This is a genomic window from Achromobacter sp. DH1f (assembly GCF_000633435.1).
Taxonomy (GTDB): Bacteria; Pseudomonadota; Gammaproteobacteria; order Burkholderiales; family Burkholderiaceae_B; genus Achromobacter; species Achromobacter deleyi.
Map to the genome: position 1 here is coordinate 1 of NZ_AYMF01000007.1, position 56,292 is coordinate 56,292.

At 67.3% G+C, this 56,292-nt stretch carries 52 protein-coding genes and 1 riboswitch (1 of these 53 only partly in view); of the genes, 26 read left to right on the plus strand and 26 right to left on the minus strand.

Going from position 1 to position 56,292, the window contains the following annotated elements:
- Both U858_RS0105585 and U858_RS0105590 read right to left on the minus strand, forming a co-directional pair.
- Window positions 1-1,633 (minus strand): filamentous hemagglutinin N-terminal domain-containing protein (locus U858_RS0105585; protein ID WP_042884501.1); only part of this gene is annotated, 1,633 nt, incomplete at its 3' end.
- Window positions 1,634-1,767: 134 nt separating this feature from the next.
- Window positions 1,768-3,438, minus strand: coding sequence for a ShlB/FhaC/HecB family hemolysin secretion/activation protein (locus U858_RS0105590; RefSeq protein ID WP_369797643.1), 1,671 nt, complete (start codon window positions 3,436-3,438; stop codon window positions 1,768-1,770).
- 346 nt (window positions 3,439-3,784) lie between these two features.
- Here U858_RS0105590 and U858_RS0105595 point away from each other — a divergent pair, with 346 nt between their 5' ends.
- The 3 genes from U858_RS0105595 to U858_RS0105605 all read left to right on the plus strand — a co-directional run bounded on the left by U858_RS0105595 (window position 3,785) and on the right by U858_RS0105605 (window position 7,894).
- Complete coding sequence (locus tag U858_RS0105595; RefSeq protein ID WP_025136201.1) at window positions 3,785-4,546, plus strand: uracil-DNA glycosylase; 762 nt, start codon at window positions 3,785-3,787, stop codon at window positions 4,544-4,546.
- A gap of 278 nt (window positions 4,547-4,824) precedes the next feature.
- Window positions 4,825-6,582: a DEAD/DEAH box helicase gene (locus tag U858_RS0105600; protein ID WP_025136202.1), complete on the plus strand. Its 1,758-nt coding sequence runs from the start codon at window positions 4,825-4,827 to the stop codon at window positions 6,580-6,582.
- A 124-nt stretch (window positions 6,583-6,706) separates the two neighbouring features.
- Complete coding sequence (locus tag U858_RS0105605; protein ID WP_025136203.1) at window positions 6,707-7,894, plus strand: class I SAM-dependent methyltransferase; 1,188 nt, start codon at window positions 6,707-6,709, stop codon at window positions 7,892-7,894.
- 82 nt (window positions 7,895-7,976) lie between these two features.
- Here U858_RS0105605 and U858_RS0105610 read toward each other — a convergent pair whose 3' ends face one another.
- Together U858_RS0105610 and U858_RS0105615 are read right to left on the minus strand one after the other, a co-directional pair.
- Entirely contained in the window at window positions 7,977-9,080 is a 1,104-nt protein-coding gene (locus U858_RS0105610) for a tRNA CCA-pyrophosphorylase (protein ID WP_025136204.1), read from the minus strand.
- Entirely contained in the window at window positions 9,077-11,224 is a 2,148-nt protein-coding gene (locus tag U858_RS0105615; protein WP_369797637.1) for a transglycosylase SLT domain-containing protein, read from the minus strand. Before U858_RS0105615 ends, U858_RS0105610 begins: the two co-directional genes overlap by 4 nt.
- A 111-nt stretch (window positions 11,225-11,335) precedes the next feature.
- On the opposite strand from U858_RS0105615, the gene U858_RS0105620 reads away from it, so the two are divergent.
- From U858_RS0105620 to U858_RS0105645, 6 genes are all read left to right on the plus strand, one after another.
- Window positions 11,336-12,010: a 5-formyltetrahydrofolate cyclo-ligase gene (locus U858_RS0105620; RefSeq protein WP_025136206.1), complete on the plus strand. Its 675-nt coding sequence runs from the start codon at window positions 11,336-11,338 to the stop codon at window positions 12,008-12,010.
- Between the two features lie 409 nt (window positions 12,011-12,419).
- Entirely contained in the window at window positions 12,420-13,850 is a 1,431-nt protein-coding gene (locus U858_RS0105625; protein WP_025136207.1) for a circularly permuted type 2 ATP-grasp protein, read from the plus strand.
- A 2-nt stretch (window positions 13,851-13,852) separates the two neighbouring features.
- Window positions 13,853-14,869 carry an alpha-E domain-containing protein gene (locus U858_RS0105630; protein ID WP_025136208.1) on the plus strand — a complete coding sequence of 339 codons (1,017 nt, stop codon included), beginning with the start codon at window positions 13,853-13,855 and terminating at the stop codon, window positions 14,867-14,869.
- Between the two features lie 13 nt (window positions 14,870-14,882).
- A complete protein-coding gene (locus U858_RS0105635; RefSeq protein ID WP_025136209.1) occupies window positions 14,883-15,686 on the plus strand; it encodes a transglutaminase family protein in 804 nt (267 codons plus the stop codon).
- A gap of 55 nt (window positions 15,687-15,741) precedes the next feature.
- A complete protein-coding gene (locus U858_RS0105640) occupies window positions 15,742-16,605 on the plus strand; it encodes a proteasome-type protease (RefSeq protein WP_025136210.1) in 864 nt (287 codons plus the stop codon).
- A 374-nt stretch (window positions 16,606-16,979) separates the two neighbouring features.
- A complete protein-coding gene (locus tag U858_RS0105645) occupies window positions 16,980-17,978 on the plus strand; it encodes a tripartite tricarboxylate transporter substrate-binding protein (protein WP_025136211.1) in 999 nt (332 codons plus the stop codon).
- A 108-nt stretch (window positions 17,979-18,086) separates the two neighbouring features.
- Here U858_RS0105645 and metF read toward each other — a convergent pair whose 3' ends face one another.
- From metF to U858_RS0105690, 9 genes are all read right to left on the minus strand, one after another.
- Window positions 18,087-18,929 carry a methylenetetrahydrofolate reductase [NAD(P)H] gene (gene metF / locus U858_RS0105650; RefSeq protein WP_025136212.1) on the minus strand — a complete coding sequence of 281 codons (843 nt, stop codon included), beginning with the start codon at window positions 18,927-18,929 and terminating at the stop codon, window positions 18,087-18,089.
- Complete coding sequence (locus U858_RS0105655; RefSeq protein WP_025136213.1) at window positions 18,929-19,264, minus strand: phage holin family protein; 336 nt, start codon at window positions 19,262-19,264, stop codon at window positions 18,929-18,931. Before U858_RS0105655 ends, metF begins: the two co-directional genes overlap by 1 nt.
- Window positions 19,265-19,384: 120 nt before the next feature.
- Window positions 19,385-20,803 carry an adenosylhomocysteinase gene (gene ahcY / locus U858_RS0105660; RefSeq protein ID WP_025136214.1) on the minus strand — a complete coding sequence of 473 codons (1,419 nt, stop codon included), beginning with the start codon at window positions 20,801-20,803 and terminating at the stop codon, window positions 19,385-19,387.
- Between the two features lie 100 nt (window positions 20,804-20,903).
- A riboswitch (S-adenosyl-L-homocysteine riboswitch) is annotated at window positions 20,904-21,014 on the minus strand.
- Between the two features lie 88 nt (window positions 21,015-21,102).
- Window positions 21,103-22,143, minus strand: coding sequence for a glycosyltransferase family 1 protein (locus U858_RS0105665; protein WP_025136215.1), 1,041 nt, complete (start codon window positions 22,141-22,143; stop codon window positions 21,103-21,105).
- 116 nt (window positions 22,144-22,259) lie between these two features.
- Window positions 22,260-22,496 carry a DUF1289 domain-containing protein gene (locus U858_RS0105670; protein WP_025136216.1) on the minus strand — a complete coding sequence of 79 codons (237 nt, stop codon included), beginning with the start codon at window positions 22,494-22,496 and terminating at the stop codon, window positions 22,260-22,262.
- A 71-nt stretch (window positions 22,497-22,567) separates the two neighbouring features.
- Window positions 22,568-23,455, minus strand: coding sequence for an alpha/beta fold hydrolase (locus tag U858_RS0105675; protein ID WP_025136217.1), 888 nt, complete (start codon window positions 23,453-23,455; stop codon window positions 22,568-22,570).
- Between the two features lie 12 nt (window positions 23,456-23,467).
- Window positions 23,468-24,121 carry a 3-isopropylmalate dehydratase small subunit gene (gene leuD / locus U858_RS0105680; RefSeq protein ID WP_025136218.1) on the minus strand — a complete coding sequence of 218 codons (654 nt, stop codon included), beginning with the start codon at window positions 24,119-24,121 and terminating at the stop codon, window positions 23,468-23,470.
- Window positions 24,118-25,539 (minus strand): 3-isopropylmalate dehydratase large subunit, encoded by a 1,422-nt coding sequence (gene leuC / locus U858_RS0105685; RefSeq protein WP_025136219.1) that lies wholly within the window; start codon window positions 25,537-25,539, stop codon window positions 24,118-24,120. The genes leuD and leuC overlap by 4 nt, the downstream gene beginning before the upstream one ends.
- Window positions 25,540-25,600: 61 nt before the next feature.
- Entirely contained in the window at window positions 25,601-26,599 is a 999-nt protein-coding gene (locus tag U858_RS0105690) for a tripartite tricarboxylate transporter substrate binding protein (protein WP_025136220.1), read from the minus strand.
- A gap of 132 nt (window positions 26,600-26,731) precedes the next feature.
- Between U858_RS0105690 and U858_RS0105695 the strand changes: the two genes are divergently transcribed.
- The gene (locus U858_RS0105695; RefSeq protein ID WP_025136221.1) at window positions 26,732-27,655 is read left to right on the plus strand and encodes a LysR family transcriptional regulator; all 924 of its coding nucleotides are present in this window, start codon (window positions 26,732-26,734) and stop codon (window positions 27,653-27,655) included.
- A gap of 27 nt (window positions 27,656-27,682) precedes the next feature.
- On the opposite strand, the gene U858_RS0105700 is transcribed toward U858_RS0105695, so the two are convergent.
- The 3 genes from U858_RS0105700 to U858_RS0105710 are packed head-to-tail and all read right to left on the minus strand — an operon-like array spanning window position 27,683 to window position 30,080.
- Window positions 27,683-28,312, minus strand: coding sequence for a flavin reductase family protein (locus U858_RS0105700; RefSeq protein ID WP_025136222.1), 630 nt, complete (start codon window positions 28,310-28,312; stop codon window positions 27,683-27,685).
- A gap of 1 nt (window position 28,313) precedes the next feature.
- The gene (locus U858_RS0105705) at window positions 28,314-29,075 is read right to left on the minus strand and encodes a GntR family transcriptional regulator (RefSeq protein ID WP_025136223.1); all 762 of its coding nucleotides are present in this window, start codon (window positions 29,073-29,075) and stop codon (window positions 28,314-28,316) included.
- Window positions 29,076-29,129: 54 nt separating this feature from the next.
- Complete coding sequence (locus tag U858_RS0105710; protein WP_025136224.1) at window positions 29,130-30,080, minus strand: polysaccharide deacetylase family protein; 951 nt, start codon at window positions 30,078-30,080, stop codon at window positions 29,130-29,132.
- Between the two features lie 230 nt (window positions 30,081-30,310).
- On the opposite strand from U858_RS0105710, the gene U858_RS0105715 reads away from it, so the two are divergent.
- From U858_RS0105715 to U858_RS0105725, 3 genes are read left to right on the plus strand one after another with little or no spacing between them, the layout of a single operon-like run.
- A complete protein-coding gene (locus U858_RS0105715) occupies window positions 30,311-31,501 on the plus strand; it encodes an ABC transporter substrate-binding protein (RefSeq protein ID WP_025136225.1) in 1,191 nt (396 codons plus the stop codon).
- A 35-nt stretch (window positions 31,502-31,536) separates the two neighbouring features.
- Window positions 31,537-32,415: a branched-chain amino acid ABC transporter permease gene (locus tag U858_RS0105720; RefSeq protein ID WP_025136226.1), complete on the plus strand. Its 879-nt coding sequence runs from the start codon at window positions 31,537-31,539 to the stop codon at window positions 32,413-32,415.
- A complete protein-coding gene (locus U858_RS0105725; protein ID WP_025136227.1) occupies window positions 32,415-34,904 on the plus strand; it encodes a branched-chain amino acid ABC transporter ATP-binding protein/permease in 2,490 nt (829 codons plus the stop codon). Before U858_RS0105720 ends, U858_RS0105725 begins: the two co-directional genes overlap by 1 nt.
- A gap of 120 nt (window positions 34,905-35,024) precedes the next feature.
- Here the strand turns inward: U858_RS0105725 and U858_RS0105730 are convergent, their stop codons facing one another.
- Window positions 35,025-36,035, minus strand: a complete 1,011-nt coding sequence (locus U858_RS0105730; RefSeq protein WP_025136228.1) for an Lrp/AsnC family transcriptional regulator — start codon at window positions 36,033-36,035, stop codon at window positions 35,025-35,027.
- Window positions 36,036-36,112: 77 nt separating this feature from the next.
- Between U858_RS0105730 and U858_RS0105735 the strand changes: the two genes are divergently transcribed.
- Together U858_RS0105735 and U858_RS0105740 are read left to right on the plus strand one after the other, a co-directional pair.
- Window positions 36,113-37,417, plus strand: coding sequence for an MFS transporter (locus tag U858_RS0105735; protein WP_025136229.1), 1,305 nt, complete (start codon window positions 36,113-36,115; stop codon window positions 37,415-37,417).
- 76 nt (window positions 37,418-37,493) lie between these two features.
- Complete coding sequence (locus tag U858_RS0105740) at window positions 37,494-38,921, plus strand: amidase (RefSeq protein ID WP_025136230.1); 1,428 nt, start codon at window positions 37,494-37,496, stop codon at window positions 38,919-38,921.
- A gap of 76 nt (window positions 38,922-38,997) precedes the next feature.
- On the opposite strand, the gene metK is transcribed toward U858_RS0105740, so the two are convergent.
- A complete protein-coding gene (metK, locus tag U858_RS0105745; RefSeq protein WP_025136231.1) occupies window positions 38,998-40,161 on the minus strand; it encodes a methionine adenosyltransferase in 1,164 nt (387 codons plus the stop codon).
- A 205-nt stretch (window positions 40,162-40,366) separates the two neighbouring features.
- Between metK and U858_RS0105750 the strand changes: the two genes are divergently transcribed.
- From U858_RS0105750 to xerC, 5 genes are all read left to right on the plus strand, one after another.
- Complete coding sequence (locus U858_RS0105750) at window positions 40,367-41,305, plus strand: lysophospholipid acyltransferase family protein (protein ID WP_369797638.1); 939 nt, start codon at window positions 40,367-40,369, stop codon at window positions 41,303-41,305.
- Window positions 41,306-41,356: 51 nt separating this feature from the next.
- Window positions 41,357-42,247 (plus strand): lysophospholipid acyltransferase family protein, encoded by an 891-nt coding sequence (locus U858_RS0105755; protein ID WP_025136233.1) that lies wholly within the window; start codon window positions 41,357-41,359, stop codon window positions 42,245-42,247.
- A gap of 61 nt (window positions 42,248-42,308) precedes the next feature.
- A complete protein-coding gene (gene dapF, locus U858_RS0105760) occupies window positions 42,309-43,220 on the plus strand; it encodes a diaminopimelate epimerase (protein WP_025136234.1) in 912 nt (303 codons plus the stop codon).
- Between the two features lie 3 nt (window positions 43,221-43,223).
- Window positions 43,224-43,901 (plus strand): DUF484 family protein, encoded by a 678-nt coding sequence (locus tag U858_RS0105765; RefSeq protein WP_025136235.1) that lies wholly within the window; start codon window positions 43,224-43,226, stop codon window positions 43,899-43,901.
- Window positions 43,902-43,923: 22 nt separating this feature from the next.
- Window positions 43,924-44,901, plus strand: a complete 978-nt coding sequence (gene xerC / locus U858_RS0105770; RefSeq protein ID WP_029953566.1) for a tyrosine recombinase XerC — start codon at window positions 43,924-43,926, stop codon at window positions 44,899-44,901.
- 10 nt (window positions 44,902-44,911) lie between these two features.
- Here xerC and U858_RS0105775 read toward each other — a convergent pair whose 3' ends face one another.
- Genes U858_RS0105775 through U858_RS35880 form a run of 6 tightly spaced genes read right to left on the minus strand, consistent with a single transcriptional unit; the run spans window position 44,912 to window position 49,456 of the window.
- A complete protein-coding gene (locus U858_RS0105775) occupies window positions 44,912-46,057 on the minus strand; it encodes a nickel/cobalt transporter (RefSeq protein WP_051593530.1) in 1,146 nt (381 codons plus the stop codon).
- Window positions 46,048-46,731 carry a DUF1007 family protein gene (locus tag U858_RS0105780; RefSeq protein ID WP_025136238.1) on the minus strand — a complete coding sequence of 228 codons (684 nt, stop codon included), beginning with the start codon at window positions 46,729-46,731 and terminating at the stop codon, window positions 46,048-46,050. Before U858_RS0105780 ends, U858_RS0105775 begins: the two co-directional genes overlap by 10 nt.
- Window positions 46,692-47,684 (minus strand): metal ABC transporter substrate-binding protein, encoded by a 993-nt coding sequence (locus U858_RS0105785; RefSeq protein WP_025136239.1) that lies wholly within the window; start codon window positions 47,682-47,684, stop codon window positions 46,692-46,694. Before U858_RS0105785 ends, U858_RS0105780 begins: the two co-directional genes overlap by 40 nt.
- A gap of 19 nt (window positions 47,685-47,703) precedes the next feature.
- On the minus strand, window positions 47,704-48,570 hold the full coding sequence (locus U858_RS0105790; protein ID WP_025136240.1) for a metal ABC transporter permease: 867 nt from the start codon (window positions 48,568-48,570) through the stop codon (window positions 47,704-47,706).
- The gene (locus U858_RS0105795) at window positions 48,567-49,289 is read right to left on the minus strand and encodes a metal ABC transporter ATP-binding protein (RefSeq protein ID WP_029953567.1); all 723 of its coding nucleotides are present in this window, start codon (window positions 49,287-49,289) and stop codon (window positions 48,567-48,569) included. Before U858_RS0105795 ends, U858_RS0105790 begins: the two co-directional genes overlap by 4 nt.
- Window positions 49,286-49,456, minus strand: coding sequence for a hypothetical protein (locus tag U858_RS35880; RefSeq protein ID WP_175216991.1), 171 nt, complete (start codon window positions 49,454-49,456; stop codon window positions 49,286-49,288). Before U858_RS35880 ends, U858_RS0105795 begins: the two co-directional genes overlap by 4 nt.
- 151 nt (window positions 49,457-49,607) lie before the next feature.
- On the opposite strand from U858_RS35880, the gene U858_RS0105805 reads away from it, so the two are divergent.
- From U858_RS0105805 to hslU, 5 genes are all read left to right on the plus strand, one after another.
- Window positions 49,608-50,111, plus strand: a complete 504-nt coding sequence (locus U858_RS0105805; RefSeq protein WP_006224833.1) for a Fur family transcriptional regulator — start codon at window positions 49,608-49,610, stop codon at window positions 50,109-50,111.
- A gap of 281 nt (window positions 50,112-50,392) precedes the next feature.
- The gene (locus tag U858_RS0105810; RefSeq protein ID WP_025136242.1) at window positions 50,393-51,517 is read left to right on the plus strand and encodes a GTP-binding protein; all 1,125 of its coding nucleotides are present in this window, start codon (window positions 50,393-50,395) and stop codon (window positions 51,515-51,517) included.
- 127 nt (window positions 51,518-51,644) lie between these two features.
- Window positions 51,645-52,109, plus strand: coding sequence for an RNA polymerase-binding protein DksA (dksA, locus tag U858_RS0105815; protein WP_006216410.1), 465 nt, complete (start codon window positions 51,645-51,647; stop codon window positions 52,107-52,109).
- A gap of 129 nt (window positions 52,110-52,238) precedes the next feature.
- Window positions 52,239-52,778, plus strand: coding sequence for an ATP-dependent protease subunit HslV (gene hslV / locus U858_RS0105820; RefSeq protein WP_025136243.1), 540 nt, complete (start codon window positions 52,239-52,241; stop codon window positions 52,776-52,778).
- A 78-nt stretch (window positions 52,779-52,856) separates the two neighbouring features.
- Complete coding sequence (gene hslU / locus U858_RS0105825; RefSeq protein WP_025136244.1) at window positions 52,857-54,191, plus strand: ATP-dependent protease ATPase subunit HslU; 1,335 nt, start codon at window positions 52,857-52,859, stop codon at window positions 54,189-54,191.
- A gap of 117 nt (window positions 54,192-54,308) precedes the next feature.
- On the opposite strand, the gene U858_RS0105830 is transcribed toward hslU, so the two are convergent.
- Entirely contained in the window at window positions 54,309-54,614 is a 306-nt protein-coding gene (locus U858_RS0105830) for a copper-binding protein (protein ID WP_025136245.1), read from the minus strand.
- A gap of 142 nt (window positions 54,615-54,756) precedes the next feature.
- On the opposite strand from U858_RS0105830, the gene U858_RS0105835 reads away from it, so the two are divergent.
- Window positions 54,757-55,320 carry a cob(I)yrinic acid a,c-diamide adenosyltransferase gene (locus U858_RS0105835; protein ID WP_025136246.1) on the plus strand — a complete coding sequence of 188 codons (564 nt, stop codon included), beginning with the start codon at window positions 54,757-54,759 and terminating at the stop codon, window positions 55,318-55,320.
- A 55-nt stretch (window positions 55,321-55,375) separates the two neighbouring features.
- On the opposite strand, the gene lipA is transcribed toward U858_RS0105835, so the two are convergent.
- A protein-coding gene (gene lipA, locus U858_RS0105840) for a lipoyl synthase (protein ID WP_025136247.1) crosses the window boundary here: on the minus strand, window positions 55,376-56,292 show its 3' portion. 91 nt of this gene lie beyond the right edge of the window; only the last 917 of its 1,008 coding nucleotides appear in the window; the start codon falls outside the window, past its right edge — the gene reads right to left on this strand; the stop codon is at window positions 55,376-55,378.

Sequence of the window (56,292 nt, forward strand, 5' to 3'; positions counted from 1 at the left end):
CCGCCTGCGCAACGCCGTTGCGGTTGTCCAGGCTGGCCGCCTGGATATCGGCCGTGCCGCCCAGAAGCTTGCCGCCCTGGTTGTTCAAGGCGCCGGCCGTTTCCACACGTAGCGCGCCGTTGGCTTGGACGGAACCGCCTTGGTTGTTGATGCCGGCCGTTCCCCGCAGCGCGACGCTGTCGCCCGAGACGACGCCGCCTGCCGCGTTGGCGATGGATTGGCCGGTGATGGCCACCGCGCCGGTGCCCGCCAGGGTGCCGGCCGTATTTTCAATTGCGCCAGCGACGTTGGCGGTCAGCCCTGCCCCGCTGGTGAGCTTGCCACCCGTGTTGTCCAGGCTGGACGCGCGCAGCAACACCGAACCGCCGTACACGGAACCGGCGCGATTGGTGATTGCGCCATTGGCATCCAACGTCAGTGCACCGCCCGCGACGAATTTTCCGCCCGACAGACCCAGCGCATCGGCCGTGACCGTAGCATTGCCGCCGGCCATCAGCGTGCCGGTATTCTGCAGGCCGCTGACCTGCACGCTCAGCGCACCCAAAGGACTGATCGAACCATCGGCCTGCAAGCCAGCAGTGAAGGCGCCGCGATTGTCCAGTTGCCGTGCCATGACACTGGCATTGCCCGCCGAGGAAACGGCGCCGGTGTTGGTGACCGAGCCGGGCGCGTTGAGCGCCAACGCGCCGCCCGCCGTGACCGTACCGTCGTTGACGATATCGCGTCCGCTTTGCACCGACAGGTCAGTGGCAGCCTGCATGCGGCCAGACGGCAGAATCTTGACGTCGCCGTTGGCGCTGACGGTCAGCGTGCCGGTCAGCGCAGTCAGGTTGCCACCGATGTTTACGCCCACACCGGCCTCGGTGCCGATCAGCCGGATGCTGTTGGCGTACATGCCGCCCAGGGCCGCGACGTCGATGGATACACCAGTCGTAGCGCCAGCGCCGGACAGGGCCGAGACGTCGATACCGTCATACCCGACGCGGGCCGACCCGGCCACCACGTTCAAGCGATCCGCCCACACCTGGGCGTTCAGTTCCAGCGTGCGGGCCAGCAGGTCCAGTTGGCTGAGATTGGCGCCGTATAAGCCCGCGCCTTCGATGGCCAAGCGCCCGCTGGCGATATCAAAGCCCAGCGCACCGTCCGGCCCAATGACCGGCTTGCCGGTAGTCAGCGTGGCGCGATTGGCATTCAAGAACCCGCAGCCATTGCAGGTGATGCCAGCCGGGTTGGCAACGATGACGTTCGCCCGGTTGCCCGCCACTTCCAGCATGCCCCGCAGTTGCGACGGATTGGGCGCCGTGACCTGGTTCAGGATGGTGGTGGCACGCTGATTACCCAGCATCGGGTTACCCGCCACCTGCCCCGCCACTTGCGTCTGGCTGGCCGCGCCGCTGTTGTTGAGCACCACGCCGGACGGGCCGACGTTGAACTGCGTGTAGCGGTTGTTGGACACCCCACCGGCCGAAGGCGGTGCAATGTTCACCACCGGCACGCCATTGGCCACGCCCACCACGGGCTTCTGCCCGGCCACGTTCTGGTCTACCGAAATCGGCAAGGTCTGCGCCAGCACGGGCGTCCAGATCTGCGTGTAGAGGACCAACCAGAGCACTGCGGAGCGAAGCTTGGACATAGCGTGGCGAATCTCGGTAGAGGTGGGTCGACCCATGGCGAGGCAACCCGCAAAGCAATGTGTGAAGCGACTTGTGGCGCAACTTGGGTCGCGGCACGTCATGCGGCAGGCGGCGCGCCAGGCGCCGCCCGGGCTTAGAACTCGAACATCAGCGTGGCGGCGAAGACCGTGCTTTGCGTCTTCAGGTTGTCGGGCTTTTTCAGGGGCCACCCGGCCGACAGGTCGTAGCTGGCGCTGACATAGGGCATGGCGATGCGCCCGCGCAGGCCAGCGACGGCGCCGACCAGGGTGCGGCCCGTCAGGTACTGGGCAGACGGGCCGCCAACGCGACCGGCGTCCAGGCCGGTGTAGAGCTGCTGGCCCAGATTGCCCAGGTTCAGCGACAGGTCGTTGCGCAGCGTCCAGCCGTCTTCCGAAGCCAGGGTCATCTGGCCGTCGAAGCCGCGCACCGCATAGCGGTTGCCGATGGTGAAGTAGTCGGCGGGTACGACCGGCGTCTTGGCGTGCTGGATCTGCCAGTTGGCCTGGTAGGCCATCTGCTGGCCCGCCACCTTGAACGGCAGGTACAGGCCGGCGTTGGCCGACAGCAGCGTGCTGCGCCCGTTCCAGTCGGGATCGCCGTAGACGTAGCCGGACTGGTTGGAAAATTGCGGCAGCGTGCCGCGCACGCCTCCGCCGATATCCAGCACCAGCTGGTCGATGTACTGCCGGTGGCCATAGCTGAATTCATAGCCAACCACGTCGCGTCGCTGCACTTCGATGTCGACGTCGTTGAGGGTGCTGTTGGCGCGCTTGCGCAGGAACTTCAGCACGGCGGTGCCCTTGTAGCTGGCGCCGCGATACGGCACCACCGACACGCCGGCCTCGATCTGCTTGCTGGTGCCGCCGTAGACGATGGGTTCGTCAAAGCCGGCGACCGTCTGGCGATAGCGCGATTTGCTGGCGCCGGCGAACAGGGTCCAGTAGCCGAATGGAATGCTGTAGTTGATGGACGCGGCGCGCGAACCGGCGTCGCTGTTGCGCAGGTCGGCGTTGCTGTTCCAGGACACGGACAGTTGGTCGTACAGGAACAACGGCGAATCCAGCGTCAGGCCGGCGTTGACCTGGTTCTTGCCGGTGGATTCCAGGCCGGCGTTGTCACCGCCCAGGTAGGCATGCCAGCGCTTGCCGGTGCCGGGCTTGATGATGATGTCGGATTCGCCCAGCTCGGGGCCAGGGGCTACGTCGATGGTGGCGTCGGCCTGGCCGGCCAGGCGGCGGATGTTCTCCAGGGCCTGGTCCAGGTCGCGCTGGTTGACGTCGCCGCCTGGCCAGGTCGGCAAGGCGGTGCGCCACCAGCCGGGCGCGCCGTCGCTTTTGACGCCGGAAATGCGGCCGGGCACGTAGCGCAGGGTCAGCGTGCCGCTGGCCAGCGATTGTTCGGGCACCAGCACGCGCGCGGTGATCCATCCGCGATCGATCAGCCCCGCCATCAAGTGTTCCTGCAGCAGGCGCAGGCCCTGACCGCCCACGCAGGGGCCCAGGGCGGCTTCGCTTTCGCGGCGCAGCCAGCCGGGGGGCTCGGGGCCATCCCAGATGACCTGGCCCAGCGTGAAGCACGGTGATTCGGCCGGAAAAGCCAGGGGCCCTTCGCCGGCAACAGGGGCAGCCGGCGCAGACAACACGTCAGGCCGCTCGGCGGCGCGGGCGCGCTGGGCGTCCAGTTCCTGTTCCTGGCGTCGCTGGATCTCGCTGGCGCGCGAGGCGGCGTCGGCGGGCAGGGTCTGCGCCGCAACCGGGGAAAAACCGATGAAATGGGCCGCCATGGCAACAGGCAACAGCAACCCGGGAAGGCGCCTCTGCCGGAGGCGGCTTCGCAGTATGGACTTGTGCACTTGTTTCTTATTGAAATGACTAGTTTCTACCAATAACGGTATGAACTTGGACTAATTAAGCGCACATCTCAATTTATGCCGTTTGTTGACGAATAATCCGGCATACATAGCGACGGGACGCGCGTATGGAGATACATGTTTCGTAACAGCTGACTGCCCCGCTAACTTATCTCGGTGAGCGGATGCGTTGCTATAGGAAGAATCTGAAATCGGGTGAGGAAAATTCCGCGGGGCGACGTGAACGCCGCCCCCGGCCGGCTATGCCAAAATCGCGCCCATGCCGACCGATAACCGCCTCCTTCCCGCCGCCCTCGCCGCCCAGACGGCACAACTACCCGCCGCCTGGCAGGCCGCGCTGCACGCCCCGCGCGTGGCCGACGCCCTGCAAGCCGTGACCGCCCATGTCGAAAAGCGGTTGGCCGAGGGTGCCGTGGTGTACCCGGCCACGCCGTTTCGGGCGCTGCACGGCCTGGCGCCGTCGGACGTGCGGGTGGTGATCCTGGGGCAAGACCCCTATCACGGCCCGGGCCAGGCCCAGGGGCTGGCGTTTTCGGTGCCGGACGACTGCAAGCGCCCGCCCAGCCTGCGCAACATCTTCAATGAGATCGCCCAGGAATACCCCGGCACGGCGCTGCCCGCCGGCAACGACCTGAGCCCCTGGGCCGACCAGGGCGTGCTGCTGCTCAATACTGCATTGACGGTGGAAGACGGCCAGCCGGCATCCCACGCCAAGCGCGGCTGGGAAACGGTGACCGACGCGTTGATTGCGCTGGTGGCCCAAGACCCGTCGCCCAAGGCATTTTTGCTGTGGGGCGCCCATGCCCAGGCCAAGCAGGCGTTGCTTCCCAGCAACAGCGGCCACCTGGTGCTGATGTCCAATCACCCGTCGCCGCTGTCCGCCCGGCGCCCCCCGGTGCCGTTCCTGGGCTGCGGGCACTTCCTGGCGACCAATCGCTGGCTGGCCGACCAAGGGAAAAACCCTATTGATTGGGCGCTGGACAAAAAAATAATTCCCATGCAGGGCGAATTCGGGTTATGATCGCCGCACTGCACAAAACGAGTTCGGCATTTACCGCCTTGATTTAGCGGAAGTTTTAGCAGTCTGCCGGGCAACCAAGCCCGAGCCCCATGCCGAACATCATCGATTCCTGACCTCCTTTCCTTTCGCCCTGCGTTCCAAGCAGTATCAAGAGAACGCGCCACGCGCACGGTTGATTCGGTCGGCACGATGCTCCATCAACCGTCGCCTGGATCCGGCCGCCTAATCCCCTGGCCCGACCAAGCACTGCGTCGCATTTTTCGCGGCAAGGGAAAGTAATGTCTTTCGAAACCCTGGGTCTCGCACCCGCCCTGTTGTCGGCCGTTCAAGAAGCTGGCTTCAGCACCCCCACCCCCGTTCAAGCGTCGGCCATTCCGCAAGCGCTGGCCGGCCACGACCTGATGGTGTCCTCGCAGACGGGCAGCGGCAAGACCGCCGCCTTCATGCTGCCGGCCCTGCACCGCATTGCCCAGATGCCCGCCAACAAGGGCGTCGGCGTGCAAGTGCTGGTCCTGACCCCGACCCGCGAACTGGCCCTGCAAGTTACCGAAGCCACCTCCACCTACGGCCGCAAGCTGGCCGACCTGCGCACCGCCACTGTCGTCGGCGGCATGCCCTACGGCGCCCAACTGAAGGCGCTGTCGCGCCGCGTTGACGTGCTGGTCGCCACCCCCGGCCGCCTGATCGACCACCTGCAGTCGGGCCGCGTCAAGCTCAACACCGTGCACACGCTGGTGCTGGACGAAGCCGACCGCATGCTGGACATGGGCTTCATTGAAGATATCGAGACCATCGTCAGCCGCCTGCCCGCAGAACGCCAGACGCTGCTGTTCTCGGCCACCCTGGACGGCACCATCGCCAAGCTGGCGGCGCGCATGATGCGCGACCCGCAGCGTATCGAGATGGCCGGCTCCAAGGAAAAGCACACCAACATCACGCAAAGCCTGCTGTACGCGGACGACGCCAGCCACAAGATGCAGCTGCTCGACCACGTGCTGCGCGACGCCTCGCTGGACCAGGCTATTGTCTTCACGTCGACCAAGCGCGGCGCTGACGACCTGGCGGACCGCCTGGCCGACCAAGGCTTTGCCGCCGCTGCCCTGCACGGCGACATGAACCAGCGCCAACGCACCCGTACGCTGTCGCAACTGCAACGCGGCCAGCTGCGCATTCTGGTTGCCACCGACGTGGCCGCACGCGGCATCGACGTGCAAGGCATCAGCCACGCCGTCAACTTCGACCTGCCGATGCAAGCCGAAGACTACGTGCACCGTATCGGCCGTACCGGCCGCGCCGGCCGCAACGGCCTGGCGTTCACGCTGGCCACGCACTCCGAGCGCCACAAGGTTCGCCGCATCGAGCACTACATCGGCCAATCGATCACCCCTGAAGTGATCGCCGGTCTGGAACCCAAGCGCACCCCGCGTCCGTCGACCGGCGCTGCGCCGCGCGGCGGCAAGCCTTTCGGCAAGCGCCCCGGCGGTTTCGGCGGCGGTTACCAAGGCAACCGTGACGGCGGCTCGCGTGAAGGCCGTTCGTTCGGTGGCCCGCGTGGCGAGTTCAAGCCGCGTGAAGGCGGTTACCAAGGCGCCCGCGACGGCGCCCCGCGCGAAGGCGGTTACCAAGGCAATCGCCCCTTCGGCGACCGCCCTGCCCGCTCGTTCAGCGATCGCCCCAGCTTCGGCGACCGTCCCCAACGCGAAGGCGGCTACCAGGGCAATCGTCCCTTCGGTGATCGCCCCCAGCGTGAAGGCGGCTTCCGTGGCGCCGACCGTGATTCGCGCCCCAGCTTCGGCGACCGTCCCAGCTTTGGCGACCGCCCCCAGCGCGATGCGCGCCCGTTCAACGAACGCGCTCCTCGTGAAGGCGGTTTCCGCGGCGCCGACCGTGACGCCCGTCCCAGCTTCAGCGATCGCCCCAGCTTTGGCGACCGTCCGCAGCGCGAAGGCGGCTTCCGCGGCAAGCCCACGTTCGACAAGCGCCCCGGCGGCCCCGCCAAGCGCTTCGCCAAGCCGGCCGGCGACCGCCGCGGCTAAGCCCTGATCGGCACATCGACCAGCCGCCTGGCGGCCTGTCGATTTCCCCCAGCAAACCCCGCGCCTGTCGCGGGGTTTGTTTTTTGGGAAAATGCGTGATTGCCCCGACGTCCTGATTCCTGCCATGCAACGCCCCGCCCCTGCCAACCTGCCCCCCCTTTCCCCCGCCGCCCAGGCGCACAGCGATGCCGCCAGTGCGCACCTGCGCGCCGCGATCGCCGCCGCCTCGGGCTGGCTGCCGTTTGACCACTGGATGGCGGAAGCGCTTTACGCCCCCGGGCTGGGCTATTACGCCGCAGGCAACGTGAAGCTGGCCGAACCCGAGACCGATGGCCGCGCGCCTGCCGGCGACTTCGTCACCGCGCCGCAGCTGACGCCCTTGTTCGCGCGCACCTTGGCGCGCCAGGTGGCGCAGATACTGCGCCAGACCGACACGCACCACGTGCTGGAATTCGGCGCCGGCACCGGCGCGCTGGCCGAAGGCGTGCTGCGCGAACTGGACGCGCTGGGGCTGACGGACACGCAGTACCTGATCCTGGAAGTGTCGGCCGACCTGCGCGCACGCCAGGCCGAAAGGCTGGCGCCGTTCGGCGCGCGGGTGCAATGGCTGGATGCGCTGCCGCAGCGTTTCCGGGGCTGCGTGCTGGCCAATGAAGTGCTGGACGCGATGCCGGTATCGCTCTTCACCTGGGGCGCCGATGGCACCGTGCTCGAACGCGGCGTGGCCGTGGACGCGGCGCAGGGCTTCGTGTGGGAAGACCGTCCGGCCTCGCCGCGCCTGGCCGCTGCGGTGCAGGCGCGCATGCCGGCGCTGCCCGGCTACGTGTCCGAAATCAATCTGCAGGGCGAAGCCTGGATCGACGCGATGGGTGGCTGGCTGGAACAGGGCGCGGCGCTGCTGGTGGACTACGGTTTTCCGCGCAGCGAGTACTACCACCCGCAACGCGCGGGCGGCACGCTGATGTGCCACCTGCGCCACCATGCGCACGGCGATCCCTTCACCGCGCCCGGGCTGCAGGACATCACCGCGCACGTGGATTTCACCGCCATGGCAGACGCCGCGATGGCGGCCGGGCTGCAGGTGCTGGGCTATACCTCGCAGGCGCGCTTCCTGATGAACGCGGGCCTGATGGAACTGCTGGCGCAGCTGGACCCATCGGATGCGCAAGCCTACGCGCAGGCGGTGGCGCCGGTGCAGAAGCTGCTGTCGGAGGCCGAGATGGGCGAGCTGTTCAAGGTACTGGCGGTGGGTCGAGGCATGACGGAACCGCTGATCGGATTTGCCCGCGGCGACCGCCTGGGCAAGCTGTAAGGCGCCGGACCGGCGACCAGATGCTTGCAGGGCAAGCGCCGCCTAGCCCGCATGCGCGCCCGCCGGCGTCACGCCCCCGCCATCAACCCGCGCGTAACCGCTGCAAGCGTGCATCGCGCACGCTTTGTTTGATGCGCGCCGGGTCGCCCGCGCAGCCCCGGGCGATAGCGCCCGCATCCACGCCGCGCACGGCATCCACGCGGGCACGCCAGGCATCACGGTCCACCGGCTGCAACACCGCCACGGTATCCAGCAGATCGAAAAAGCGTTCGGGCTTGCGCAGCGCGTCGGCGCGTTCCATCAGCGCCAGTTGTGCATCGGCGGCGTCCGCGCCGGCCGCCTGGGCGGCATCCAGCCCCGCCAGCATCTGGGGCAGCAAACGCGCGTAGTCGTTGCATTCGGCCGGCACGCGCAGGCGCCGGCCCAGCGCTTCGCGCTCGGACGACAGCCGGCACAGCAGCGCATAGCGGCCCGGCAGCGCCAGGCCTGACGAAGCGGCGCGGTCGATGTCGGCACCGGTGATTTCCGAGTCTTGCAATTCAGGCATGACGCGCGCCAACGCGCCGGATTGGCGCAGGATGTCGAGCATGCGCGACGGCGCGGCGGCCATCAGGCCACGCGACAGTTCTTTCCAGACGCGCTCGGCCACCAGGGCGTCGGCCTCGCCGGCCTCGACCATGCGGCGGCACAGTTCCAGGGTTTCGGGCGCCACACTGAAATCGGCAAAGCGCGCGGTGAAGCGGGCCAGGCGCAGGATGCGCACCGGGTCTTCCTCGAACGCCTCGCCCACGTGACGGAACACGCGCGCCTGCACGTCGGCCGCGCCACCCAGGGGGTCGACCAGCGTGCCATCCGGACGCTGTGCGATGGCATTGACGGTCAGGTCGCGGCGGCGCAGGTCTTCTTCGAGCGTGACGTCGGCGCCGGTATAGAAGGTAAAGCCCTTGTAGCCGCGCCCCGATTTGCGTTCGGTGCGCGCCAGCGCGTATTCCTCTTTGGTGACCGGGTGCAGGAACACCGGAAAGTCGCCGCCCACCGGAATGAAACCGCGCCGCGCCATGTCTTCGGGCGTGGCGCCGACCACCACCCAGTCGTGATCGCCAGGCGTCAGGCCGAGCAGCGCATCACGCACTGCGCCCCCCACGATGAACACCTGCAAGCCCTGCGTTGCCACGTCTTGCGTCATGGCAGGTTGGTGGTTTCAGCGCCCAGCGGCACGATGTTGCCCAGGCGCTCTTTCAGGGACTGCGGCTGGCCGCTGAACATGGCGGCGTAATAGACCGCGTTGGACATCACGTTCTTGACGTAGGTGCGCGTTTCGTTGAACGGGATGGTCTCGGCAAAGATCGCGCCTTCGACGGGGTGCGTGAAGGTCGAACGCCAGTTGTGCGGCCGACGCGGCCCCGCGTTGTAGCCGGCGCTGGCCAGCATCTGCGAGCCGTTCAGGTCGCGCAGCACCATGTTCAGGTAGTTGGTGCCCAGTTCGGTGTTGGTGTCGAAATCGTTGACGCTGTCGGGCGTGAAGTTGCTCATGCCGATCTTGCCGGCAACCCACTTGGCCGTGGCCGGCATCAGCTGCATCAGGCCCGAGGCGCCCACGTGCGAGCGTGCGTCCATGATGAAGCGCGATTCCTGGCGGATCAGGCCGTAGACCCAGGCCGGGTCCAGCGCAATGGCGTTGGCCTTGGCGGTGACGCGGCCTTCGAAGGGCGCGATGAAGCGCTGGCTGAAGTCGAATTCCTTTTCGGTGCGGTCGGACGTGTTGACCACGCGGTCGTAGATGTTTTCGGCGCGGGCCAGCTCAGCCGCGGCGATCAGTTGGCGGTCGGTCATGCCACGCAGCGCGAAGTTCCATTCGGGCACGGCTTCCTGGCGCCAGCCCAGGCGGAACAGCTGCACGGCGCGGCGCAGGCCCGGGTTGGCCCGGGCTTCGGCGATTTCGCGGTCGCTGACGGGCGTGGCGCGCGGGGGCACGGTGATGCGCCGGCCCAGTTCTTCGGCCGACAGCTGGCCATAGAAATCGAATCGATCGGCGATGCTGGCGTAGGCCGCGTTGGCCTGGTCGCGGCGGCCGGTGGCGGCCATGCCGCGCGCCTTCCAGTAGACCCACGACGGGTCCGCTTGCTGCGCGGCCGGCATCTGGTCGATGGACTCGATGACCCACTTCCAGTCGATCTTGGGCTGGCGCAGCGCGGCGCGTACCTTCCAGCCGGCGTTGTAGTCGGTCATGCGGATATGGCCGGCTTCGTGGTACCAGTCGTCGGCGCGGCTATCCAGGTTCAGCGCGGCCACCAGCGCGTACTGGCCGCGAATCCAGGCCAGGTTCGACTTGGCCATGGACTTGGCCCATTCGCGCCGCAGGTACGAATCGGCCACGTTGATGTCCGAACGCGCCAGGCGCGCCAGGGCAATGGTGACCAGCTCTTTTTCGTTGCGGCCCACGGGCAGGCGGTCTTGCCGCGTCAGCCAGCGCATCGGGTCCTTGATGAGGACGTCGTAGGTTTTCTGGTCGCGCGGCTCGAACATGTACTGCACGAACTTGCGGGCGTCGGTGGTCTTGTTGGCCTCGATGGCATCGCGCAGCTGGGGTTCGAGTTCGTCCCAGCCCAGGATGCGATCGGCGACCAACTGGTCGTACAGCGCCCAGCAGGAGCCGCCCGGCGCGAAGGCAGCGATGGCCTGGGCGGCCGTGGCGCGCTGGCCGGTCATGTGCTTGGCGTCCAGGATGGCGCATTCGACCTGGGCGTTGGTGTTCTTGACGGGCGCGAGCTTGCGCACGGTGTCGAAGTCGCCGCTGCGCGCGGCGGCCAGCAGCCAGTCGGCGCGCAGGCGGTCGGCCAGGTAGGCATCGGGATTGCCGTTGATGAATTTCTGCAGGTCGGCGGTGGGCCGGCCCCCCGTGGGTGGGCTCCAGAGCTGGTAGCGCAGCAGCCAGTATTCGGGGTACATGCCCAGCGGATCGGACTTGGCTTGCGGCACCAGCGCGCCCAGCACCGACCATTGCTTGCGGTTCATGGCTTCACGCGCCGCCACCACGGCAGCCAGCGCGGGGGTGTCGCTGGTGGGCGGCAGGCCGGCCAGCACGGCCGGCGGCACGGCGATGGCCGGCTGCGGGGTCTGCACGGCAGGCTGGGGCTGCGGATTGACCGCAGCGCTGCGTTGCTGGGCGTCGACCGGTGCACAGGCCGCGGTGAACAAGGCCAGCAGCGGCAGCCAGCGGCGCAGGCCGGCGCGCGCGTCGCCGGGCTGCGGGGATTTCCCGGCGGATTTCTGATACCGTCCGAATTGCGAGGCCGGGGCCATGGTCAGGTCGTTGGGCGTGTGCTTCATGCGCCGGCCTTGCCAGCGGCTTGCGGGTCCGCGCAATGGTGCGCGCGGTTGTTGGTGTTATCGCTGATCCGCATTGTCGCCTTCATTTTTCACCCCTGTTACAGCTACCGCATGACTACGCAAAATACTCCAGAGGATACCGCAGTCCAGCTACGCACGCGATTGCGGAAATTGCGTGCCGAACTGCCCGAAGATCAACGCAGCCGCGGCGGTTTGCTGATGCGCGCGCGCCTGTTCACCTGGCTCAACGTGGCGCGCGACGAAGCCGTGCGCGCCGGCCGCCCGGCGCCGGCCACGGTGGCGGCCTTCTGGCCCATGGAAGACGAGCCCGACCTGCGCCCCTTGCTGGAACAATGGACCGATAACGGGGTGACGGTGGCGCTGCCGGTGGTGCGCGAACGCAACGCCCCCCTGGTGTTCCTGCCCTGGACGCCGGACGCCGAGCTGCGCGCCGGCCCCTATGGCATCCAGGAACCCGTGCGCGGCGCCGAGGTGCTGCCCGACGTGCTGCTGGTGCCCACGCTGGGCTATACCGAATCCGGCGACCGCCTGGGCTATGGCGGCGGCTATTACGACCGGACCCTGGCCGCGCTGCGCGACCGCGGCCACGCCTTCACCACCATCGGCGTGGCCTGGAGCTGCGGCGAACTGGACCCCGGCTACCTGCCGGCCGCCCATGATTTCCGCCTGGACGCGGTGATCACCCCGGACGGCTGGGTGCCGCATGCCCCGCAGCAGGAACCCGGCCAGGGCGGCACCCTTCTGCACAGCTACACGCTGCGCTGACGCACCAGAGTTGCCCCGGGGCTTGCACCAACCTGGTGCAAGCCCTATCATCTGACCCTGATATTCCGGGCTACCGCCTCGCCGAGGCCCAGCCCGCGCCCCACAGCACGGCACGCCCGTCGCTCATCCCCCGCCCGCGGTTTTCCCCCATGGCGGTGTCACGAACCCACCACGCCCCCGCGCCGGGACCTTGCCGGCCACCTCGACCGCCCTGTGCCACGCCATGGGCGCCTGTCGTTTCCCCGGGGGCTGGCCACACAAGACCCAGGGAAGGATATGCTTGCCCAAGGGCGGCCACGTTTGTCCGCGCAAAGCTGGCATGCGGGTTGCTTATTCATTCAGACCGGTCTGCACGGACCGGATAACGGCCGCGCCCAAGCCGGCCGTCAGCATCTGCAACGGAGGAGCCATGAAGGACAGACCATCCCGTCCAGCCGCCTATGACGAGATGCGCGACAGCGCAGGCGGCATACGCTCCCATTACCAGGCCTTCGAGCGCTGGCACGACGAGCAATCCGCGGAAGCCATGGCGGCACGCCGCCTGGAAGCCGACCTGAGCTTTCGCCGGGTAGGCATCACCTTTTCGGTGGCCGGCGACGCGGCCGGCACCGAACGCCTGATTCCCTTCGACATGATCCCGCGGATCATTCCCGCCGACGAATGGCGCCGCCTGGAAGCCGGCCTGAAGCAGCGCGTGCGCGCGCTGAACATGTTCATCCACGACATCTATCACGGCCACGACATCGTGCGCGCCGGCATCGTGCCGGCCGAACAGGTGTTCCTGAATGCCCAGTACCGCCCCGAAATGCAGGACGTGGACGTGGCCGAGGACATCTACTGCCACATCGCGGGCGTGGATATCGTGCGCGCCGGCGCCGGCGAATTCTATGTGCTGGAAGACAACCTGCGGGTGCCGTCCGGCGTGTCGTACATGCTGGAAAACCGCAAAATGTCGATGCGTCTGATGCCCGACGCCTTCAGCCGCATCAAGGTCGAACCCGTCGCGCATTACCCCGACCTGTTGCTGGACAACCTGCGCGAAGTGGCGCCGCATGGCGGCGACGACCCGACCGTGGTGGTGCTGACGCCGGGCATGTACAACTCGGCCTATTTCGAGCACGCCTTCCTGGCGCAGCAGATGGGCGTGGAACTGGTCGAAGGCCAGGACCTATTCGTGGAACAGAACACGGTGTACATGCGCACCACGCAAGGGCCGCGCAAGGTCGACGTGATCTACCGCCGGCTGGACGACGACTTCCTGGACCCGCTGTCGTTCCGGGCCGATTCGGCGCTAGGCGTGCCCGGCCTGCTGTCGGTGTACCGCGCCGGCCGCGTGACGCTGGCCAACGCCATCGGCACGGGTATTGCCGACGACAAGTCCACCTACCTGTATGTGCCGGACATGATCCGCTTCTACCTGAGCGAAGAGCCGATCCTGTCGAACGTGCCGACCTGGCGCTGCGGCCGTCCCGAAGAGCTGTCCCACGTGATGGCCAACATGCACGAACTGGTGGTCAAGGAAGTCCACGGCGCCGGCGGCTACGGCATGCTGGTGGGGCCGTCGGCCTCGCGCGCCGAGGTCGAAGCCTTCAAGGACCGCGTGCGCGCCAACCCGGCCAACTACATCGCGCAGCCCACGCTGGCGCTGTCCACCGTGCCCACCTATGTCGAGTCGGGCGTGGCGCCGCGCCACGTCGACCTGCGGCCGTACGTGCTGTGCGGCAAGGACATCCGCACCGTGCCCGGCGGCCTGTGCCGCGTGGCGCTGACCGAAGGCTCGCTGGTGGTCAACAGCAGCCAGGGCGGCGGCACCAAGGACACCTGGGTTCTGGAGGAATAACGATGCTGAGCCGAACCGCCGACAACCTGTTCTGGATGTGCCGCTACATCGAGCGCGCCGAGAACACCGCCCGCATGCTGGACGTGAACCTGCAGATGTCGCTGCTGCCGCAAGACGCGCAGACCCGCGAGGGCTCGTGGAACGCCGTGCTGCGCATCTCGGAACTGCAAGGCCTGTACCGCGCCAAGCACGACGTCATTTCGCCACACGACGTGCTGCAATACATGGTGCGCGACCCCGAGAACCCGTCGTCCATCTACACCTGCATGCGCGCCGCCCGCGAGAATGCGCGCGCCGTGCGCGGCAGCCTGACCACCGAAGTCTGGGAGACCTACAACACCACCTGGCTGGAACTGCTCAAGCACCTGCACACCGGCCTGCTGGAACGCAACCCGGGTGAATTCTTCGAGTGGGTGAAGTTCCGTTCGCACCTGGCCCGCGGCGTCACCATCGGCACCATGCTCGAAGACGAGGCGCTGTACTTCCTGCGCATCGGCATGCACCTGGAACGCGCCGACAACACCGCACGCATGCTGGACGTGAAGTTCCACGAACGCGACGGCAATGGCGCTGCACCGCCCAATGGCTCGCAGCAGCAGCAACAGCAGCAGGACGGCCGCGTCGACGGCAATGGCAGCGCCACAACCGGCCTGCAAAGCGAGTTCTACCGCTGGTCGGCGCTGCTCAGTTCTGTGTCGGGGCTGGAGATCTATCGCAAGGTATATCGCGACGTCATCACGCCGGACCGCGTGGCCGAACTCTTGATCCTGCACCCCGACATGCCGCGTTCGCTGCTGGCGTCGATGCGGGCGGTGTCCGAGGACCTGGCGCGCGTGTCGAACCAACGCTCGACCGAAACGCAGCGCCGCGCCGGCATGCTGTGCGCCGAACTGCAGTTCGGCCGCGTCGAAGACATTCTGCAGAGCGGCCTGCACCAGTACCTGGAGCACTTCCTGGACCGTATCAACGATCTGGGCAACCGCATCAGCCAGGACTTCCTGGTGCCGCTGTCGGCATGACAAGGAGACAGGCATGAAACAGATCATCACGCACGTCACGCATTACCGCTATACCGCGCCCGTCACCTACAGCATCCAGACCCTGCGGCTGACGCCGCGCGACGACGAGCACCAGCGCGTGCTGCGCTGGCACATCGAAGCGCCCGGCGCGCTGGAACAGCAGGTGGATGCCTACGGCAACATCACCCATACGCTGACGCTGAACCGCCCGCACACCGAAATCGAGCTGCGCGTGGTGGGCCAGGTGCAGGTGGGCGCCCTGACGCTGGGCGCGCTGGGCGGCGAAGACAGCCGCCTGCCGGTGCACGCGTATTGCGTGCAGACGCCGCTGACGCAGGCCGACGACACCATCCACGCCTTCACCCGCGATGTGCTGCCCGGCGGCCTGAATGCGCCGGCCGACGTGCTGGCGCTGGCCAGCGCCATCTGCGACCGTGTGGCCTACGAACCGGGCACCACCGACGTCACCACCGCGGCCAGCCAGGTGCTGGCCATGGGCCACGGCGTCTGCCAGGACCACGCCCACCTGTTCCTGGCCTGCGTGCGCGGCCTGGGCGTTCCCGCCCGCTACGTCAGCGGCTACCTGTACACCACCACCCAGCACGCGGCCAGCCACGCCTGGGCAGACGTCTGGCTGCCCGACACCGGCTGGACCAGCGTAGACATCACCAACCGCCAGTTCGCGTCAGATTGCCACTGCCGGCTGGCGGTGGGACGTGACTATGACTCGGCTTCGCCGGTGCGCGGCGTGCGCAGCGGCGGCGGCGAGGAATCCATGGAGGTCCACGTGGAAGTGCAGACGACTTTGCAGCAATAACCCCTGCCGGCCGCGCCGCAATACAATGCGGCGTGGCTTTTCTTTTTTTCCCATCATGACTTACTGCGTCGCAGCCCGCCTCGATTCCGGCCTGGTCTTCCTGTCCGACTCCCGCACCAATGCCGGTGTCGACCAGATCAGCGTGTTCCGCAAGATGACCGTCTTCGAGCGCCCGGGCGACCGCGTGATGGTCCTGATGACGTCCGGCAACCTGGCCGTCAGCCAGGCGGTGCTGAACGCGCTGGGACGCCAGCACGACGAAGGCGGCGAAACCGTCTGGAACGCGCCCGACATGTTCGAGGCCACCCGCCGGGTCGGCGCCGCCGTGCGCGACGTCTATCACCGCGAGGCCGCGGCCCTGCACGAGCAGGGCGTGGAATTCAACGTCAGCCTGATCTTCGGCGGCCAGATCGGCACCGAACGCTGCCGGCTGTTCCAGCTGTATTCGGCCGGCAATTTCATCGAAGCCGGCTCGGAATGCCCCTATTTCCAGATCGGCGAAGCCAAGTACGGCAAACCCATCCTGGACCGCGTGCTGCGCCCCGAGACCACGCTGGACGAGGCCGCCAAGTGCGCCTTGATCTCGATGGATTCGACGCTGCGCTCGAACATCTCGGTGGGCCTGCCGCTGGACCTGCTGGTGTATGACACCCACGCGCTGCGCGTCACGCATTTCGCCAGCATCGACGAGCACAACGAATACTTCCGCATGATCCGCGGCACCTGGGGCGAACGCCTGCGCCAGGTCTTCGCCGAAATCCCCGACCCACTCTGGGCCAACCCCGAAGACCCCACCTCGCTGGTGCCCACCAGCCGCATCCACCAGCCGCTGCGCGCCGAACCGGTAGACGTGCCCCTGGCCGTCTACGCCGCCCCGCAGGTGCTGGCGGAAGATCCTGGCAAGGATCAGGCTAATTAGGGACAAAATGAACCCCCAGCAAACCCGCTAGGTCTTTAGCAGGTTTCGTCCTACTTATTGCGCCATGGAGGCCGCTGGCCGCTAATTGACGCCATGATGCTTGCGGGCGATCCGGGGCCGACATACACTGATTTCAACGCATATGAGATTTCATGTGCCCACCTTCCGAAGCCCGCATGCAAGCAATTGCTGCGGGCTTTCGTGTTTTCGGCTCGCGACCAGCAACAGTGTCTGACCGTATAAACCCTCCTTTCCGCTTCCCTAAGCCCGGCTTGTAAAACCGCAAATTCTCATCTTCCGGCTGGCGCGCCACACTGGTGCCAGCCCGTCATGCTTCGCCTTGCGGGTCACGATAAAACCACAAGGAACGAGACATGACCCCTATTTCCTCGCGCGCACTCTCGCGCTTGGCCGGGCCGTTGGTGGCCCTGGCCTGCCTGGCTGGCGGCCCCGCCGCGGCCCAGAGCAACTATCCCAACCATGCCATTTCGCTGGTGGTGCCGTTTTCGGCCGGCGGCCCCACCGATGTCGTGGCGCGCAGCCTGGGCGCCGCGATGTCCAAGACGTTGGGCCAGAGCATCATCATCGAGAACCGCACCGGTGCCGGCGGCACGTTGGCGGCCATGCACGTGGCGCGCGCCGCGCCCGACGGCTATACCTTCCTGATCCACCACAACGGCATGGCCACCGCGCCCGCGCTGTACCGCAAGCCGCCGTTCAATCCGCTGACCGACTTTTCCTATGTCGGCCAGGTGGCCGACGTGCCGATGACGCTGCTGGGCCGCAAGGATCTGCCGCCCGGCAACATGGCCGAATTCATCCAGTACGCACACGCCAACGGCAACAAGATTAACCTGGCCAATGCGGGCCTGGGCGCGGTGTCGCAGCTGTGCGGCATGTTGTTGCAGGAATCGCTGGGCGTGCAGTTCACGACCGTGCCCTATGCCGGCACGGCGCCCGCGCTGACGGCACTGCTGGGCGGCCAGGTGGACGTGCTGTGCGACCAGACCACGCAGACCATCCCGCATATCAAGAGCCAGCGCGTGAAGCTGTACGGCGTCACCACCCTGGACCGCATCAAGGCGCTGCCCGATGCGCCCACCTTGCAGGAAGGCGGTGTGAAGGGCTTCGAGGTCAAGGTGTGGCACGGCGTCTACGCGCCCAAGGGCACGCCGCCCGAGGTCATCGCCAAGTTCAACGAAGCCCTGCGCGCCGCGCTGAAAGACCCGGCCTTCACGCAGAAGATGGCCGAATTGGGCGCCGAGATCGTGCCCGAAGCCAAGCAGACGCCAGAAGGCCTGCAACGCTGGCTGCAATCCGAAGTGGACAAGTGGGGACCCATCATCCGCAAGGCGGGCGTCTATGCGGACTGATGACCGTGCGCGCGGGGACGTGACCCCGCCCTCGCAAGCGCGCGCATGAAAAAAGGCCGGCGTATGCCGGCCTTGCCTTGCCTGGGCGGGTCGCCCTTGCAATCTGGCTTACACCGCCAGTTCCTTCCACACGGCCAACGGCGCGTCCGCGTGGTTCAGGGTGTAGAAGTGCAAGCCCGGCGCCCCGTTGTCCAGCAGGTTCTGGCACAGCTCGGTGACCACGTCCACGCCAAAAGCGCGAATGGAAGCCTTGTCGTCGCCGAATTCGGCCAGACGCAGGCGAATCCAGCGCGGCACTTCGGCGCCGCACATTTCCGAGAAGCGCAAGAGCTGGGTGTGGTTCGTGATGGGCATGATGCCCGGCACGATCGGCACCCGCACGCCCTTGGCCTGGGCCCGGTCGACGAAGTCGAAATAGGCGTCGGCGTTGAAGAAGTACTGGGTGATGGCGGCATTGGCGCCGGCATTCACCTTGGCCACGAAATGATCCAGGTCGGCCGACGGACTGGACGCCTGCGGATGCATTTCGGGATAGGCCGCGACTTCGATGTGGAACCAGTCGCCGGTTTCCTCGCGGATGAACGACACCAGTTCGTTGGCATAGCGCAGTTCGCCCGCGTCGCCGCCCATGCCCGAAGGCAGGTCGCCGCGCAAGGCGACCACGCGCCGCACGCCTTCATTCTTGTACGTCTGGAGGATGTCCCGCAGGTCCTGGCGTGACGCGCCGACGCACGACAAGTGCGGCGCCGCGTCGCAGCCCAGGTTGCGCAGCGTGCGCACGGCGTCTGCCGTGCCGGCGCGGGTGGAACCGCCCGCGCCGAAGGTCACGCTGACGTACTTGGGCTGGATCGCCAGCATCTGCTTGGCCGCGCGGACCAGCCGTTCCTGGCCGGCCAGATCGCGCGGGGGAAAGAATTCCAGACTGAAAGCGGGGGTAGTCGAGTCAGACATTAGGGAATCAGTTTGGTGAGCAGGCCAGAAATGAGGCTGTACAGAATCGCACCGCCCACGGCCCACCAGAACCCGTTGACCTGGAAGCCCTTGAGCACGGAGCCGACGAACCAGAACAACAAGGCGTTGATGACGATGAGAAAGAGACCGAGCGTGACGATCGTGATGGGCAGCGTCAGCAATACCAGGACCGGCTTGACCAGCATGTTGACCAGGCCCAGCACCAGGGCGGCGATGAGCGCCGATCCGAAGCTGGCCACGGTGATGCCGGGCAGCAGGTAGGCAACGGCCAGCAGGGCCACCGCGTTCAGGATCCAGACGAGTATCAATGCCATGTTCGACCTCCTGTATTGACGCTCCGCGGCCCCGTCATCGCCAGGCGACACGGGGGAACCCCGCGGACCGGAAAGCCCGCGCCGACATGGCGCGGATACTTCCCTATTTTGCTACAAGCATCAGTAGCGGTAGTGATTCGGCTTGTAAGGACCTTCAACCGGCACGCTGATGTAGTCGGCCTGGTCCTTGCGCAGCGTGGTCAGCTTCACACCCAGCTTGGCCAGGTGCAGGCGTGCGACCTTTTCATCCAGGTGCTTGGGCAGCACGTAGACTTCGCCCGACTTGTAGGCTTCGTTGCGCGTGAACAGCTCGATCTGGGCGATGGTCTGGTTGGCGAACGACGACGACATCACGAACGACGGGTGGCCGGTGGCGCAACCCAGGTTCACCAGGCGGCCCTGAGCCAGCAGGATGATGCGCTTGCCGTCCGGGAAAATGACGTGGTCGACTTGCGGCTTGATCTCTTCCCACTTGCAGTCGGCCAGGCCGGCGACGTCGATTTCGTTGTCGAAGTGGCCGATGTTGCACACGATCGCCTGGTCTTTCATGGCGTTCATGTGGTCGCGGGTGATGACGTGGTAGTTGCCGGTGGCGGTGACGAAGATGTCGCCGTGGGCGGCAGCTTCTTCCATGGTCACGACCTTGAAGCCTTCCATGGCGGCCTGCAGGGCGCAGATCGGATCGATTTCCGTGACCCAGACCTGGGCGCGCAGGGCGACCAGCGCCTGGGCGCAACCCTTGCCCACGTCGCCATAACCGGCGACCACGGCGATCTTGCCAGCGACCATGACGTCAGTGGCGCGCTTGATGCCGTCGACCAGCGATTCACGGCAGCCGTACAGGTTGTCGAACTTGGACTTGGTGACCGAGTCGTTGACGTTGATGGCGGCGAAGGCCAGCTCGCCCTTCTGCGACATCTGGTACAGGCGATGCACGCCGGTGGTGGTTTCTTCGGTCACGCCTTTGATGAGCGCCAGGCGGGTCGAGTACCACTTCGGGTCACGCTCGAGCGTGGCCTTGATGGCGGCGTACAGCACGCGCTCTTCGTCGCTGCCCGGGTTGGCCAGCACCGAGATGTCTTTCTCGGCCTTGGTGCCCAGGTGCAGCATCAACGTGGCGTCGCCGCCATCGTCGAGGATCATGTTGGCGTTCTGGCCGTTGGGCCATTCGAAGATCTTGTGGGTGTACTGCCAGTATTCTTCCAGCGTTTCGCCCTTGACGGCGAAGACCGGCGTGCCCGACGCGGCGATGGCGGCGGCGGCGTGGTCTTGCGTGGAGAAGATGTTGCACGAGGCCCAGCGCACTTCGGCGCCCAGGGCCACCAGCGTTTCGATCAGCACGCCGGTCTGGATGGTCATGTGCAGGCTGCCGGCGATGCGGGCGCCCTTGAGCGGCTGCTTGGCGGCGAACTCTTCGCGGATGGCCATCAGGCCGGGCATTTCGGTTTCGGCGATGGCCAGCTCGCGACGGCCCCAGCCTGCCAGCGACAGGTCGGCGACGAGGTAGTCGGAGAAGGATTTATCGGTTACAGCGTTCATGGTGTGTAGGCTCCACGTGAAAAACGAACGGCGCACGATACGGCCGGACAACGCGAAACCACCACGACAATCGAGTGCTCGCCTTTTCCGCCATACGCGACAAAGGTGAGCGCCGTTGCTGTAGCGCCGCGCGATGCGCAGCGCTTGAACAGGAATTCCTGAGCCTGGCGACCAGATGTTGAAAATGGTCGTCGCAACGCTCCTCAGGATTGGCAAGCATTGTACCGGTTTGCCCAGCGGGGGGAAACGCCCGGCGCGCCAAATTCCTCAGACGCCGGGGACCCGCCTGCGGCAACCGATCAGCCCGCTTGGGCCAGGCGCCGGTCGATCTCGGCGCCGGGGGTCAGCGGCACCAGCGAGGCCAGGAGGTCCGAGGCGACCGAATCCCAGCTGCGCGTCAGGGCATGTTCGCGCACCGCGTGGCGGTCCAGCGGCAACGCGGCGCGGCAGGCGTGGGCCAGATCGTCGTCCAGGATGCCGGTGACGCCCTGCGCCACCACCGCCAGCGGCGCTTCGCTGCGAAAGGCCGCCACCGGCGTGCCGCAGGCCATGGCTTCCAGCATCACCAGGCCAAAGGTGTCGGTCAAGCTGGGAAACACGAACACGTCGGCCGCGCCGTAGAACGCCGGCAGGGCGTCGTCTTTCTGCATGCCCAGGAACACAGCCTGCGGAAAGCGCTTCTTCAGGCGCGCCTCGTCCGGTCCGGCCCCGACCACGACCTTGCTGCCTGGCAGGTCCAGCGACAGGAAGGCGTCCAGGTTCTTTTCCCGCGCCACCCGGCCGACCGATAGAAAAACGGGACGGGGCAGGTCCTGGAACGCCTGACCGGCGGTGGGCTGGAATTTGCGCGGGTCTACCCCGCGCGACCAGACCCGCAGGTTGGCCAGCCCGCGCCGCACCAGGATGTCGCGCACGGTGGGGGTGGGTACCAGCACGCACTGCGAGGGCCGGTGGAACCAGCGCAGATAACGCCACGGCAACGCGGCGGGTATACCCATGCGCGCCTGCAGGTAGTCCGGAAACATGGTGTGGAACGAGGTGGTGAAGCGCCAGCCGCGCGACAGCGCCATGCGCCGCGCCGCCAGGCCCAGCGGGCCTTCGGTGGCGATGTGCAGAGCGTCGGGGATGGTGTCGCCCAGAATGCGGCGCAGTTGCCGGCCGGGCTGCAGGCACAGCCGCAGGTCGGGCTCGGACGGAGCCGGAATGGTCCGGCTGCCCTGCGGGTTCACCACGATCAGTTCGTGGCCCCATTCACTCAGGATCTGCTGCATGGTCGTCCAGGTGCGGACGACGCCATTGACTTGCGGATGCCAGGCATCCGTGACCAGGACGATGCGCATGATGGGGCCGGAAGTGGGCAATACCGCGATTTAGCCCGCGGCATGTGACACGCCCAAGACGGCCGCGGCCGGCTGCCCGTTGCCGGCCATCCGTTTGCCGGATGGCCGCCCCTGCCCTAGTTGTTGCGGCGGGGGTAGCCCTGGGCCTTGATGCGGATCCAGACCTCGCGCTTTTCCTCGTCCGTCATGAAGACCCAATTGGCCACTTCCATGGCCGTGCGCCCGCAGCCCCGGCAGATGTCGTCGAACAGCGTGGAACATACGGCGACGCAGGGGGAATCGGTGGCCCGGAAAGCGCGCTGGGCGTCTTCGGGGTCGGGCAATTGGGTCAGATCGGCAAAGGAACGATTCATGGGCCGAAGGTTAACACCAGGGTTGTGTCCCTTTTTTTATAGCCCTATTGTCTGGCGTGGCTTGGTTGACATCACCGCCAGCCGAAGAAATCGGCCACTTCGCGCAGCAGCGCGTCGGGGGTTTCCTCGGCCAGGTAGTGCGCGCCGGGCAAGGCGCTGCCCGAGACCTCGTCGGCCACCGCGCGCCACAGGCCCAGCACGTCGAAATTGCGGCCCACCGCGCCACGCTCGCCCCACAGCACCCGCAGCGGCAGGCGCAGGCGTTCCCCGGCCGCGCGCCCCTGCCGGTCATGGTCGAGATCCAGCGTGGCGGACGCCCGGTAGTCTTCGCAGATGCCGGTAGCCCAGCCCGGCAGCCTGGCCGTGCGTTCATATTCGGCCATGGCTTCGGCCGAAAAATGCGCCAGGCCGCCAGGCCGTCCGCCCATGACCGAACGCAGGTAGAAGACCGGATCGCGCTCGATCATGGTCTCGGGCATGGGCGCGGGCTGGATCAGCCAGAACCAGTGGTAGTAGGCCTGGGCGAACGCGCGGGTGGTGTTTTCGTACATATCGAGCGTGGGCGCGATATCCAGCAGCATCATGCGCCCCACGGCCGCCGCGTGGTCCAGCGCCAGGCGGTGGGCAACGCGCGCGCCGCGGTCGTGCGCCAGCACGTCGAAATGCGTGTGGCCCAGGGCGCGCATCAACGCCACCATGTCGGTGGCCATCTCGCGCTTGGAATGCGCGGCATGGTCGGGCGAAGCCGCGGGTTTGTCGCTGTCGCCGTAGCCGCGCAGGTCGGCCGCCACGCAGGTGTGATGGCGGGTCAGCTCGGGCCAGACCCGGTGCCAGATGGCGTGGGTCTGCGGATGGCCGTGAAGCAGCAGCAGGGGCGGACCCGCGCCGTCCACCCGGGCGGCGATGTGGATGCCGTTGACCTCGTGTCGTTGCACGGGAAGATCGAAGAATGCGGTCATTGCGGTTTGCGCCTATTCGTTGTCCAGCCGGTCGCGCACACGGCGCGCCACGTCTTTCATCCACGGATGCCGGGCCCAGTGGCCGGCCTCGAACTGTTCCACGTCCGGCAACTGCTGCAGCGATGCGCCGACCATGTCCTGCCCTTGCGAGAACATGCGGCGATGCCGCGTCGGCAGGTCGAACGTGGCCGTCCAGCCGTCGGCGGCGCGCACGGTGCCTGCCAGCGCGTCGATCTCGACGCGGTTGCCTGCCGTATTGGACACCGGGTCGGACACGCGCGCCAGCAGCGCGTCGACCTGGGCCGGCGGCAGGCTGACCAGCAGCAGGCCGTTGTTGAGCGCATTGAAGTAGAAGATCTCGCCGAAGCTGGCGGCAATCACGGCGCGGATGCCGAACTGCATCAGGCCCCAGACCGCGTGTTCGCGGCTGGAGCCACAGCCGAAGTTGGGCCCGGCCACCAGGATCGATGCGCCCGCGTAGGCGGGCTGGTTCAGCACGAAGTCCGGGCGCGGTGCGCCGTCGGCATCGAAGCGCAGGTCGTACAAGAGGCCTTGATCCAGCCCCGCCTTGTCGATGATGCGCAGGAACTGCTTGGGCATGATCTGGTCGGTGTCCAGATTGGAATACGGCAAGGGCGCGGCAACGCCCTGGATGGTCTGGTTCATCGTGTTTGCTCCAGGTCACGCACGTCGACGATGCGGCCGGCCAGCGCGGCGGCGGCGGCCATGGCCGGGCTCATCAGGTGGGTGCGGCCCGCCCTGCCCTGGCGGCCTTCGAAATTGCGGTTGGTGGTGGATGCGCAGCGCTCGCCGGGCCGCAGCACATCGTCGTTCATGGCCAGGCACATCGAACAGCCCGGCTGGCGCCATTCGAAGCCGGCCGCGATCAGCGCGGCGGCCACGCCTTCGGCCTCGGCCTGGGCGCGCACCGCGCCCGACCCCGGCACCACCATGGCCCGCACGCCGGCCGCCACGTGGCGGCCGCGCACCACGTCAGCCACCACGCGCAGATCTTCGATGCGACCATTGGTGCACGAGCCGATGAACACGCGGTCGATCGGCACGCCGGCAATGGGCGCGCCCGGCTGCAGGCCGATGTAATCCACGGCCTTTTCCAGGGCCAGGCGCGCCAGTGCGTCGGGTTCAGCCTGCGGATCGGGCACGGTGCCGGTGACCGGCATGGCCTGGTCGGGGCTGGTGCCCCAGGTGACGAACGGCGCGATCGACGCGGCATCGAACACGTGTTCGACGTCGAAGATGGCGTCGGCATCGCTATGCAGGGTGGCCCAATAGGCCCGCGCCTGCGCCAGTTCGGTGCCATGCAGTTGCGGCGCGTGTGCGGTCACGTAGGCATCGGTGGTGGCGTCCGGTGCGATCAGCGCGGCACGTGCGCCGGCTTCGACCGTCATGTTGCACAGGGTCATGCGGGCCTCGGCCGACAGGGCGTCGATGGCGCTGCCGCAGAATTCCACGGCATGGCCGCGCGCGCCCTGGGCGCCGATGCGGTGCACGACGTAGATCACCAGGTCCTTGGCGGATACGCCTGCGGGCAGGCGGCCATCGACACGGATGCGCAGGTTGCGCGCCACGCGATACACCAGCGTCTGCGTCGCCAGGATGTGCTCGACTTCCGACGTGCCGATGCCAAAGCCCAGTGCGCCCAGCGCGCCGTAGGTGGTGGTGTGGCTGTCGCCGCACAGCACCACCATGCCGGGCAGGATCATGCCGTGCTCAGGCGCGATCACGTGCTCGATGCCTTGCAGCGGGTCGGTGGTGTCGAACAGGGCAATGCCCTGCTCGTCGCAATTGCGCTTCAGGTTGCGGGCCTGGCGCGACGACGCTTCATCGGGAATCACACGCAGCGCGGCAGGCACCGGATGGGTGGGGATGATGTGATCCACCACCGCCATCTGCTGCCCGGGCCGCAGTACCTGGCGGCCGCGCGCGGCCAGGCCGCTGAAGGCTTGCGGGCTGGTGTATTCGTTCATGATGTGCAGATCCACGTACAGCAGGATGTGCTCGTCGTCGATGCGGGCCACTTCGTGGCTGGCCACCAGTTTGTCGTATAGCGTCATGCCGGGCATGTCGGGGCTTCCTTGCAGAAAAACGCGCCCGCGCGGGGCGCGATGAAACGAATGCGGAACGTCAGTTGTTGGCCTCGATGCCGGCGTCCTTGACGATGCCGGCCCAGCGCGTCATTTCGGTGGCGACCATGGCGTCGGTCTGGGCCGGGGTGGAGATCAGCGGGTCGAAGCCCTCGCGGCCCATGCGTTCGGCCAGCGCGGGCGATTGCAGCGCCTGGGCCAGTTTGGCGTTGAGCGTATCCACGGCAGCCTGCGGCGTACCCGCGGGCGCGCTGATCACGAACCAGGTGTTGAAGGCATAGCCGGGCAGGCCCGACTCGGCGATGGTGGGCACGTCGGGCAACAGCGGCGAACGCGTCGTGCCGGTCACGCCCAGCGCCTTGAGCTTCTTGCCATCGACCTGCGGCTTGGCCGCCGACAGCACCGGAAAGCTCATCTGCACCTGGCCGCTGATGGTGTCCACCATGGCCGGACCGCCGCCCTTGTAGGGCACGTGCAGGATCTGCGTGCCCGAGACCGACTTGAACAGTTCCGCGGCCATGTGGAAGGTGCTGCCGGTACCGGCCGAGCCAAAGCTCAGCTCATTGGCGGGGCGCGCGCGGATGTAGTCCAGCAGCGCCTGCACGTTGTCCACCGGCAGCGACGGCGACACGGTCAGCACGTGCTGCGAGGTGCCCACGGTGCCCACCGAACGCAGGTCGCGTGCGGTGTCGAAGGGCATGGTCTTGAACAGCGCCGGGTTGATCGCCAGCGACATGGTGTTGATGGCCAGCGTATAGCCGTTGGGCTCGGCGCGCGCCACGGCCGCCATGCCGATATTGCCGGACGCGCCGGCACGGTTCTCGACGATGACGCTCTGGCCCAGGGCCTTGCCCCAGGCGTCGGAGATCAGGCGCGCAGCAATGTCGACGCTGCCGCCCGGGGCGAACGGCACGACCAGCGTGATGGGCCGCTGCGGGAAGGCGTCGGCTGCCATGGCCGGCGCGATCCAACAGGACGCGGCAATCGTGGCCGCGGCAGCAAGGGACAGGGCGCGCAAGGCGGTGGGGGGGTTCTTCATGGATCGGGTCTCCTCTTGGTTGGCCGCGTCGGGCGGCTCTGCGTATCGGTGAACTCAGTGTATAAGCCGGTTCCATTCTTATAATTAATGACTAAACTAAATCTTTATTAAATTAGATTTATAAATAAGCCCATGGACGCGCTCTCGGATCTGGCGTTTTTCTCGCTGCTGGTCAGGCACGGCAACCTGTCGGCCGCCGCGCGCGAACTGGGCCTGACGCCGCCCGCCGTCAGTACGCGCCTGGCCAAGCTGGAACAGCGGCTGGGCGTGCGCCTGCTCAATCGCAGCACGCGGCGCGTCAGCGTCACCCAGGAAGGCGAGCTGTACCTGGCCGAAGGCGGCCGCATCCTGGCCGACCTGCAAGCGCTGGAACGATCGGTTTCCAGCAGCCGCGCGCAGCCTCAGGGCCTGTTGCGGCTGAACGCCACGTTCGGCTTCGGCCGCGCCCACGTCGCGCCGGCCGTGTCCGACTTTGCGCGGCAGTACCCCGACGTCGAGGTGCAGCTACGCCTGACCGACCGGCCCTTGAACCTGATCGAAGAAGGTTTTGACGTGGCCGTGCGCTTCGGCGACCTGCCCGACGCCCGGCTGACCGCGCGCAAGATCGCGTCGAACCGGCGCCTGCTGTGCGCCTCGCCCCATTACCTGGACACGTATGGCGAACCCCGCGCGCCGGGCGAGCTGCAACGCCACCGCTGCATCGTGGTGCGCGAGAACGACGTGGCCTATGGCACCTGGCGGCTGGAAGCCGGCCAGCGCGCGGAAACCGTGAAGGTGCGCGGGCCGGTCAGTTCCAACGACGGCCAGAGCGCGCTGGAATGGGCGCTGGACGGCCACGGCATCGTGATGCGGTCGGAATGGGAAACGGCGGCCTACCTGCGCGCCGGCCGACTGCGGCAGGTGCTGCCCGAATGGTCCACGCCGCCGGCCGATATCCACGTGCTGTACCCGGAACGCCTGAACCTGCCGGCCAAGACGCTGGCGTTCGTGGACTTCCTGGCGCAGCGCTTTGCCCGGCACCTGCGCGCGCCCGGATCGCAAGCCGCGGTCTGGTGACGCCGCTGGCGGCGCCGGGAAAAATCACTAGATCTCGTCGATGGCCGTGCTGGCCGGCGCGTCGCCGCTGCCGATGGCGTAGCGGTCGCGCGTGGTGACGTAGAAGCTGGCGCCAAAGCGGCCCACCGGAAAATAGTCTTGCAGGCGCACGCGCCAGGTGTCGGTGTCGATCAGGCCGTCGCGTGCGTGCAGCCAGCGCACCTGGCCGATGAAGATCTGGCGGCTGGCGGTTTCCAGGGTTTCGAACAAGGTGCATTCGAACGCCACGGGCGCTTGCACGATGCGCGGCGGCGCGACCTTCCGGCTGGGCGCGGCATCCAGGCCGGCGTGGGCCAGCTCGCTGACGTCGGCCGGCAGGCGGTCGCCGCAGCGGTGCATTTTCTCGGCCATGGCTTCGTCGGTCAGGTGCACCACGAATTCGCCGGTGCGTGCGATGTTGCGCGCCGTGTCCTTCAGGTTGCCGTCTTCCAGGCGGTTGATGCTGACCATGACGATGGGCGGGTCCTCGCCCAGCATATTGAACATGCTGAAGGGCGCGGCGTTGACCACGCCGGTTTCCGACAAGGTCGTGATCAGCGCGATGGGCCGCGGCACGATCAGGCTCGCCATGAGCTTGTAGCGCTGGTATTCGGTGATTGAATCGAAGTCGATGTCCATGTCAGGCCAGTCCCAGCATCTGGGCAAGGGTTTGAGCGGGTTGCGGACGTTCCAGGCTGATGCGCCGTTCCAGGTCCGCCAGGTGGTTGTCGTTGATCTTCACGGCCTCGGCCACCTGCCCGCGTTCGAGCAGGTCGACGATCAGCACGTGCTCGCCGTGTTCGCAGGCGGCGTTGCCCGGCGGTTCGTACAGCGCCACGATGAGCGAGCAACGCGACACCAGTTCGGCCAGGTAACCGTGCAGGATGGCGTTGCCCGACAGCTCGCCCAGCCGCACGTGAAAGGCGCTGGCCTGTCGCGCCCAGGCCGGCTGGCCGGCGCGATGCAGCAGCGCATGCTCGTCGCGCAGCTGCTTGCGCAGCGAGGCGTAGTCGGCCTTGGTGGCGCGGGCGGCGGCCAGCGGCAGCAACGCGGCCTCAAGCGCGCGCCGCGCCTGGAAGATCTGGCGGGTGTCTTCGGGCGTGGGCTCGGCCACCACGGCGCCGCGGTTGTGGTGCAGGTCGACCACGTGTTCGTGCGCCAGGCGCTGCAAGGCCTTGCGCGCCACCGAGCGCGACACGCCGAAGATCTCGCACAGCGCGGCTTCTGGCAGCTTGGTGCCGGGCGTCAGGCGCTGGCTCATCACGCTTTCGTAGACGGCCTCGCAGATGCGGCGTTCCTGGTCGGCGTCAGGCGCAGCATCGTCGAGGGCGGGTGCGACGACAGCGGCGCGGCGCTTGGCGGCCGGCGTGGAACGGGGTTTGGCGGGGCTGCGGGTAGGCATGGCGGAGCTCGGTATTGGCAAGAAGGTCGCAGGGAAAAAGATCAGCGGGTGGGGTCAGGCCGTGGGCGTCAAGCTATCCATATGGCGGCAGATATCGCCAGGCGTAGCGAACCAGATTTCGCCCCGGTCGCGCGCGGCAGCCAGCGGCGCCAGCGCCCGGCGCAGGTGCCGCAGCCGATAGGGCTGGCCCACGATATACGGATGCAGCGCAATGCCCATGACCAGCGGCTGGCGCTGCGCCTGCATCCGCATTTCCTCGAACTGGTCAAGAATCATATCGGCAAAGTCGCGGGCGTCCATCTTGCGGCCCATGATCATGGGGATGTCGTTCAGCTCCTGCGGATATGGAATCGCCCACAGGTCGCCCGCGCGGGTGCGCATGCGCACCGGCTGGTCGTCATGGCACCAGTTCAAGGTGTAGCGGTAGCCCGTTTCAGCCAACAGGTCGGGCGTGGCGTGGCTTTCGGAAATCCAGGGCGACAGCCAGCCGGTGGGCGCACGGCCAGCGTGCTGGCCAATGCGGTCGCGGCAGTGTTCGAGCAACGCGCGTTCGTCGGGTTCGGACAGGCCGCCCTGGCGGTGGGCGTTGCTGTAGCCGTGTCCGATCAGTTCATCACCCCGCGCCAGGCAGGCGTCGACGAGTTCGGGGCAGTGTTCATACAGCGCCGTGTTGATCAGCACGCCGGCGGGCAATGCCAATTCGTCGAACAGTTCCAGGCAGCGCCACGCCCCCACCCGATTGCCGTACTCGCGCCAGGCGAAATTGAGCACGTCGGGATGCGGCGAGGCCGGCCCCAGCTCGGCCCCCAGGCCCTCGCCGAAGGCGAAGTGCTCGATATTGAAGCCCAGGTACACCGCCAGGCGCGCGCCGTTGGGCCAGGCGTAGTCCGCCCGGCCGGTAATGGCCTGGTACGGGAAGCGGCCATGGCTGGCGAGCGGCGCAGGGGCCCAGGGCGCGGGCGCGTCGCGCCCCGGATTGGTGCTTGAGAGCGGGGATGGATTCATTTTGGTGCAAATCCTGATGCGTGATTGTGAACAAAAATCCTGATGTTTTGGGAACAAAATTTTGGTTAAGGCGCGACAAACGGTCTGACAAACCGTCCACATCCCCCAGGAACCAAGCCTTGCGCGACAGCTGCGGCGCAGGGCCGGCCAGGTGGCATGGATCTTGCATAGGGAACCGGAGCAGCACTTGAACCCATGCAAGATCCGTTCCACTTTTCCAGGAGTGCCCGATGACCCCGACCCGCCGTTCCTTCCTGCTTCGCACCGCCAGCGCCGCCCTGTTCGCGGCTGGCCTGGCCATGCAACCGGCGCTGGCCGCCGACCCGATCAAGATCGGCCTGATCACCGCGCTGTCGGGCGAATCGGCCCGAGCCGGCGAAGCGTTGACGCGCGGCATGACCATCGCGATTGACGAGATCAACGCCAGTGGCGGCCTGCTGGGCGGACGCCAGGTGGTGCTGGTGCGGCGCGACGACGAAGGCAACCCGGCCAAGGGCATGGCCGCCGCGCGCGAGCTGATCTACAAGGAAAAGGTCACCGTGCTGTTCGGCGGGCTGGACACGCCGGTATCGATGGCAATCGTGCCCATCGTCAACCAGGAGAAAGTGCCGTTCATGGGCCCGTGGGCCGCCGGCACCGCGATCACGCAGAACAAGGGCAATCCCAACTTTGTCTTCCGCGTGTCGGCCATGGACGAGATCGTCGACAGCGCCATGGTGCAGTACGCGCAAAAGGCGTTCCAGAGCGCCAAGCCGGGCATGATCCTGGTCAACAACCCCTGGGGTGAATCGAACGAAAAGGGCCTGAACGCGGCGCTGGCCGCCGCCAGGATCGCGCCGGCTGGCGTCGAGAAATTCCAGCCCGCGGACCTGGACATCACGCCCCAGCTCAGCCGCCTGAAGGCGGCCGGGGCCGACACGCTGTTCCTGGTGGGCAACGTGGGCCCGTCGGCGCAGGTGGTCAAGTCGCTGGACCGCATGGGCTGGAAGGTGCCGGTGGTGTCGCACTGGGGTCCCGCGGGCGGGCGCTTCACCGAGCTGGCTGGTCCCAATGCCAAGAACGTGCACTTCGTGCAGACCTACAGCTTCTTCGGCAAGCAAAGCCCCGTCGGCGAAAAGGTGATGCAGGCGCTCAAGGCCAAGTATTCCGACATCAAGGGCCCGCAGGACATCACGCCGGCCGTGGGCGTGGCCAACGCCTATGACGGCATGCGGCTGGCGGCGCTGGCCATTGCCCAGGCCGGTTCCACCGACGGCGACGCGGTGCGCCAGGGCTTCTACAAGATCGGCAAGTACGAAGGCCTGATCAAGACCTACGAGCAGCCTTTCACGCCGGCCTCGCACGATGCGCTGCGCGAGAACGACTACGTGTGGACCCACTTCGTGGACAACCGCATCCTGCCGGTCGCTGGCGCGCAGTAAGCGCGCACCGCCACCATCGCCAACGGGAGACACGCATGTTGTGGATGTCCGCCATCGTCAGCGGCCTGGGCCTGGGAAGCATGTATGGGCTGATGGCCCTGGGCTTTTACCTGACCTACGCCGTATCGGGCACGGTCAATTTCGCGCAGGGCAGTTCGATGATGCTGGGCGCCGTGCTGACCTACACCTTCGCGCAGACGCTGGGTTGGCCGCTGGCGGCCGCCTTGCCGCCGGCGCTGGCGCTGTGCGCGCTGTACGGCTTGGTAGTCGAGCGGCTGGCGGTGCGGCCATTCGCCAGCCGCGGCTCCAACGCCTGGCTCATGTCCACGGTGGCGCTGGGCATCGTGCTCGACAACGTCGTGATGTTCACCTTCGGCAAAGAGCCGCGCAGCCTGCCGTCGCCCTTGGCGCAAGCGCCGCTGGAGATCGGCGGGCTGGGCCTGGGCGTGTATCCGCTGCAATTGCTGATTCCGCTGATCGGGCTGGCGCTGGCCGCCGCGTTGCATACGCTGTCGCGCCGCACCCGCTGGGGCGTGGCGCTGCTGGCGGTGGTGCAGAACCCCAATGCCGCGCGCCTGATGGGCATCCCCGTGCGCCACGCCATCATGGCGGCCTTTGCCGTGTCGACGCTGTTTGCCGGCATTGCAGGCGCGCTGGTCGCGCCACTGTTCAACGTGCAGGCCGACATGGGCACGCTGTTCGGCCTGAAAGCCTTCGTGGTAGCCATCCTGGGCGGCATCACCAGCGCCTGGGGCGTGATGCTGGCGGGGCTGCTGTTCGGCGTGGTCGAAGCGCTGATCACCGTGACGCTGGGTTCCGGGTACACGCAGATCATCAGCTTCGCGCTGGTCATCGTGATGCTGGCCTCTCGCCCCGACGGGCTGTTCGGCCGCGCTGCCGCAAGGAAAGTCTGATGGACAAACGCATTGCATCCTTTCCGCTGGCGCTGGCGGGCTACGCGCTACTGGCCGTTGCCAGCCTGGCGCTGGCCGCCTGCGTCAACGGCTATTACGTCTTCGTGCTGGGCAACGTGGCGCTGCTGGCGCTGGCAGGCATCGGCCTGAACGTGCTGCTGGGGCTGACCGGGCAGATGTCGTTCGGCCACGCGGCGTTCTATGCGATTGGCGCCTACGTGGTGGCGATCTTGACCGGGCAGGCAGGCTGGAGCTTCTGGCTGGCCTGGCCGGTGGCGGCGCTGGTGGCCGGCGCGTTCGGCCTGCTGCTGGCGGTGCCGGCGCTGCGCGTCAAAGGCCCCTACCTGGCGATGATCACCATCGCCTTCGGCTTCATCGTGGAACACGCGCTGATCGAAGGCGGTGACGTGACCGGCGGGCAGAACGGTTTGATGGGCATCGTGCAGCCTTCGCTGGGCAGCCTGGGCGGCGACCGCGGCGTGGCCATGCTGGCCATCGTTGCCGTGTTCGTCGTGCTGGCGGGCTATGCGCGGCTGGCGCGCGGCGCCTGGGGCGCGGCGATGCGGGCGGTCAAGGACAGCGAGACCGCCAGCGAATCGATCGGCATCAATCCGCTGGTCGTCAAGGCGGTGGCGTTCATGGTGTCCGCGGCGGTGGTGGGCCTGGCCGGCGGGCTGTATGCGTCGCAAGCCGGCATGATCACGCCGCACAACTTCAATTTCATGCAGTCCATCCTGTTCGTGCTGGCGGTGACCATCGGCGGCGCCGGCTCGCTGGCCGGGCCGCTCTTGGGCGCCCTGGTGGTGGGCCTGTTGCCCGAAGTGCTGGCGGGCCTGGAGGAATACCGGCTGCTGTTCTTCGGCGCCTTCCTGCTGGTGGTGCTGTGGGCCGCGCCCGACGGTGCGGCCGGGCTGCTCGGACGTTGGCGGCAGCGCCGCGCGGCGCCGCGGCTGGCGCCCCGCCAAGGAGGCATCACGGCCAGTGGCAGGCCACGCCGTGCCCTGCAGGCCCAAGGGCTGACCATGACCTTCGGCGGCGTGCGCGCGGTGCAGGACGTGTCATTCAACGTCGCCCCCGCCGCCGTCACCGCGCTGATCGGGCCGAACGGCGCCGGCAAGTCCACCGTCATCAACATGCTCAGCGGTTACTACACGCCAACCGCCGGCACGGTGGCCCTGGGCCAGGATCCCCTGGCCGCGCTGCCCGCCTACCGCGTGGCGCGCAGCGGCATTGCGCGTACCTACCAGACCTCGCAGCTGTTCGACACGCTTAGCGTCGAAGACAACGTGGCGCTGGGCTTGTTGCGCGGCCGCCTTGGCGGACTGCTGACGCAGCGGCGCTACCTGGCCGCCGACGCGCGCGAACGGGCGCGCGCCCTGCTCGCATTTTGCGGCTACGAAGGCGCGCTGGACACGCCCGCCGCCGACCTGCCACACGTGGACAGGCGGCTGGTGGAGATTGCGCGCGCGCTCGCCACGGATGCCGACGTACTGCTGATGGATGAACCCGCGGCCGGCCTGTCGCGCGAAGACAAGGCCCGCCTGGCCGGACTGCTGCGGCGCATCGCCGAGGCCGGCGCAGGCGTGCTGCTGGTCGAACACGACATGGCGCTCGTCATGGGCGTGTCGGACCATATCGTCGCCATCGACGCCGGCCGCGAACTGGCGCAAGGGACGCCCACCCAGATCCAGCAATCCGACGCGGTGCGGCAAGCCTACCTGGGCGACGACGCCGCGCGGCGCGCACCCGCCGCACGCCCCCCCTCGGCGGGCGCCGGCATCGCCCCCGAGGTGTTGGGGGTAGGCAGCCTGACCACCGGCTACGGCGCCAACCCCGTGCTGCATGGCATCGACCTGCAGGTACGCGAAGGCGAAATGGTGGCACTGCTGGGCGCCAACGGCGCGGGCAAATCCACGTTGATGCGCACGCTGGCGGGTCTGCACCGGCCGGCGCAAGGCGGCATGCACCTGCAGGGCCAGGAACTCAATGGGCTGACGGCGGACCGCATCGTGGCGCGAGGACTGGTGCTGGTGCCCGAAGGCCGCCAGGTGTTTCCCGACCTGAGCGTGCTGGACAACATCCGGCTGGGCGCCTTCCTGCATCCGGCTGACCGCGACGCGCGGGTAGAAGAGATGCTGACGCGCTTTCCGCGGCTGCGCGAGCGGCTGCACCAGCGTGCCGGCCTGTTATCCGGCGGCGAACAGCAGATGCTGGCCATTGCGCGCGGACTGATGTCCAAGCCCATCATCCTGCTGCTGGACGAACCGTCGTTAGGGCTGGCGCCGAAGATCATTGACGAGCTGTTCGAAGCGCTGGACCGGCTACGCGCCGAATCCATGACGATCCTGCTGGTGGACCAGATGGCCGCGCTGGCGCTGTCCCTGGCCGACCGCGCCTACGTGCTGGAATCTGGCCGCGTGGCGGCGCAGGGCACGGCGCAAGAGATCGCGGCCGATGGCGCGTTGGCCCGCGCCTACCTGGGCGCGTAGCGACGCGGGCGCTGTCGGGCCGGCTCGGGACGAATCGGGTCTGCCCGAGTCAGTTCATGTCTGCTCGGGTCGGCTCGGACGCCCTGCCCGCCAGCCGGCCCGCGTTTCCCTGCAGGCCGATCAGGCGTTTTCGCCGCTCAGCCGCGCGCCTTCGCGCACGATGCCGCAACGCTTGTAGGCGCGCATCACCACACCCACTTCGCTGGCCAGCACGCCGTCCAGCTCGCCCAACCGGCGCGTGACCACATCCCACAGGTGCAGGCTGTCACGGCACAGCACGTGCCAGAACAATTGCGATGCGCCGCTGGTGCCGAACAGGCATCGCGTGTTCGGATCCAGCGCCAGGTGCGCGGCCAGCGCGTCGACCGCCTGCGGCCGCACCTGCACCGAAATCACCGCCTCCACCGGAAAGCCCACCAGGGCAGGCTCAACCTCGACCCGAAAGCTCAACGCGCGCCGGTCCACCAGGTGTTGCAGCAGGCGATGCGCGGTGGGCTCGCTGACGTCGGCGTGCCCGGCCAGTTCCGCCAGGCTGGCGCGACCGTCGCGCATCAGATGGGCGACGATGCGTTGCTCGGCGTCCGTCAGTGCAGACGGCGGTGCCAACAACGGTTCCTGCGCGTCTTGCGGCGCCTCGGCATCGGCCTGGATGCGCCATTGGCCCGCCCGCCGGAACGGCCGCAGCACCAACCGGGCCTCGACGTGCTCGACCCCGTCAATCGACGGCAGCACGCGCGTCACGACGTCGGGCATGTCCGCCGCGTCTTCCAGCGTCAATTCCGCCATCAGGTCCGCAGTGCCGGCCAGCGTCACCACCAGTTGAGTGATGCCCAACCGCGCCAGCGCCTCGGCCACGTCCGGCACGCGGCCCGACCGGCAGCGCACCCAGGCATGCAGCACCACGCCGCGGCCGGTGGCCAGCGGGTCGGCTTCGGCGATGACGCGCAGGGCGTCGGCGTCCATCAGCCGCTTGATGCGCCGCGCCACGGTGCGCTCGGCGATGCCGGTGGCCGCGCCCAGCTCGCGCCAGGACGCGCGCGGGTCCGCCTGCAAGGCAATCAGGCAGGCCAGATCGGTGTCATCGAGCGCCGGCATTAGGGACTTACCCTTACTTGACGTGACCATATTCATTAATCTAACGTTCGCGCATTGATAAAAACACAAAATTAAACGGTCAAATTGACCAAAAATAAATACCCGAGGATCTTATGAGCACCCCATCCGCAACCCTGCGCGCCACGCAAGGGGCAAGCGCCGCGCCCGTGTCGCGGGCCCGCACGATTCTGGCCGGAAGTGTAGGCAATGCCGTCGAATGGTTCGATTGGACCATCTATGCGTCGTTCGCCATCTTCTTTTCCAGCCAGTTCTTCCCTGAAGGCAACGAAACCGCCGCCCTGCTCTACACCTTCGGCATCTTCGCCGTCGGCTTTTTCATGCGTCCGGTGGGCGGCTGGGTGCTGGGCATCTTTTCCGACCGCTACGGCCGCAAGGCCGCGCTGGGCCTGACGATCCTGATGATGGCGGGCGGTTCCCTGATCATCGCCGTCACCCCCACCTATGCCGCCATCGGCCTGGCCGCGCCCCTGCTGCTGACCGCGGCGCGCCTGCTGCAAGGCCTGTCGCTGGGCGGAGAGTATGCCTCGGCCACGACCTTTTTGGCGGAAATGGCGCCGCCCGAAAAGCGCGGTTTCTATTCCAGCTTCGTCTTCTTCAGCGCCGCGGTGGGCATCCTGGCCGCCTCGGCCGTGGGCTGGATCCTGACGTCGACGCTGACCAAGGCTGACATGGCCGCCTGGGGCTGGCGCATTCCGTTCGCCCTGGGCGCGCTGGGCGGCCTGGCCGGCATGTGGATCCGACGCTCGATTCCCGAAACCGAAGCGTTCTCGCACGCCAAGAAAGCCGGCGTCGAAAAGCAGCCGCTGCGCACCCTGCTGCGCGACCACCCGCGCGAAGTGCTGCGCATCGTCGGCTTTTCCATCCTGACGACCTTCGCGTTCTACATCTTCGTGGCCTACGTGCCTACCTACGCCATCCGCCAGGTCAAGGCCGACCCGCAGGTCGCGTTCGCCGCCAACACCATCGCGCTGATCGTGTTCATGCTGGTGCAGCCGGTGTTCGGCATGCTGTCCGACCGCATCGGCCGCAAGCCGCAGCTGATCTTCTTTGCCGCCGGCTACCTGATCTTCTTCTACCCGCTGATGAGCACGCTGGGCCCGTCGTTCGGCTCGATCCTGGCCGTGGAACTGTTCGGCCTGGTGCTGTATGCCATGTACACGTCGATCGCCCCGGCCATCATGTCCGAGCAGTTCCCGACCAGCGTGCGCGCCGTCGGCATCGGCGCGCCGTACAACCTGGTCGTCGCGCTGCTGGGCGGCACCACGCCCTACCTGCTGACCTGGCTGCAAAGCAAGGGCATGGAGCGTTGGTTCTTCTATTACGTGCTGGCGGGCGCCGTCATCACGCTGATCACCTTCATCCGCATGCCTGAAACCCGGGGCCAATCGCTGAAGTAACGCGCCTCTTGCAGCATCCCATGCCACGCTTTCCGGCCCCGACGGGCCGGAAGGCTTTTTCATTTTCGTGAGAGCCATGCCAGACCAAGACACCGCCCTGCATTTCCGAGAAGCCCGCGAACTCGCCCGTGCCATCCGCGATGGCGAACTGACGTCGCGGCAGGTCACCACCCACTTCCTGGACCGCATCGAACGTGCGCCGCAGCTCGCTGCCTACAGCGAAGTCACCGCCGAACGCGCGCTGGCCCAGGCCGACGCCGCCGACCGCCTGCAAGCCGCGGGCATCTCGATGGGCCCTCTGCACGGCGTACCCGTGGCGGTGAAAGACAGCGTGCAATGGGCAGGCACCACGATCAGCGGGGGCTCGCAGACCCGCCGCGGCGTGGTCAGCGAAGAAAGCGCGGCTGCTGCGCGCGGGCTGGCCGCGCAGGGCATACCCATCCTGGGCAAGACCCGCATGACCGAATTCGCGTTTGGCCTGTCCGGCCAGAACCCTACGCAGGGCACCGCCCGCAACCCCTGGGATGCCCGCGAAGCGCGCGCGCCGGGCGGCTCGTCCAGCGGCGCCGGCGTGGCCGTTGGTGCCGGCCTGGCGCCGTTGGCGTTGGGTGGCGACACGGGCGGCTCCGTGCGCGCCCCCGCGGCGCTCAACGGCGTCGTCGGCTACAAACCCTCTTCGGGCGTCATCAGCCGCGCCGGATGCCTGCCGCTGTCGGACACCCTGGATGTGCTGGGCCCCATCGCCCGCAGCGTGGCGGACGCACGCCTGTTGACGCAGTTGCTGGCCGGTCCGGACATCGATGATGCCGCGACACTGGCGCTGGCGCCCGACTGCATCACGGCCCTGCGCCGCCCCGCCGCGCGTCGGCGTACGGCGGTAGCGGTATTGGCCCCGCAAGCCTGGCCGACCCCGTTGACCGACGAAGGCCTGCGCATCTGGCACGACGCCCAGGAAAGCCTGGATCAGGCCGGCTGCACGCCCGAAACCTGGCATCCGCCCGCCACGTTGTCGTTTGCCCGCATGGCGGACGACAATTCGCTTGTGCTCGCCTACGAGGCCTATCGCTACTACGGTGCGCTGGCCGAAGACCCCGCCCAGCCCCTGTGGGACGTGGTGCGCGCCCGCATCGCTGCCGGTGGTCGCATCACCCAGGCCGAGTACGAGGCGGCCCTGCAACGCCGCCAGGCCGACATGGCCGCGTTCGCCGCCGCCATGCAGGGGCTGGACGCCCTGCTGATGCCCGCCTGCGACCAGGCCGCGCAACCGCTGGACGCGGCCGACGTCCGCCACACCGGCCTGGGAAAACTGTTGCGCCCGGCCAACTTCCTGGGCGCGGCGGCCATCGCCCTGCCGGCCGGTTTTGACGCCGACGGCATGCCGCTGGCCGTGCAGCTGCTCGCCCCCGCGGGCGGCGATGCCGCAATGCTGGACTGCGCCGCGGCCATCGAACGGGTGCTGGCGCCCGTGCCCCGCACCCCCGACCTCTCGGCATGGGGCCTGTAGCCCCAAGCAGTCGTCCAAAGAAAACGCCCCTGCAAGTGCTTTGCAGGGGCGTTTTCTTTTGCTGGAAGCAGGCGGTTTACAGCGCCTTCTTCAGTTCCTGGACCTTGTCCGTGGCTTCCCACGAGAATTCCGGCTCGGAACGGCCAAAGTGGCCGTAGGCGGCGGTCTTGGTGTAGATCGGGCGCAGCAGGTCCAGCATGTTGACGATGCCCTTCGGACGCAGGTCGAAGTGCTCGCGCACCAGCTTGGCGATCTGGTCGTCGGGGATGACGCCGGTGCCTTCGGTGTAGACGGTGATATTGATAGGCTCGGCCACGCCGATGGCGTAGCTGACCTGCACCTGGCACTGGCGCGCCAGGCCGGCGGCCACGATATTCTTGGCCACGTAGCGGGCGGCGTAGGCAGCCGAGCGGTCGACCTTGGACGGATCCTTGCCCGAGAACGCGCCACCGCCGTGCGGGCATGCGCCGCCGTAGGTGTCGACGATGATCTTGCGGCCGGTCAGGCCGCAATCGCCTTGCGGGCCGCCGATGACGAAGCGGCCGGTCGGGTTGACCAGGAACTTGGTCTGGGGCGTGATCAGGCCGTCGGGGAAGCTGGGCTTGATGATGTCTTCGATGACGGCTTCGCGGATGGTTTCCTGCGTGACGTCGGGCGCGTGCTGGGTCGACAGCACCACGGTGTCGACTTCAGCCGGACGGCCGTCGATGTAGCGGAAGGTCACTTGCGACTTGGCGTCCGGGCGCAACCACGGCAGGCGGCCGTCCTTGCGCAGTTCGCTCTGGCGCTGCACCAGGCGGTGCGCGTACCAGATCGGGGCCGGCATCAGGTCGGGGGTTTCGTCGCAGGCGTAGCCGAACATCAGGCCTTGGTCGCCCGCGCCCTGGTTCAGGTAGTCTTCCGAGCTGCGGTCCACGCCCTGGGCGATGTCCGGCGACTGCTTGTCGTAGGCGACCAGCACCGCGCAACCCTTGTAGTCGATACCGTATTCGGTGTTGTCGTAGCCGATGCGGCGGATCGTGTCGCGTGCGACCTGGATGTAGTCGACGTTGGCGGTGGTGGTGATTTCACCGGCCAGCACGACCAGACCCGTGTTGCACAGGGTTTCGGCGGCAACGCGGGCGTTGGGGTCCTGCGTGAAGATGGCGTCCAGAATCGCGTCGGAAATCTGGTCGGCTACCTTGTCGGGATGCCCTTCGGAAACCGATTCGGAAGTAAAGAGAAAGTCGTTGTTGGCCACAGATGCGTCCTTTCGTGTCCGGTACAGCCGGAACATAGGTTCACGAGGCGCGTAGCACCCCGGACTGCATTGACATACGCTGATCTGGGCGCGACGCTTTAGCGGATTTGGCAAGAGACGCGCAATGCGCTGGACCCCTGCCGTCGCCCCGCAAGTTGTCGGTTAACTCGGCGACCTGCCGATTTTAAGCGAAAATGCGTTACTTATGCTTGTGCCGCCATTGGGGTCTTTCCCCCGAGCACCGGCATCACCATGCCCGATCTCAGCCATTTGCCGCATGCTGCTAGCCCTGTTTCGCCTGTTTGCTTCCTTGCCCCTGCCCGTCGCGCACGCGCTGGGGCGCCTGCTTGGCCGCGTGGCCTATGCGTTTCCCGGCAAGTACCGGCGCCGCCTGCAGGCCAATGCGGCCCAGGCGGGCTACCCCGGCGCGGCATTTGCCCGCCAGGCGGCGGGCGAAGCCGGCGCCATGATCCTGGAAATGCCCCGGGTCTGGTTCCGCAATGAGCAAAGCCTGGCCCAGGTGGTGTCGGACGACAACGCCGTCGTGGACGCCGCCCGCGCCGAAAACCGCGGCATCCTGTTCCTGACCCCGCACCTGGGCTGCTTCGAGATCACCGCCCGCTACCTGGCCCGCCAGATGCCCATGACCGTGATGTTCCGCCCGCCGCGCAAGGACATCCTGGCACCGCTGCTGGAAACCGCGCGCAACAGCTCGGCGGTCAATGCCGTACCGGCCACCATGCAAGGTGTGCGCGAATTCGTGCGCGCCCTGCGCCGAGGTGAATCGGTCGGCATGCTGCCCGACCAGGCCCCCGGCGTCGGCGACGGCGTCTGGGCCCCGTTCTTCGGGCGCATGGCCTACACGATGACCCTGCCGGGCAAGCTGGCCAGCCAGACCGGCGTGCCGATCATCCTGACCGCCGGCGAACGCCTGCCCGGCGGCCGCGGCTGGCGCATCCATTACGTTCGCGTGCCGGAACCCCTGCCCGCCGACCCCCAGGCCCAGGCCGCGCTGCTGAACGCCGCCATGGAAACGCTGATCCGCCGCTGCCCGCGACAATACCTCTGGAGCTACAACCGCTATAAGACCCCGCGCGGCGCGCCACCCGCGCCCGCCGACGGCGCCGCGGCCGAGCCCGGCTGACGCCCGGTCCGCGCCCCTGCTCCGCCCCGGTCTTATGCCCCTATTTTGCCCATGAACGAATCAAAAACGCGCACGCTGGTTTCCCTGCTGAAGTGGTTTGGCCGCATGCGGCCCGCCACGCGGCAACGCATCGGTGCCACGCTCGGCTGGCTGGCCATGCGCCTGGCCAAATCGCGCACCCGCATCGTGCGCCGCAATCTCGAACTGTGCTTTCCCGACCAGCCCGAGGCCGTCCGCGAACGCTGGGTACGCGAACATTTCCGCGCCCTGGCGCAATCCATCGTCGACCGCGGCGTGCTCTGGTACGGCACGCCCGAGGCCATCAAGGACATGGTCACCCAGAGCGGCGCCGAGCGCATCAACGAATTCACCGCCCAGGGCCGCAGCGTCATCCTGCTGGCGCCGCACTTCATTGGCCTGGATGCCGCCGCCACCCGGCTCACCATGGAAGTGCCCAGCGCGGCCACCATGTACACCCCGCAAAGCGACCCGCACATCGATGCGGTCGTGGCTGCCGGCCGGGCCCGCTTCAACGAAGTGTTCCTGGTCAGCCGCAAGGACGGCGTGCGCGACCTGATCCGCCACCTGCGCGCCCCGCGCCCTGTCTACTACCTGCCCGACATGGACTTCGGCCGCCAGGGCGCCGTGTTCGCACCGTTCTTCGGCGTGCAGGCCGCCACCTTGCTGGCCACCGCCCAACTGGCCAAGAAGTGGGACGCCGCCGTGCTGCCCATCCTGGATTTCTGGAACCCCGAAACCGGTCGTTACCACGCAGAAGTCCTGCCGCCGCTGGAAAACTTCCCGGGCGAGGACTCGCTTGAGGAAGCCACCGCCCGCCTGAACCGCGAACTCGAGGCCTGGGTGCGCCGCTGCCCCAGCCAGTACTACTGGGTCCACCGCCGCTTCAAGACCCGGCCGCCGGGCGAAGCCAAGATCTACTAGGCCGCACGCGCCTGCCGCGGGATCACCGCCCGCGGCAGCGCCCACGGTTTCCCCGGCCAGAATGGGCGATAATCCCCCCATGAACTGGAACTTCACCAAAATGCATGGCGCGGGCAACGACTTCGTCGTGCTCGACGGCGTTCGCCAAGTCATCGACATGACGCCCGAACGCGCCCGCGCGCTGGGCGACCGGCACTTCGGCATCGGCGCCGACCAGATCCTGCTGGTCGAACGCGCCACCCGCCCCGACGCCGATTTCCGCTACCGCATCTTCAATTCCGACGGCAGCGAAGTCGAACACTGCGGCAACGGCGCGCGCTGCTTCGTGCGCTTCGTGCACGAACAAGGCCTGTCCGACCGCAATCCGCTGCGCGCCGAGATCGCCACCGGCATCCTCGTCCTCGATGAAGGCGACGACGAACAAGTCACCGTCGACATGGGCAGCACCCGTTTCGATCCAGCCGCCCTGCCTTTTGACACCGCCGGCCTGGCCTCGCGCGCCGAAGGCCAGGACACCCTCTGGGAACTGCCGTTGGACACGCCCGCGGGCCTGCCACGCAGCGTCAGCCTGTCGGCCGTGGCCATTTCCAACCCACACGCGGTGCAGGTGGTCGACAACGTCGACACCGCCCCTGTCGCCATCGTCGGCCCGCTGGTCGAGACCCACCCGCGCTTTGCGCGCCGGGTCAATGCCGGCTTCATGCAAGTCGTCGATCGCCACACCATCCGGCTGCGCGTGCACGAACGCGGGGCCGGCGAAACCCTGGCTTGCGGCACCGGCGCCTGCGCCGCCGTTGCAGCCGGCATCCGCCGCGGCCTGCTCGATTCCCCCGTGCGCGTGCAAACACGCGGCGGCGTGCTGACCATCGCCTGGACCGACGGCCAGTTGCGCATGACCGGCCCGGCCGAATCCGTCTTCACGGGGCAGGTCGACATCGACAAGCTCGTCTTCTCCATGGCGCTGAACCGATAACCCATGACCGATACCGCATTCACCGCCCAGGACATTGCCACCTTCCTGCAGGAACACCCCGGCTTCTTCGACCAGCACGCCGACGTCTTCGCGACGCTGCAAGTGCCGCATCCGCATGGTTCGCGCGCCATCTCGCTGGGCGAACGCCAGATCCTCACGCTGCGCGAACGCAACCGCGAACTCGAATGGCGTCTGAACGAACTGGTGCGCAACGCCACCGCCAATGAAACCATCGGCGGCCATGTTGCCAAATGGTGCTGCCGCCTGCTGTCGGAAAACGATCCTCAGCTCGTGCCCGGCGAAATCGCCCTGGGCCTGGCCGAGCAGTTCGACATCAACCACGTCGCCCTGCGTCTGTGGAACCTGCCCGAACTGCCCGAAACCGGCTACGGCGAACCCGTCACGCAAGACGTGCGCACGTTCACCGACAGCCTGAAAACGCCGTATTGCGGCACCGACTCCGCCTTCGAAGCCGCCGGCTGGCTCGACGCCAAGCCCAAATCGCTGGCGCTGGTGCCGCTGCGCCTGGAAGCCGACGGCGCCAGCGTCGGCCTGCTGGTGCTGGGCTCGGACGACGCCGAACGCTTCACGCCCGACATGGGCACCGCGTTCCTCGAATCCATCGGCCAACTGGCCTCGGCCGCGCTGCACCGGCTGAACCCGGCCGCCCCCAAGGCCTGACCCCATGACCGCGGGGGCTCCCATGCTGGCACCGCAAGCACCGGACGCCCCCCTGCCCGACCCGATGGCCGCCTGGCTGCGCCATCTGGAAGCCAACCGCCGCTATTCCCCGCACACGCTCGCAGGCTACCGGCGCGAACTGCACTTCCTGCGCGACCTCGCCGAACGCGCCAAACTGCCGCTGGACACCCTGGGCAACGGGCACATCCGCCAATTCGTGGCGCGACTGCACGCCCAGGGCCGCGGCCCGCGCAGCCTGGCGCGCACGTTGGCAGCGTGGCGCGGCTTCTATCAGTGGTGGGCGCCGGTCGTCGGCCTGGCTGGCAATCCCGTCGCGGGCGTACGCGCCCCCAAGGCGCCGCGCGGCCTGCCCAAGGCCCTGTCGGTCGAACAGACCCAGGCCCTGCTCGACCGTCCTCAGGCACAGGTCGCCACCGAGCCGGCCGCCTTGCGCGACCAGGCCATGTTCGAATTGCTGTATTCCAGCGGGCTGCGCCTGTCTGAACTGGTGGGGCTGGACCTGCGCTACGAGCGCGCGGCCCACTATGAATCGCGCGGCTGGCTCAACCTGGACGATGCCGAAGTCATCGTGCTGGGCAAAGGCGGCAAGCGCCGTTCGGTGCCGATAGGCCAGGCGGCTCTGGCCGCATTGCGCCGCTGGATCGAAGTCCGCCCACAGTTGGCCCCGCCCGCCGCGCAACCCGAAGACGCGGCCGCCCTGTTCCTGGGCGCACGCGGACGACGCATCTCGCCGCGCGTGGTTCAGCTGCAACTGGCGCAGATCGCGCAGGCCGCCGGCCTGCCCACCCATGTGCACCCGCACGTACTGCGCCACAGCTTCGCCAGCCACGTGCTGCAATCGGCTCAGGACCTGCGCGCCGTGCAGGAAATGCTGGGCCACGCCAACATTTCCACCACCCAGATCTACACCCGGCTCGACTTCCAGCATCTGGCGCGCGCCTACGACCAGGCGCATCCGCGCGCCGGCCGCAAATCCTGACGCTGGCCGTTCAGCCGCCGCCGGCCAGCATCCCGCCCAAAAGCAGCACGCCCAGCGCCAAGACCGCCAGTGCGGCCAAGGCCTCCACGCCATAGCGCAATCGCGCCGCCCCCACGCTGGACAGCCGGCCGCCCAGGGCCGTTGCCGCGCCGCCCGCGGCCACCGCCAGGCACGCCAGCGCCGCGACCGTCAGGCCCGTGCCCAGGCCCATCGCCAATGCCGACGCCACGCCCGCCATGAAGAACCCCTGCGACAACGCGAACACCAGCACGATCAACGCACCGCTGCACGGCCGCAGTCCCACCGCCAGGATCGCCGACCAGGCACGACGCCAATTCAGCGGCCCGGCCACCTGCTCCGGCGGCGGCACATGCGCGTGGCCGCAACCGCAATCGTCGTGATGGTGATGGGCAGGGTCGTGCAACGCGCTCGGCAACGCGGCTGCCGCCGGGCCTTGCCGCACGGGCGCCGCCTGCACCGAGATGGCCCGCAACGCCGCAGCCCCTTTCAAGGTTTGGCCCGACCCGGCTACCGCAGACGGTCTTGGCCCCTCAACGCCACGGATGGCCGGCTGCGCCGCAACAGGCCGCCGGCGCAGCAATGGCCGCAGCGCCTTGACCCACACCAGCCACACGCCCAACAGCGTCACCAACGCATACGACGCCAGCTCCAGCCAGCGCGTCGCCTGGTTCATCGTGGCTGCCGTGGCGTTGAACACCAGCGCCAACACCGCCACCATCGCGATCGCCACCAACGCCTGCACCAACGACGACGCCAGGGCCAGCAAGGCCCCATTGCGAGCCGTCTGCCGGTTGGCCAACACATAAGAAGAGATGACCGCTTTGCCGTGCCCCGGTCCCAGCGCGTGAAACACGCCGTAGGCGAACGACAGGCCGATCAGCATCCAGGCCGCCCCGCCGTCGGCCTGCCAGGCCCGCACGGCCGATGTCAGTTGCCGGTAGAAATGGCTTTGCCACACCGACACCTGGCCGAAAAAGCTCGCCAGCCAGCTTGGCCCGCCCATGCCTGCGCCGCTTTCCGGCACGCCAAACGGATGCGCGCCCTGCGCATCGGCCACCCCGGTCCAGGCCATGGCGGCCAGCGCCAGCAGCCACGCGCACGCGGCGGCGGCCGAACCGCCCGCCGTCAGGCGCATTGCACCTCGATGCGGTGCGTCAACCCTTTGGTGATGGCGAAAAGCTCTTCCGGCAGCGCGTCCGGATCGGCCGGGATCGCGGCCAGCTGCTGCATGGTGTTCCAATCCAGTTCCTTCGGCTTGCGATAAGCCGGCTTGCAGGCCGCCGCGCCGGGACCACCCAGCGTGACAGCGCCCTTTTCATCGAAGGCGTAGGCCACGAAATACGTCGGATCGTAGATGTCCACCTGGGCGCCCGCGGCGTCCAGCGCGGCGGGCTCGGCCAGCGGCAGCGTGAACGCCAGCGCCAATCGGCCCGTCTTGGGGTTCCACGTCACGCGGGCATCTCGCGGCGCGGCAAACGCCATGGTCTTGCCCGCCACCGTGACGCGCGTGAAATAGTGCGAGACCGGCTCGCCCAGTGCCTTCATCCAGTCTTGCGCCATGCCCTTCAAGGTGTCGTCGGCAAGCGTGCCGCTCTTGCCCTTCTTGAGGCCTTGCGTGGCGTAGGCGCCGAACATCTCGTCGAACAGCCAGACCTGCCGCACGGCGGTGATCCGGTGCTGCTCGTCCAGGTCGACCACCGCGCGGGCGTCGATCCACATGTGCGGGTGCGCGCTGGCGGCGCTGGCCGCCAACGCGCCCGTCACGGCGATCAGGGCTGCAAGGCCGCGGCGAGCTGACGTACGTTCCATTCAAACATTTCCAGGTAGGTGGCGCCGGGTTGTCCGGGCTTGGACAGCGCATCGGAATAAAGCGTACCACCCACCTTGGCGCCGGTTTCGCGTGCGATCTGCTGCACCAGGCGCGGGCTGGTGATGTTCTCGACGAACACCGCCGGCACCTTCTCGCGCTTGACCTGTTCGATGATGCGCGCCACGTCGCCAGCCGCCGGCTCGGCAGCGGTGGACACACCCACCGCCGAAATGAACTGCACCCCGTAGGCATCACCGAAATAGCCGAACGCATCATGCGAGGTCACCACCTTGCGGCGTTCCGCGGGAATCGCCGCAAAGGTCTTGCGCACCGACGCGTCGGCGGCCTGGATGCGGGCGATGTAGGCGTCGGCGCGCTTGCGGTAGGCGTCGGCATGAGCCGGGTCCGCGGCGGCCAGGCCGTCGGCCACGTTGCGCGCGTAGATCACGCCGTTGGCCAGGTTCTGCCAGGCATGCGGGTCGTTGTCGCCATGGCTGTGGCCGTGGTCCGCTTCGCCATGGGCGTGGGCCGGGGCGTGGTCATGATCGTGGTCCTTGTCGCCGTGATCGTGGCCGTGGCCGGCGAACTTGCGCGCGGTAACGCCCTTGGACGCCACCACCGTCTGGCCCGAGAAGCCAGATGCCTTGACCAACCTGGGCAACCAGGCCTCGAAGTCCAGCCCGTTCACGAACAGCACTTTGGCGGCGGCCAGCTTCTTGGCGTCCGCGGGGGTGGGCTCGTATTCATGGGCGTCACCGTCCGGTCCCACCAGGGTCGTCAGTTGCACGTCATCGCCGCCGACTTCGCGCACGATGTCGCCCAGGATGGAAAAGCTGGCCACGGCTTGCAGCGGCTGGGCGGCATGCGCCACGCCGAAGGTCGCGGACAGCCACAAGCCGGCGGCAGCCAGCAAGGCACGGCGGCGCGACAGCGCCAGCGATAGGGAAGTCATAGCGGATCTCCTTGAAGGATCAGGCCCGGCGCGGTCTGCGCGGCGCCCGCAGCAGCCCGCCCAGCGGGCCGCAAACGATGGAAAAGAGGTAACAGACGCCGGCCGCCAGGATGATGGCGGGCGAGGCCGGCACGTTGAAGTGGTACGACACCAACAGGCCGAAGACCGACGCGGCCACGCCGATGCCGGCGGCCAAGGGAATCTGGCCGGCCGCCGAACGCAGCCAGAAGCGGGCCGCGGCGGCCGGTAGCATCATGATGCCGACCACCATCAAGGTGCCCAGCACCTGGAAGCCCGCCACCAGGTTCACCACCACCAGCACCAGAAAGCCCATGTGCACCCAGCCGCCGCGTCCGCCGCTGGCCCGCAGGAAGCCCGGGTCCAGGCATTCCGCCACCAGCATCCGGTACAACGCCGCCAGGACCACCAGCGTGACGCTGGCCGTGGCCGTCACCAGCAGCAGCGCGGCGTCATCCAGGCCCAGCACCGTGCCGAACAGCACGTGCAGCAGATCCATGTTGGAGCCGCGCAGCGACACCAGCAGCACCCCCAGGCCCAGTGAGATCAAATAAAAAGCGGCGAAACTGGCGTCTTCGCGCAGCGGCGTCAGCCGCGCCACCAGCCCCGCCAGCAAGGCCACGGCCAGGCCGGTCGCGACGCCGCCCAACATCATCGCGCCCAGCGACAGGCCGGACAGCAGGAAGCCCGCCGCCACGCCCGGCAAGATGGCGTGCGACATCGCGTCGCCCATCAGGCTCATGCGGCGCAAGACCAGGAACACCCCCAGCGGCGCCGCGCCCAACGACAAAGCGCAGGCGCCGGCCAGTGCGCGGCGCATGAAACCGTAGTCAAGGAAAGGCGACACGACCCATTGCAGCGCGCTCATGCGAACGCTCCCGCGTGCCATTGGCGCGCCGTCTTCAGGTTTTCGTCGCACAGGGCTGACGCGGTATCACCCCAGGCCACCACCGAACCGGACAACAGCAGGCATTGCGGAAAATGGTCACGCACCATGTCCAGGTCATGCAGCACGGTGATGACGGTGCGCCCCTGGCCATGCAGGCCGCAAAGCAGCGCCATCAGGTCATCGGCGGTGTGGCTGTCCACGGCGGCGAAGGGTTCGTCCAGCAGCAGCACCGGCGCATCCTGCACCAGCATCCGCGCGAACAGCGTGCGCTGCATCTGTCCGCCGGACAACGTGTCCACCCCGCGTCCCGCCATGCCGGCCAGGCCCACGGTCTCCAGCGCGTGCAGGCAGCGATCGATTTCCTCGGCCCCGTAGCGCCGCCAGGCACCAACCCGGCGCCATGCGCCCATCGCCACCAGGTCCAGCACCGACACCGGAAACGAACGGTCCAGTTCGGCGGCCTGGGGCAGCCAGGCCAGTTCCGACCGCCCGGCCCCGCCCACGGTGACGCTGCCCGACAACGGCCGCAGCACCCCCATGATGCCTTTGATCAACGTCGACTTGCCGGCCCCGTTGGGACCCACCACGGCGGTCATTGCGCCCGGCTCGAAGCGGCCCGACACGCCGCGCAGCGCCGCATGCCCGTGCCAGCCGAAGGATGCGTCCCGCAGCTCGATGGCGACCGGTGCCGCGTTCATCGCGGCCACCAGTCCATGGCCCAGCCGGTCAGCGCCCACAGCGCGGCGGCCGCGGCCAGCGCGTAGGCCATGCGACGCCAGGCAGACGCCAGGAAGCTGGAACGGTGGGAGGCGCCCGGCCCCGGCGCGGCGCCGGGCCGCGGGGGCAAGAGCGAAAAGTGAGACATGGAAACGACAGGCTACGAAACAGATTTATTATGTTATATCATAACTAACAAGGCTTGAAAGGGTGCCTTTCGCCCGCATCAGAGTGTTTTCTGCTACCTTCCTGGCATCTCGCGCGCGTCGCGCGCGTCCCTAATTCAGATGAAGCCCGCCATGCCCGCTCCGCCCCGTTCCCCCCGCAGCGACACCGTAGGCGCCCAGCTCAGCGTCGCCGAGACGTTGTGCGAACAACGCGGCCGCCGCTTGACCCCCATCCGCCGCAAGGTCCTGGAACTGCTGCTGCGCCACGGCCGCAGCCTGAAGGCCTACGAACTGCTGGACGCCATGCGCGAAGTCCATCCCGGCGCGGCGCCCCCCACCGTGTACCGCGCCCTGGACTTCCTGATGGACGAAGGCCTGATCCACCGGCTGGACGCCGTCAACGCCTGGAGCGCCTGCCACGATGCCGGCGGCGCGCCGCATGACCTGCTGGTGGTCTGTACCGGCTGCGGCGCGGTCGCCGAAGTCTCCGACCCCGCCATGAGCCGCCAGCTGGCCGAACGCGTGGCCCAGACCGGCTACGCCCTGGCTACCCACGAAACCGAGATCCGGGCGCTGTGCCCCCAGTGCCAGCAGAAGCAGCCCGCAGACGCCGGCCACCACCACCATCACCACTGAGGCGCCGGCACGTCCCTGCCCTGCGGCAGGCGCGTGCCCCTCGGCCCCGGCCGCCCGCCTGATCCGGACCTTGAAATCCGGAAAATTGCCCCAAAATAGTGATATCGCCCGATACTTGACGGCGTACAGCCGCGAACTGGGCGGCTATGGCCCCCGGGTTGGCCCGGGGTTTGCCCCCCGCCCCCGACTGTGCTGTAATCCTGCGTCCGGCCGCTCTAGGCGGCCCTCGCAGCCTGTGGCAGCGACCCTTCGCCGCCTTACTTCACGCAAGCAGCTTCGCCATGAACACCCCGCGCAGTTTGGACAAAATGGTTCCCGTCACCATCCTCACCGGCTTTCTCGGTGCGGGCAAGACCACCCTGCTCAAACGTATCCTGACCGAGTTCCACGGCCGCCGTGTCGCGGTCATCGAAAACGAGTTCGGACCGGAAAGCATCGACAACGACCTGCTGGTGCAAGACAGCGATGAAGAAATCATCGAACTGTCCAACGGCTGCGTCTGCTGCACGGTGCGCGGCGACCTGATGCGCACCCTGTCCGAGCTGCGCGCCAAGCGCGAAGCCGGCACCCTGAATTTCGAACGCGTCATCCTGGAAACCACCGGCATGGCCAACCCCGGCCCGGTGTGCCAGACGTTCTTCATGGACGACGACATCGCCGAGTACTACCGCCTGGACGCGGTGGTCACGGTGGTCGACGCCAAGCACGGCATGGTCACGCTGGACGAGCAGCCCGAAGCCCAGAAACAAGTCGGCTTCGCGGACCGCATCCTGATTTCCAAGAAAGACCTGGTCAACGAAGTCGACTACGAAGCGCTGCGCAACCGCCTGGTGCACATGAACCCGCGCGCGCCCATCACCGCGGTCAACTTCGGCGACGCCGACCTGAAGTCCATCATCGACATCAGCGGCTTCAACCTGAACTCCATTCTCGACATCGACCCGGAATTCCTGGCCGATGAGCACCCCGACGCCGCCCACAGCCATGCCCACGGGCACGACCATGGGCACGATCACGGCCATGACCACGGTCACGACCATGATCACGAAGGCGACTGCGGGGCGCATTGCAATCACGCGCATCATCACCACCACCACAAGCACGACGACGAAATCGGCGCGTTCGTGTTCCGTTCCAACAAGCCGTTCGATCCCGCGCGCCTTGAGGAATTCCTGGGCGGTGTGGTGCAGGTCTATGGTCCCGACCTGCTGCGCTACAAGGGCATCCTGTACATGAAGGGCATCAACCGCCGCATGTTGTTCCAGGGTGTGCACATGATGATGGGCGCCGAACCCGGCAAACCGTGGACCGCGGCCGAAAAACCGTCCACCAAGATGGTCTTCATCGGACGCAAGCTGCCCCAGGAGATTTTCACCCGGGGCTTGGAGCAGTGCCTGGCGGGGTGATCCCCTTTTTGGATACGTGACTCGATGCGACGAAGGCAGTACTGTGAGGTACGGATAGCGTAGGCAGCAAGCACACGGACCGGGAAGAACCGCCCGCGCCAGGATCGATTCATAGTGGAGTGTTTTCATGGCTACCAAGGCAGCAACCAAAAAATCAAGCAAGTCGACGAGCGATACGGCGATTGATCTGCCCAGCGAGAAGGAATTGCTGGCCATGCCCGAGTCCGACTATATGAACGAACGCCAGCTGGCATTCTTCAAGGAACGGCTCAAACAACTCGAACAGGACATCCTGGCGAATGCCGGCGAAACCACCGAGCACCTGCGTGAAACGCAGTTCGTGCCCGATCCCGCCGACCGCGCCACCATCGAGGAAGAACACGCCCTTGAGCTGCGTACCCGCGACCGCGAGCGCAAGCTGCTGAAAAAGGTGCAACAGTCCATCGCCCGCATCGACAGCGGCGAATACGGCTGGTGTGAAGAAACGGGCGAACCCATCGGCGTTCCGCGCCTGTTGGCCCGCCCCACCGCCACGTTGTCGCTCGAAGCTCAAGAGCGCCGCGAAATGCGCCAGAAGCTGTACGGCGACTGATCCGTCCCGTTTTCCGGCTTCACCCTGAAAGGCTATGCTGCCCCCAGCATGGCCTTTTTTATTGGCGCCCCGGAAAGCCTTGATTTCCCTTGGATCGCCCCCAGCTAGTCGTTTCAAAGGAAGGAACGCATGGAACAATTTCACGCCACCACCATCGTGTGTGTGCGCCGCGGCAACCGCGTCGCACTCGGCGGCGATGGCCAGGTCACCCTGGGCAATATCGTCGTCAAGGGCACGGCACGCAAGATCCGCCGCCTGTATCACGACAAGATCCTGGCCGGTTTCGCCGGCGCCACCGCCGACGCATTCACGCTGCAGGAACGTTTCGAAGCCAAGCTCGAAAAGCACCAGGGCAACCTGATGCGCGCGGCCGTGGAACTCACCCGCGACTGGCGCACCGACCGCGTCCTGCGCCGGCTCGAAGCCATGCTGATCGTGGCCGACACCGAACACACCCTGGTGCTGACCGGCAACGGCGACGTGCTCGAACCCGAACACGGCCTGGCCGCCATCGGCTCGGGCGGCGCCTACGCCCAGTCCGCCGCGCTGGCGCTGTTGCGCAACACGGAACTGCCGCCCGAGACGATCGTCAAACAATCTCTCGAGATCGCCGGCGACCTCTGCATCTACACCAACCAGAACCACGTCATCGAAACGCTGGGCGACTGACGCCCGCCGCGCGGCGCCGCTTCCTGCGCCGCGGCGCGCTTCCCCCAGCCAGCCCTAGCTTTCCAAGGATTCGCCCTCATGTCCGCATCCAACATGACGCCCGGAGAGATCGTCTCCGAACTCGACAAATACATTGTCGGCCAGAACCGCGCCAAGCGCGCCGTGGCGGTCGCCCTGCGCAACCGCTGGCGCCGCCAGCAGGTCGCCGAGCCCCTGCGCCACGAAATCCACCCCAAGAACATCCTCATGATCGGCCCCACCGGCGTGGGCAAGACCGAGATCGCCCGCCGCCTGGCCAAGCTGGCCAACGCGCCGTTCATCAAGATCGAAGCCACCAAGTTCACCGAAGTGGGCTACGTGGGCCGCGACGTCGACACCATCATCCGCGACCTGACCGAATACTCGATCAAGCAGACCCGCGAACTGGAAATGCGCCGCGTGCGCACCCAGGCTGAAGACGCCGCCGAAGACCGCATCCTCGACGCCCTGGTGCCGCCCCCGCGCGGCGCCTCCGGCGAACCCGAGCGCGGCGAAGACAACAGCGCCCGACAGACCTTCCGCAAGCGTCTGCGCGAGGGCAAGATCGACGACCTCGAAATCGAGATCGAAGTCGCCCAGGCCGCGCCGCAGATGGACGTCATGACGCCCCCCGGCATGGAAGAAATGGCCGAGCAGCTGCGCGGCATGTTTGCCGGCATGGCCCGCGACAAGAAGAAGTCCAAGAAAATGAAGGTGCGCGAAGCCTTCAAGCTCATCGTCGACGAAGAAGCCGCCAAGCGCGTCAACGAAGAAGACCTGCGCACCGTCGCCATCAATAATGTCGAACAGAACGGCATCGTCTTCCTGGACGAAATCGACAAGATCGCGGCCCGCCAGGAAAGCGGCGGCGCCGACGTCTCGCGCCAAGGCGTGCAGCGTGACCTGCTGCCGCTGGTCGAAGGCACCACCGTCAACACGCGCTACGGCATGGTCCGCACGGACCACATCCTGTTCATCGCGTCGGGCGCCTTCCACCTGGCCCGTCCGTCGGACCTGATCCCTGAACTGCAGGGCCGTTTCCCGATCCGCGTCGAACTCGAATCCCTGACCGCCGAAGACTTCGTGCGCATCCTGTCCGACACCGATGCCTCGTTGACTAAGCAGTACACGGCGCTGATGGCCACCGAAGACGTGCAGCTGGAATTCACCGAAGAAGGCGTACGCCGCCTGGCCGAGCTGGCCTACGACGTCAATGAAACCACCGAGAACATTGGTGCCCGCCGCCTGTACACGGTGATGGAAAAACTGCTCGACGAACTGTCGTTCGACGCCACCTCCAGCAGCGACAAGACCGTCAAGATCGACGCCGCCTACGTCAACGCCCAACTGGCCGAAGCCGCCAGCAGCCAGGACCTGGCCCGCTACGTGCTGTAGGCGCGGCCCAGGCCGCCAAGGCAAAGGCCCGCCGCAAGCGATTGCGGCGGGCCTTTTTGTTCTTGAAGCGGCGCTGGCCCTCGCAGCCCCTGGGCCGAGGCGCCGGCCAGGCGCGGCTTAATTGGTGATCGCCGTCACCACGTACTTGCCGTCCTTGCGCTCGGCCGTGAAGCGCACCTTGTCGCCCGCCTTGATCTTGGCCAGCAGCGCGGGATCGGCGTCATACACCAGTGTCATTGCCGGCAGGTCCAGCGCCTTGATGGCATCGTGCTTGATGGTGACCTTGCCCGCAGCCGGGTCCACGCGCCGCACCTCGCCGCTGGCGTCGGCCTGCTGGGCAAACGCCAGCGGCGTCGCCAGCGACACGACAGCCATCGCGGTAGCGACGGCCATGGGCATTGCGTATTTGCGGTTGAAAGCCATGCTTTATCCTCCGATTGCATTGAAAGCGCACACGGGCATTACGGCCTTTATGCACTTTCCACAATGCTAGGATACCGTCCTTACGCAATAGTTCACCCGCAATAACGCAACAATCTTGACGGTTGTTTTCAAAGGACCTCTCATGGCCAACCGCCTTTCCGTCATCGCCACCCGCACCGGGGACGATGGCACCACCGGGCTGGGGGACGGGTCGCGCGTACCCAAGGACGCCGCCCGCATCGCCGCGCTGGGCGACGTGGACGAGCTCAACAGCGTGATCGGCCTGCTCCTGACCGAACCGGTTTCGTCCGAAGTGGCCGAAGATCTGCTGACCATCCAACACGATTTGTTCGATATGGGCGCCGAATTGTGCATCCCCGGCCATGTCGCGCTGGCCGATGCCCAGGTGGCGCATCTGGATGCACGGCTGGCCCATTACAACGCGGCGCTTGCCCCCTTGCGCGAATTCATCCTGCCAGGAGGCTCGCGCGCGTCCGCGTACGCCCATCTGGCGCGCACGACTTGCCGCCGCGCCGAACGCGCCGTGGTGGCGCTGGCGCGCGCCGATGCCGTGAACACGCCGGTGCGGCAATACCTGAACCGGCTGTCGGACCTGATGTTCGTGCTGGCGCGCTACCTGAACCACCAGGCGGGCCGGCCGGACGTGTTCTGGACCAGCCGCGTGTCGCGCCCTGCCGCGGAATGAAAAATGCCCCGCAAGGGGCATTTTTCATCGTGACGGAAACTGCGCGCGCCGTGGATCAGTTAGGCACGCCCGCCGCATGGGCCTGCTCGTCGGCGTGGTACGACGAACGCACCATGGCGCCCACCGCCGCGTGCGAAAAGCCCATCGCGTAGGCTTCACGCTCGAACATCGCGAACGTATCGGGATGCACGTAGCGCAGCACAGGCAGGTGGTGTTCCGACGGCTGCAGGTACTGGCCGATGGTCAGCATGTCGACGTTGTGCTCGCGCATGTCGCGCATCACCTGCAGGATTTCCTCGTCCGTCTCGCCCAGGCCCAGCATCAGGCCGGACTTGGTCGGCACATTGGGATGCAGCTTCTTGAACTCGGCCAGCAGCTTGAGCGAGTGCATGTAGTCCGAACCCGGGCGCGCCTGCTTGTACAGGCGCGGCACCGTTTCCAGGTTGTGGTTCATCACATCCGGGGGGCCCGCGTTCAGGATGGTCAGCGCGCGGTCCAGGCGGCCGCGGAAGTCGGGCACCAGCACCTCGATCCGGGTGGACGGCGACAGTTCGCGGATGTGCGTGATGCAGTCGACGAAATGGCCGGCGCCGCCGTCACGCAGGTCGTCGCGGTCGACCGAGGTGATCACGACATACGACAGCTTCATCGCGGCGATGGTGCGCGCGAGGTTTTCGGGCTCTTTGGTGTCCAGCGGATCGGGACGGCCATGGCCCACATCACAGAACGGGCAGCGGCGGGTGCACTTGTCGCCCATGATCATGAACGTGGCGGTGCCCTTGCCGAAGCATTCACCGATGTTCGGGCAGGAGGCTTCCTCGCACACCGTATGCAGGTTGTGCTCGCGCAGGATGCGCTTGATATCGTAGAAGCGCGAACCGGGCTGGGCGGCCTTGACGCGGATCCATTCCGGCTTCTTCAGGCGTTCGGCAGGAATGATCTTGATCGGGATGCGCGCCGTCTTGGCCTGGG

Bases quoted from the DNA above. Each gene is read 5' to 3' on its own strand.
- U858_RS0105590 (WP_369797643.1), bottom strand. From the start codon at position 3,438: ATGGCGGCCCATTTCATCGGTTTTTCCCCGGTTGCGGCGCAGACCCTG.
- U858_RS0105595 (WP_025136201.1), top strand. From the start codon at position 3,785: ATGCCGACCGATAACCGCCTCCTTCCCGCCGCCCTCGCCGCCCAGACG.
- U858_RS0105600 (WP_025136202.1), top strand. From the start codon at position 4,825: ATGTCTTTCGAAACCCTGGGTCTCGCACCCGCCCTGTTGTCGGCCGTT.
- U858_RS0105605 (WP_025136203.1), top strand. From the start codon at position 6,707: ATGCAACGCCCCGCCCCTGCCAACCTGCCCCCCCTTTCCCCCGCCGCC.
- U858_RS0105610 (WP_025136204.1), bottom strand. From the start codon at position 9,080: ATGACGCAAGACGTGGCAACGCAGGGCTTGCAGGTGTTCATCGTGGGG.
- U858_RS0105615 (WP_369797637.1), bottom strand. From the start codon at position 11,224: ATGAAGCACACGCCCAACGACCTGACCATGGCCCCGGCCTCGCAATTC.
- U858_RS0105620 (WP_025136206.1), top strand. From the start codon at position 11,336: ATGACTACGCAAAATACTCCAGAGGATACCGCAGTCCAGCTACGCACG.
- U858_RS0105625 (WP_025136207.1), top strand. From the start codon at position 12,420: ATGAAGGACAGACCATCCCGTCCAGCCGCCTATGACGAGATGCGCGAC.
- U858_RS0105630 (WP_025136208.1), top strand. From the start codon at position 13,853: ATGCTGAGCCGAACCGCCGACAACCTGTTCTGGATGTGCCGCTACATC.
- U858_RS0105635 (WP_025136209.1), top strand. From the start codon at position 14,883: ATGAAACAGATCATCACGCACGTCACGCATTACCGCTATACCGCGCCC.
- U858_RS0105640 (WP_025136210.1), top strand. From the start codon at position 15,742: ATGACTTACTGCGTCGCAGCCCGCCTCGATTCCGGCCTGGTCTTCCTG.
- U858_RS0105645 (WP_025136211.1), top strand. From the start codon at position 16,980: ATGACCCCTATTTCCTCGCGCGCACTCTCGCGCTTGGCCGGGCCGTTG.
- metF (WP_025136212.1), bottom strand. From the start codon at position 18,929: ATGTCTGACTCGACTACCCCCGCTTTCAGTCTGGAATTCTTTCCCCCG.
- U858_RS0105655 (WP_025136213.1), bottom strand. From the start codon at position 19,264: ATGGCATTGATACTCGTCTGGATCCTGAACGCGGTGGCCCTGCTGGCC.
- ahcY (WP_025136214.1), bottom strand. From the start codon at position 20,803: ATGAACGCTGTAACCGATAAATCCTTCTCCGACTACCTCGTCGCCGAC.
- U858_RS0105665 (WP_025136215.1), bottom strand. From the start codon at position 22,143: ATGCGCATCGTCCTGGTCACGGATGCCTGGCATCCGCAAGTCAATGGC.
- U858_RS0105670 (WP_025136216.1), bottom strand. From the start codon at position 22,496: ATGAATCGTTCCTTTGCCGATCTGACCCAATTGCCCGACCCCGAAGAC.
- U858_RS0105675 (WP_025136217.1), bottom strand. From the start codon at position 23,455: ATGACCGCATTCTTCGATCTTCCCGTGCAACGACACGAGGTCAACGGC.
- leuD (WP_025136218.1), bottom strand. From the start codon at position 24,121: ATGAACCAGACCATCCAGGGCGTTGCCGCGCCCTTGCCGTATTCCAAT.
- leuC (WP_025136219.1), bottom strand. From the start codon at position 25,539: ATGCCCGGCATGACGCTATACGACAAACTGGTGGCCAGCCACGAAGTG.
- U858_RS0105690 (WP_025136220.1), bottom strand. From the start codon at position 26,599: ATGAAGAACCCCCCCACCGCCTTGCGCGCCCTGTCCCTTGCTGCCGCG.
- U858_RS0105695 (WP_025136221.1), top strand. From the start codon at position 26,732: ATGGACGCGCTCTCGGATCTGGCGTTTTTCTCGCTGCTGGTCAGGCAC.
- U858_RS0105700 (WP_025136222.1), bottom strand. From the start codon at position 28,312: ATGGACATCGACTTCGATTCAATCACCGAATACCAGCGCTACAAGCTC.
- U858_RS0105705 (WP_025136223.1), bottom strand. From the start codon at position 29,075: ATGCCTACCCGCAGCCCCGCCAAACCCCGTTCCACGCCGGCCGCCAAG.
- U858_RS0105710 (WP_025136224.1), bottom strand. From the start codon at position 30,080: ATGAATCCATCCCCGCTCTCAAGCACCAATCCGGGGCGCGACGCGCCC.
- U858_RS0105715 (WP_025136225.1), top strand. From the start codon at position 30,311: ATGACCCCGACCCGCCGTTCCTTCCTGCTTCGCACCGCCAGCGCCGCC.
- U858_RS0105720 (WP_025136226.1), top strand. From the start codon at position 31,537: ATGTTGTGGATGTCCGCCATCGTCAGCGGCCTGGGCCTGGGAAGCATG.
- U858_RS0105725 (WP_025136227.1), top strand. From the start codon at position 32,415: ATGGACAAACGCATTGCATCCTTTCCGCTGGCGCTGGCGGGCTACGCG.
- U858_RS0105730 (WP_025136228.1), bottom strand. From the start codon at position 36,035: ATGAATATGGTCACGTCAAGTAAGGGTAAGTCCCTAATGCCGGCGCTC.
- U858_RS0105735 (WP_025136229.1), top strand. From the start codon at position 36,113: ATGAGCACCCCATCCGCAACCCTGCGCGCCACGCAAGGGGCAAGCGCC.
- U858_RS0105740 (WP_025136230.1), top strand. From the start codon at position 37,494: ATGCCAGACCAAGACACCGCCCTGCATTTCCGAGAAGCCCGCGAACTC.
- U858_RS0105750 (WP_369797638.1), top strand. From the start codon at position 40,367: ATGCTTGTGCCGCCATTGGGGTCTTTCCCCCGAGCACCGGCATCACCA.
- U858_RS0105755 (WP_025136233.1), top strand. From the start codon at position 41,357: ATGAACGAATCAAAAACGCGCACGCTGGTTTCCCTGCTGAAGTGGTTT.
- dapF (WP_025136234.1), top strand. From the start codon at position 42,309: ATGGGCGATAATCCCCCCATGAACTGGAACTTCACCAAAATGCATGGC.
- U858_RS0105765 (WP_025136235.1), top strand. From the start codon at position 43,224: ATGACCGATACCGCATTCACCGCCCAGGACATTGCCACCTTCCTGCAG.
- xerC (WP_029953566.1), top strand. From the start codon at position 43,924: ATGCTGGCACCGCAAGCACCGGACGCCCCCCTGCCCGACCCGATGGCC.
- U858_RS0105775 (WP_051593530.1), bottom strand. From the start codon at position 46,057: ATGCGCCTGACGGCGGGCGGTTCGGCCGCCGCCGCGTGCGCGTGGCTG.
- U858_RS0105780 (WP_025136238.1), bottom strand. From the start codon at position 46,731: ATGGAACGTACGTCAGCTCGCCGCGGCCTTGCAGCCCTGATCGCCGTG.
- U858_RS0105785 (WP_025136239.1), bottom strand. From the start codon at position 47,684: ATGACTTCCCTATCGCTGGCGCTGTCGCGCCGCCGTGCCTTGCTGGCT.
- U858_RS0105790 (WP_025136240.1), bottom strand. From the start codon at position 48,570: ATGAGCGCGCTGCAATGGGTCGTGTCGCCTTTCCTTGACTACGGTTTC.
- U858_RS0105795 (WP_029953567.1), bottom strand. From the start codon at position 49,289: ATGAACGCGGCACCGGTCGCCATCGAGCTGCGGGACGCATCCTTCGGC.
- U858_RS35880 (WP_175216991.1), bottom strand. From the start codon at position 49,456: ATGTCTCACTTTTCGCTCTTGCCCCCGCGGCCCGGCGCCGCGCCGGGG.
- U858_RS0105805 (WP_006224833.1), top strand. From the start codon at position 49,608: ATGCCCGCTCCGCCCCGTTCCCCCCGCAGCGACACCGTAGGCGCCCAG.
- U858_RS0105810 (WP_025136242.1), top strand. From the start codon at position 50,393: ATGAACACCCCGCGCAGTTTGGACAAAATGGTTCCCGTCACCATCCTC.
- dksA (WP_006216410.1), top strand. From the start codon at position 51,645: ATGGCTACCAAGGCAGCAACCAAAAAATCAAGCAAGTCGACGAGCGAT.
- hslV (WP_025136243.1), top strand. From the start codon at position 52,239: ATGGAACAATTTCACGCCACCACCATCGTGTGTGTGCGCCGCGGCAAC.
- hslU (WP_025136244.1), top strand. From the start codon at position 52,857: ATGTCCGCATCCAACATGACGCCCGGAGAGATCGTCTCCGAACTCGAC.
- U858_RS0105830 (WP_025136245.1), bottom strand. From the start codon at position 54,614: ATGGCTTTCAACCGCAAATACGCAATGCCCATGGCCGTCGCTACCGCG.
- U858_RS0105835 (WP_025136246.1), top strand. From the start codon at position 54,757: ATGGCCAACCGCCTTTCCGTCATCGCCACCCGCACCGGGGACGATGGC.